The organism is Paenibacillus sp. FSL K6-3182 (assembly GCF_037976325.1).
In the GTDB taxonomy this organism is placed as follows: domain Bacteria; phylum Bacillota; class Bacilli; order Paenibacillales; family Paenibacillaceae; genus Pristimantibacillus.
Window position 1 is genome coordinate 6,498,430 of the sequence record NZ_CP150265.1, and the last position, 57,671, is coordinate 6,556,100.

At 44.7% G+C, this 57,671-nt stretch carries 50 protein-coding genes, 1 pseudogene and 1 other annotated feature (2 of these 52 only partly in view); of the genes and pseudogenes, 13 read left to right on the forward strand and 38 right to left on the reverse strand.

Translation table 11 applies throughout. From position 1 onward, the window contains the following. The 7 genes from MHH56_RS28530 to MHH56_RS28560 form a co-directional block, all read right to left on the reverse strand. Positions 1-245, reverse strand: the 5' portion of a protein-coding gene (locus MHH56_RS28530; RefSeq protein ID WP_339209759.1) for an AAA family ATPase. 349 nt of this gene lie to the left of the window's left edge; 245 of the gene's 594 nt are visible here — the first part of the coding sequence; the start codon lies at positions 243-245; its stop codon lies beyond the left edge, outside the window. A 192-nt stretch (positions 246-437) separates the two neighbouring features. Further along, positions 438-935 carry an AAA family ATPase gene (locus MHH56_RS28535; protein WP_339205000.1) on the reverse strand — a complete coding sequence of 166 codons (498 nt, stop codon included), beginning with the start codon at positions 933-935 and terminating at the stop codon, positions 438-440. 182 nt (positions 936-1,117) lie between these two features. Next, positions 1,118-1,426, reverse strand: coding sequence for a hypothetical protein (locus MHH56_RS28540; RefSeq protein ID WP_339205001.1), 309 nt, complete (start codon positions 1,424-1,426; stop codon positions 1,118-1,120). Positions 1,427-1,518: 92 nt separating this feature from the next. After that, positions 1,519-2,652 (reverse strand): C45 family peptidase, encoded by a 1,134-nt coding sequence (locus MHH56_RS28545; protein WP_339205002.1) that lies wholly within the window; start codon positions 2,650-2,652, stop codon positions 1,519-1,521. A gap of 566 nt (positions 2,653-3,218) precedes the next feature. Further along, positions 3,219-5,900, reverse strand: a complete 2,682-nt coding sequence (locus MHH56_RS28550) for an S-layer homology domain-containing protein (protein ID WP_339205003.1) — start codon at positions 5,898-5,900, stop codon at positions 3,219-3,221. Positions 5,901-6,281: 381 nt separating this feature from the next. Continuing rightward, the gene (murD, locus tag MHH56_RS28555) at positions 6,282-7,607 is read right to left on the reverse strand and encodes a UDP-N-acetylmuramoyl-L-alanine--D-glutamate ligase (RefSeq protein ID WP_339205004.1); all 1,326 of its coding nucleotides are present in this window, start codon (positions 7,605-7,607) and stop codon (positions 6,282-6,284) included. 255 nt (positions 7,608-7,862) lie between these two features. Beyond that, on the reverse strand, positions 7,863-9,062 hold the full coding sequence (locus MHH56_RS28560) for an MFS transporter (RefSeq protein WP_339205005.1): 1,200 nt from the start codon (positions 9,060-9,062) through the stop codon (positions 7,863-7,865). Between the two features lie 439 nt (positions 9,063-9,501). Between MHH56_RS28560 and MHH56_RS28565 the strand changes: the two genes are divergently transcribed. After that, positions 9,502-11,763 (forward strand): fibronectin type III domain-containing protein, encoded by a 2,262-nt coding sequence (locus tag MHH56_RS28565; protein ID WP_339205006.1) that lies wholly within the window; start codon positions 9,502-9,504, stop codon positions 11,761-11,763. Between the two features lie 64 nt (positions 11,764-11,827). Here the strand turns inward: MHH56_RS28565 and MHH56_RS28570 are convergent, their stop codons facing one another. The 9 genes from MHH56_RS28570 to MHH56_RS28610 form a co-directional block, all read right to left on the reverse strand. Continuing rightward, complete coding sequence (locus MHH56_RS28570) at positions 11,828-12,667, reverse strand: SDR family oxidoreductase (protein ID WP_339205007.1); 840 nt, start codon at positions 12,665-12,667, stop codon at positions 11,828-11,830. Between the two features lie 17 nt (positions 12,668-12,684). Continuing rightward, positions 12,685-13,191 carry a YfiT family bacillithiol transferase gene (locus tag MHH56_RS28575; protein ID WP_339205008.1) on the reverse strand — a complete coding sequence of 169 codons (507 nt, stop codon included), beginning with the start codon at positions 13,189-13,191 and terminating at the stop codon, positions 12,685-12,687. A 155-nt stretch (positions 13,192-13,346) separates the two neighbouring features. Continuing rightward, positions 13,347-14,057: a hypothetical protein gene (locus MHH56_RS28580; protein WP_339205009.1), complete on the reverse strand. Its 711-nt coding sequence runs from the start codon at positions 14,055-14,057 to the stop codon at positions 13,347-13,349. Between the two features lie 453 nt (positions 14,058-14,510). Beyond that, a complete protein-coding gene (locus MHH56_RS28585) occupies positions 14,511-14,969 on the reverse strand; it encodes an EVE domain-containing protein (protein ID WP_339205010.1) in 459 nt (152 codons plus the stop codon). Positions 14,970-15,001: 32 nt separating this feature from the next. Beyond that, positions 15,002-15,547 carry a DinB family protein gene (locus MHH56_RS28590; protein WP_339209760.1) on the reverse strand — a complete coding sequence of 182 codons (546 nt, stop codon included), beginning with the start codon at positions 15,545-15,547 and terminating at the stop codon, positions 15,002-15,004. A gap of 65 nt (positions 15,548-15,612) precedes the next feature. Then, entirely contained in the window at positions 15,613-16,560 is a 948-nt protein-coding gene (locus MHH56_RS28595) for a YafY family protein (RefSeq protein WP_339205011.1), read from the reverse strand. Positions 16,561-16,952: 392 nt separating this feature from the next. Further along, positions 16,953-17,450 (reverse strand): GNAT family N-acetyltransferase, encoded by a 498-nt coding sequence (locus MHH56_RS28600; RefSeq protein WP_339205012.1) that lies wholly within the window; start codon positions 17,448-17,450, stop codon positions 16,953-16,955. A 36-nt stretch (positions 17,451-17,486) separates the two neighbouring features. After that, positions 17,487-18,038, reverse strand: coding sequence for an SMI1/KNR4 family protein (locus MHH56_RS28605; RefSeq protein WP_339205013.1), 552 nt, complete (start codon positions 18,036-18,038; stop codon positions 17,487-17,489). Then, positions 18,035-19,048: a serine hydrolase domain-containing protein gene (locus MHH56_RS28610; protein WP_339209761.1), complete on the reverse strand. Its 1,014-nt coding sequence runs from the start codon at positions 19,046-19,048 to the stop codon at positions 18,035-18,037. Before MHH56_RS28610 ends, MHH56_RS28605 begins: the two co-directional genes overlap by 4 nt. 206 nt (positions 19,049-19,254) lie before the next feature. On the opposite strand from MHH56_RS28610, the gene MHH56_RS28615 reads away from it, so the two are divergent. The 3 genes from MHH56_RS28615 (at position 19,255) to MHH56_RS28625 (ending at position 21,956) form a co-directional block, all read left to right on the forward strand. Next, on the forward strand, positions 19,255-20,235 hold the full coding sequence (locus MHH56_RS28615; protein WP_339205014.1) for a phosphotransferase: 981 nt from the start codon (positions 19,255-19,257) through the stop codon (positions 20,233-20,235). A 168-nt stretch (positions 20,236-20,403) separates the two neighbouring features. Then, positions 20,404-20,685, forward strand: coding sequence for a metalloregulator ArsR/SmtB family transcription factor (locus MHH56_RS28620; protein ID WP_054025100.1), 282 nt, complete (start codon positions 20,404-20,406; stop codon positions 20,683-20,685). 71 nt (positions 20,686-20,756) lie between these two features. Further along, positions 20,757-21,956, forward strand: a complete 1,200-nt coding sequence (locus MHH56_RS28625) for an MFS transporter (RefSeq protein WP_339205015.1) — start codon at positions 20,757-20,759, stop codon at positions 21,954-21,956. 622 nt (positions 21,957-22,578) lie between these two features. On the opposite strand, the gene tyrS is transcribed toward MHH56_RS28625, so the two are convergent. From tyrS to MHH56_RS28690, 13 genes and pseudogenes are all read right to left on the reverse strand, one after another. Then, positions 22,579-23,868 carry a tyrosine--tRNA ligase gene (tyrS, locus tag MHH56_RS28630; RefSeq protein ID WP_339205016.1) on the reverse strand — a complete coding sequence of 430 codons (1,290 nt, stop codon included), beginning with the start codon at positions 23,866-23,868 and terminating at the stop codon, positions 22,579-22,581. Positions 23,869-23,941: 73 nt separating this feature from the next. Continuing rightward, the gene (locus MHH56_RS28635; RefSeq protein WP_339205017.1) at positions 23,942-24,955 is read right to left on the reverse strand and encodes a hypothetical protein; all 1,014 of its coding nucleotides are present in this window, start codon (positions 24,953-24,955) and stop codon (positions 23,942-23,944) included. A 146-nt stretch (positions 24,956-25,101) separates the two neighbouring features. Continuing rightward, positions 25,102-26,781 (reverse strand): glutamine--tRNA ligase/YqeY domain fusion protein, encoded by a 1,680-nt coding sequence (locus tag MHH56_RS28640; protein WP_339205018.1) that lies wholly within the window; start codon positions 26,779-26,781, stop codon positions 25,102-25,104. 91 nt (positions 26,782-26,872) lie between these two features. Continuing rightward, positions 26,873-27,126, reverse strand: a binding site (T-box leader). A gap of 73 nt (positions 27,127-27,199) precedes the next feature. Beyond that, the gene (locus MHH56_RS28645) at positions 27,200-27,526 is read right to left on the reverse strand and encodes a YnfA family protein (RefSeq protein ID WP_076267312.1); all 327 of its coding nucleotides are present in this window, start codon (positions 27,524-27,526) and stop codon (positions 27,200-27,202) included. 42 nt (positions 27,527-27,568) lie between these two features. After that, on the reverse strand, positions 27,569-28,051 hold the full coding sequence (locus MHH56_RS28650) for an SRPBCC family protein (RefSeq protein ID WP_339205019.1): 483 nt from the start codon (positions 28,049-28,051) through the stop codon (positions 27,569-27,571). A gap of 21 nt (positions 28,052-28,072) precedes the next feature. Further along, positions 28,073-28,327 carry a hypothetical protein gene (locus MHH56_RS28655; protein ID WP_339205020.1) on the reverse strand — a complete coding sequence of 85 codons (255 nt, stop codon included), beginning with the start codon at positions 28,325-28,327 and terminating at the stop codon, positions 28,073-28,075. Positions 28,328-28,684: 357 nt separating this feature from the next. After that, positions 28,685-28,849: pseudogene (locus MHH56_RS28660) on the reverse strand (Gfo/Idh/MocA family oxidoreductase); the annotation flags it as partial. A gap of 225 nt (positions 28,850-29,074) precedes the next feature. Continuing rightward, positions 29,075-31,312 (reverse strand): cadherin-like beta sandwich domain-containing protein, encoded by a 2,238-nt coding sequence (locus tag MHH56_RS28665; RefSeq protein WP_339205021.1) that lies wholly within the window; start codon positions 31,310-31,312, stop codon positions 29,075-29,077. Between the two features lie 154 nt (positions 31,313-31,466). Next, positions 31,467-31,808, reverse strand: a complete 342-nt coding sequence (locus MHH56_RS28670; RefSeq protein ID WP_339205022.1) for a hypothetical protein — start codon at positions 31,806-31,808, stop codon at positions 31,467-31,469. Further along, positions 31,771-32,121: a hypothetical protein gene (locus MHH56_RS28675; protein ID WP_339205023.1), complete on the reverse strand. Its 351-nt coding sequence runs from the start codon at positions 32,119-32,121 to the stop codon at positions 31,771-31,773. Before MHH56_RS28675 ends, MHH56_RS28670 begins: the two co-directional genes overlap by 38 nt. 301 nt (positions 32,122-32,422) lie before the next feature. Further along, on the reverse strand, positions 32,423-32,779 hold the full coding sequence (locus MHH56_RS28680; RefSeq protein WP_339205024.1) for an extracellular solute-binding protein: 357 nt from the start codon (positions 32,777-32,779) through the stop codon (positions 32,423-32,425). Between the two features lie 80 nt (positions 32,780-32,859). Further along, positions 32,860-34,191 carry an alpha/beta hydrolase-fold protein gene (locus MHH56_RS28685; RefSeq protein WP_339205025.1) on the reverse strand — a complete coding sequence of 444 codons (1,332 nt, stop codon included), beginning with the start codon at positions 34,189-34,191 and terminating at the stop codon, positions 32,860-32,862. Further along, the gene (locus MHH56_RS28690) at positions 34,192-35,541 is read right to left on the reverse strand and encodes an alpha/beta hydrolase-fold protein (protein ID WP_339205026.1); all 1,350 of its coding nucleotides are present in this window, start codon (positions 35,539-35,541) and stop codon (positions 34,192-34,194) included. 170 nt (positions 35,542-35,711) lie between these two features. On the opposite strand from MHH56_RS28690, the gene MHH56_RS28695 reads away from it, so the two are divergent. The 3 genes from MHH56_RS28695 to MHH56_RS28705 all read left to right on the forward strand — a co-directional run bounded on the left by MHH56_RS28695 (position 35,712) and on the right by MHH56_RS28705 (position 38,707). Next, positions 35,712-36,638 carry a LacI family DNA-binding transcriptional regulator gene (locus MHH56_RS28695; RefSeq protein ID WP_339205027.1) on the forward strand — a complete coding sequence of 309 codons (927 nt, stop codon included), beginning with the start codon at positions 35,712-35,714 and terminating at the stop codon, positions 36,636-36,638. 750 nt (positions 36,639-37,388) lie between these two features. Further along, positions 37,389-38,222 (forward strand): sugar phosphate isomerase/epimerase family protein, encoded by an 834-nt coding sequence (locus MHH56_RS28700; protein ID WP_339205028.1) that lies wholly within the window; start codon positions 37,389-37,391, stop codon positions 38,220-38,222. A gap of 14 nt (positions 38,223-38,236) precedes the next feature. Beyond that, positions 38,237-38,707 (forward strand): heme-degrading domain-containing protein, encoded by a 471-nt coding sequence (locus MHH56_RS28705; protein WP_339205029.1) that lies wholly within the window; start codon positions 38,237-38,239, stop codon positions 38,705-38,707. 85 nt (positions 38,708-38,792) lie between these two features. On the opposite strand, the gene thrC is transcribed toward MHH56_RS28705, so the two are convergent. From thrC to MHH56_RS28730, 5 genes are all read right to left on the reverse strand, one after another. Further along, positions 38,793-40,187, reverse strand: coding sequence for a threonine synthase (gene thrC, locus MHH56_RS28710; protein WP_339205031.1), 1,395 nt, complete (start codon positions 40,185-40,187; stop codon positions 38,793-38,795). A gap of 220 nt (positions 40,188-40,407) precedes the next feature. Further along, a complete protein-coding gene (locus MHH56_RS28715; RefSeq protein ID WP_339205033.1) occupies positions 40,408-45,099 on the reverse strand; it encodes an S-layer homology domain-containing protein in 4,692 nt (1,563 codons plus the stop codon). Between the two features lie 269 nt (positions 45,100-45,368). Beyond that, positions 45,369-45,905 (reverse strand): DUF2812 domain-containing protein, encoded by a 537-nt coding sequence (locus MHH56_RS28720; RefSeq protein WP_339205034.1) that lies wholly within the window; start codon positions 45,903-45,905, stop codon positions 45,369-45,371. Further along, positions 45,898-46,224, reverse strand: a complete 327-nt coding sequence (locus MHH56_RS28725; protein WP_339205035.1) for a PadR family transcriptional regulator — start codon at positions 46,222-46,224, stop codon at positions 45,898-45,900. The genes MHH56_RS28720 and MHH56_RS28725 overlap by 8 nt, the downstream gene beginning before the upstream one ends. A gap of 193 nt (positions 46,225-46,417) precedes the next feature. Further along, positions 46,418-47,074, reverse strand: a complete 657-nt coding sequence (locus MHH56_RS28730; RefSeq protein ID WP_339205036.1) for a pentapeptide repeat-containing protein — start codon at positions 47,072-47,074, stop codon at positions 46,418-46,420. Positions 47,075-47,344: 270 nt separating this feature from the next. On the opposite strand from MHH56_RS28730, the gene MHH56_RS28735 reads away from it, so the two are divergent. The 6 genes from MHH56_RS28735 to MHH56_RS28760 all read left to right on the forward strand — a co-directional run bounded on the left by MHH56_RS28735 (position 47,345) and on the right by MHH56_RS28760 (position 54,459). Next, positions 47,345-48,619, forward strand: coding sequence for a DUF3895 domain-containing protein (locus MHH56_RS28735; RefSeq protein ID WP_339205037.1), 1,275 nt, complete (start codon positions 47,345-47,347; stop codon positions 48,617-48,619). Between the two features lie 315 nt (positions 48,620-48,934). Continuing rightward, on the forward strand, positions 48,935-49,459 hold the full coding sequence (locus tag MHH56_RS28740; RefSeq protein WP_076267328.1) for a DUF4358 domain-containing protein: 525 nt from the start codon (positions 48,935-48,937) through the stop codon (positions 49,457-49,459). A gap of 5 nt (positions 49,460-49,464) precedes the next feature. After that, on the forward strand, positions 49,465-50,853 hold the full coding sequence (locus tag MHH56_RS28745; protein WP_339205038.1) for an MBOAT family protein: 1,389 nt from the start codon (positions 49,465-49,467) through the stop codon (positions 50,851-50,853). 21 nt (positions 50,854-50,874) lie between these two features. Beyond that, the gene (locus MHH56_RS28750; RefSeq protein WP_339205039.1) at positions 50,875-52,023 is read left to right on the forward strand and encodes a DHHW family protein; all 1,149 of its coding nucleotides are present in this window, start codon (positions 50,875-50,877) and stop codon (positions 52,021-52,023) included. A gap of 399 nt (positions 52,024-52,422) precedes the next feature. Next, positions 52,423-53,619: an RNA polymerase sigma factor gene (locus MHH56_RS28755; protein WP_339205040.1), complete on the forward strand. Its 1,197-nt coding sequence runs from the start codon at positions 52,423-52,425 to the stop codon at positions 53,617-53,619. 180 nt (positions 53,620-53,799) lie between these two features. Next, entirely contained in the window at positions 53,800-54,459 is a 660-nt protein-coding gene (locus MHH56_RS28760; protein ID WP_339205041.1) for a hypothetical protein, read from the forward strand. A 90-nt stretch (positions 54,460-54,549) separates the two neighbouring features. Here the strand turns inward: MHH56_RS28760 and MHH56_RS28765 are convergent, their stop codons facing one another. The 4 genes from MHH56_RS28765 to MHH56_RS28780 all read right to left on the reverse strand — a co-directional run. Next, positions 54,550-55,488, reverse strand: a complete 939-nt coding sequence (locus MHH56_RS28765; protein ID WP_339205042.1) for a magnesium transporter CorA family protein — start codon at positions 55,486-55,488, stop codon at positions 54,550-54,552. Between the two features lie 18 nt (positions 55,489-55,506). Then, positions 55,507-55,647 carry a hypothetical protein gene (locus MHH56_RS28770; protein WP_179089775.1) on the reverse strand — a complete coding sequence of 47 codons (141 nt, stop codon included), beginning with the start codon at positions 55,645-55,647 and terminating at the stop codon, positions 55,507-55,509. 199 nt (positions 55,648-55,846) lie between these two features. Continuing rightward, positions 55,847-56,725, reverse strand: coding sequence for an NAD(P)-dependent oxidoreductase (locus MHH56_RS28775; RefSeq protein WP_339205043.1), 879 nt, complete (start codon positions 56,723-56,725; stop codon positions 55,847-55,849). Between the two features lie 422 nt (positions 56,726-57,147). After that, a protein-coding gene (locus MHH56_RS28780) for an HAD-IA family hydrolase (RefSeq protein WP_339205044.1) crosses the window boundary here: on the reverse strand, positions 57,148-57,671 show its 3' portion. It continues 112 nt past the right edge of the window; only the last 524 of its 636 coding nucleotides appear in the window; its start codon lies off the right edge, out of view; its stop codon occupies positions 57,148-57,150.

Genomic DNA, 57,671 nt, shown 5'->3' on the forward strand with positions numbered 1-57,671 from the left:
TTAATTGTAGAATGGTACACTGAGAATATGGAATCATCAAGTAATTGTGAGACAACTTGATGATCTATTTCTCTTGGAGGTTCATCTGGAAATTTATTATTAATAAAATCATTGTAATTATTAAAAAAATCATCAATTGATAAATGATAAAAAGGAATCTCTTTCTGATTTATCAGTTCAGTCGATATGGAAGTCTTTCCAGAACTTGAAGTTCCATTTAGATAAACTAATATCCCTTGCTTCAATTTAATCATCCCTTCAAAAAATAATCTTTGCGTATTTTTCAGATAACGTTGTATTCACAGTTTATAAAATTATTCAACTCAAGGAATATTCTAGAAACGATTGAATTATCCTGCCCATTAGCTTAATAAAAACAAGGAGCAGCTACCGTAGTATCTGCTTCTTGTACTGTTCAACTAATGTTCCCTATTAGTTCAAGCGTATTGGAGAACCCACTCTTTTATCTGAGAGGCAACTTCGGTTACATCATTATCCGTTGTATCAATAGTAGGCATAGGTGGGTTATAGACCTCATCAGCAATTTCAAGCAATCGTTTTGCAAAGTTTTTGTGGTTTTGAATCTCTTCCTCTGACCAATTTCTTTCACGTAGACGTTTCTCGCGAGTTTCTTCATCACAATGTAGGTTTAGGTAATATACATGCTTAAAAAATGGATAGTCCGCACATTTTTCAATATCCCAAGGCATCATTGTTCCGCATATTATAGTCATGCGCCCACTTTGAGCGATATTTCGTGCAACCCTAAGCCAAATATTTCGCATTTTCTCCCAATCATGCCCAATAAATTCAACAAGATTATCAGGGTCAAAAATATCAAAATCAGGCATCAATCTCCGTAGTTCCTTTATGACATATGTTTTCCCTGACCCACTTGCACCTGTTACGATAAATAAAGGCAATTTATTTTCCATTAGTTTTACCACCTCCCATTTACTTATATTTACAATTATAACACCTCACAAATGATATAAAAGGTAGTAAACAATTATAACTAAACTGCCAGTTAGCGTAATGAAGCAGCCGATCATTGTGATCGGCTACTTCCGTTTTTTTATTGAAATATCCTTTTCCGTTACTTCAATTCCTGGAAACATTACCAAATGTAATAGCCTGAGTGTTTTTTGTTATTTATTAAAATCATGGTTATTGAAACAGCACCAAATATAATATATATCCCTAGAAATACTGGTAATGAGAGGATACCCTTGTTTTCAAAAATTCCCATTATAATAAAAGTCATTCCTAATAAGATGTGTGGGAATATCAATCCTTTTTGGAATGAGGCTAGCTCATCCTCACTCAAAATATCTATTACGGATTTTCTAAGAAGAATTTTAAGTTTAAAAAAATGACAACCCCCGATTACAAGCATCCAAATACCTAGAAAAATTTGTGCATACATTCCCTTACCTCCTTTCTTAACATATCACCATTTTTTACCAACTCTTTTGTTAAGCAAATCTGCCCGTTAGCTCAATCACAAAAAACTAAGTATCATTTCATCTCTCTCCAAAATTGTTCTGGATTCTCAATAATTTCATTATTATAATCACAAATAATTTCTTGAATCCCAATTGGTGCATCAAAATCTATCACATGCCATGGGTTCATATCCGAAGGACCAAAACTAACCTTCAATTTCTTTTCCGTTACATCAAATATCATACTTCTAAGGGTACCCATCCCACTTGAATAAAAATGGCAGCATGGACCATTTGGATACGGAGTGGACATTAAGTTCCTTATCTTTTCATCATTGATATAAGGAGCATTTCGTAATAACGAGTTCAACACGGAAGAATAGCGCATCTCAGAATGCCAAAAGTGATGTTCGTCGAATTCCTTCATTTCATGACTCACATAATGATTTGTGGAAACCAATAAGCCACCAGTTGGTTTTCGCACTGAAATCCTTTTTTTATTTGATGAAAAGCTTGCCACCTCGAATACAGAAACTTGATTATCAGCATCCGCTACCAAAAAATTCGCATTCGTACACAACGGTATTTCTTCAAGCAAACATTGAGCTTCATAAACATCTTTACAGCGGTCTAAAATTGCACGAATAGCGACCCAAAACTCACATCCATCCCCACCAAGCGGTTTCAAGTAAGCCGTACTAGTCATGGAAACAACGAGTCCAAATTCGTTCATTCCATCCATTCTACCTGCATTTTGTAATGAGAAACCAATGTGTTTTGGTTTTCCTGTTACCCGGGTAATACATAAACTTCTTTCATCTCTTACAAAATATTCATAACTCCTTCCAACATAAAAATGCCCATCGCTCGTGTTGGAAGGAAGTACTCCAAATTGACAGCAATTATGAGAGTTGTGATACGAATTTGAAAAGCAAATTATTTTTTCCGGTTCTATACCTACTTCATCAGAAAATCCCTGTACTTCATCCACAAAACCAGGGCATATTTTGTCTATCAACATCATTCTCCTATGGGCAGTTGCTAATGATATATAATCCTGCCCTTCCATTGGACTAATAAAATATGGGATATCATCTGGATAGTTTTCTTTCATTGTAATCGCACGTTGTTTACCTACCTCATAACTGCTACCTTCAGCTACATGAATATCAAAAATCATAGGTTCTTTTTTTTCATTTTTATCCATATCTTTTGCACCTCCATAGATTACTGGTTCATCTTGGGAGTAATCTAACATATTAAAAAAATTAGGTCTATGCGATTGATGGTTCTTCGCTATACTGCGTGGTTAAATGTACGTTTTAAAGCTAATAGAGCGATTTGACATGGAGCCTCTATGGGCATGAGTCCTCGCGAAAAGCCGCGAATGGCAAGTCTTCGCGAAGCAAATTAGCTTATCATGCCCGCCTCTCCGTGTAAATCACACAATCTTTTGTTCCACCCAGGAATAGTGAGGAAGCCGAATGATTATCCTCTGAAGCTTATTGAACTATCCTGCTCGTTGGTTTAATAATCGCTCCTCGTTTAACACTTGTGTTTAATCGCTCGGATTGCTTTTATCTTCTCCACTTTAACAAATCAGTCTTATGTCTTGTTAGACGCAGCTTTAAATGTATCTTACTCTCATCCATATTAGAATGGACACAATCAATCTTCCGTTAAGAGTACCGCTATTTCGTGCTGTGAATGACGCTGCAATATACAAAAAGAACCTTCAAGCTGCACGATACGCGGCTGAAGGTTCTTTCGTATTTAGATATGCAAGCGATCAAGCAGCCTGAAAATCATGGCCGCGGCTTCCGCTCGGCTTGCTGCACGATCGGAACGGAACGTTTGATCGGTATAGCCCGTGATAATACCTTCCGAAACCGCACGGTTAATGGAGTCCTTCGCCCATGCCGGAATAGCAGCTGCGTCTTTAAATATCATTTCCGCACTTGCTGGCTGCTGCTCGTTAGCCTTTAAAGCATTCGCAATCATGACTGACATCTCAGCGCGTGTAATCGTTTGATTTGGCTTGAAAAGCATTTTCCCGTTTTGCTCGTAGCCTTTCAAAATACCCGCTTGCACAGCAGCAGCTACATCAGCTCCAGCCCATGCTGGAATGTCACTGTTATCCGCAAAGCTTGCAGCTCCTGAAGCCGCTGGCAGTCCGAGAGCTTGCACGATCATTTTGGCAAAGGCAGCACGAGTAACCTTCTCTTCTGGATGGAATGTCCCATCCTCAAAACCTTGAATTACGTTCATGCCAAGCAAGCGATCCGCAAATGGTGCCACCCAGTGCGTTGTCGCATCGGAGAACAGCTTTGCTTCTGCTTGGAAAACCGCAAATTTAGTAAAGTGGTTCACCTTTGCTGAAATTGTGCCATCTGCTTTGACAATGCCGCCAACATAAATCCAACGCTTTTGCAGCTCGTTATAGTAATAAATGGCCGCTTTTTTGCCCGATTGGACTTGATCCTTCTTGTAGTTGAAGCTAATTTCTACCGGTTTGTTGAATTGGTTGCCTGCTGTGCTTTGGAATTCGACCACCGGACTAAGCGCCTCAAGCGTCCCAGCCGACGGTGCCTCATTCGCCCCTACAACCTTAGCGCTTATTTTTCCGTTAACAGCTGCAGCGCCTGCTGGCACATTAAAGCTGATAACATCTTTAATTGCGCCATCAGTCCCTTTCGACGCATCCAAGTCTACTTCTACAGAAGTAGCTGGAGCCGGAGGAGGCGTCACGATCGGTCCTGGACCTGGATCTGTGTTGCCATCGTCTTTTGGCTCACTCGTTACAAAGATAGGATTCGAATAAAACCAAAGATCCTTGTAGTTGCGATCGTTAATTTCATTAAACCGTTTCATATAACGGATATCTAGATCCGCAATCGTTGTATCGTCTTCTGTTCTGACGTCAATGAGCGGCTCGCCGTTTTCAGTTTCGCCAGCTACATTTTCGCCAAGATTAGTGCCTCTTAGTCTAAAATACTGATCTTTGTACGCTGGATCGAGATCATACGTAATGACATTGTAGCCTTCCGCGTCTGTTGTCCAGTCTTCGCTCGTGAATCTGGCAATGACCTTCGTTGAATCATTCGTATCTTTGTTGTATTCATCCGTACCAGGCTTAACCTCACCTGTAACATCACCGGCAATCAAATCTACGTGGTCAACCTTAACAGCATTTGTCACGTCACTTTGGTAAATATATTTGTCATTGATAGCAGGATTTTCACTTTTAATCACGGCGTAATTGTTTGTCTGCGGGCTTTTGAAACGAATGGTCAGCTTAAGCGCATCGCCATCCTTCACCTTCAAGTTTTGCCCCATTTCACCTTTGTTTTCACCGTTAGTAATCGTAAAATCTAGAGCATTAATCAGGTCACCTGTTGTCGAAAATGATTTGCCTGAACGCATGCCGTCCAGCACAGCTGCCATGTCGTTGCCTTCTACCCATGTATAATTTTTGGAATATTCACCCGGCGCGTAGCCACTAGAATAAAGACCTTGCGATACTTTAAAATGGGAATCAGAGTTGGTGAAATTCCAAAACCGGCGACCTTCTCCAAGCAGCGCGTCCCACACCCCGCCAACCTTAGCAATCATATAGTCGGAACCGCCGTACGTCTTGGTCTTGGGATTATTTTGATTCAAGCCGGCTCTATCTGGCTCCATCTGATTGCCTGGCATGCCCTCCATCCCAAAAAAGATGTTTGGCGCTATATTGTTAAAATCACGTATATCTGAAATTCGAAAAATCGCATTGCCATTGACAAGCTTTCTGGATGGATGGTTAATAATCATATAGCTGGAATCTGCATAATTTGTTTTCAACCACTTCACAGCATCGCGCGCTGTAGCCGCATTTAGTGCAGGTCGCGTAGGGTACAGCAATTTCCACTCCGCTACAACTGCCGGGTCAAACATGCTCTCCGGGCGATCCGTATACAAATATTCAAAAAGGCTCGTTGCCTTTAAGCTGCTTTCTTCGCTATCCGCTAATATGCCTGCTCCGACGTGATCGTAGGTTGGCATATCCCACTCAAACCCTGAAAAAATAATTTTATCCTTGTACTTTCCTGCTTCTTTTAGTTTATTTATGATGTTTACCTGATATTTATTAACAGCATCTTTAAATGATATCGGAGAAGGAAGCGAGTTTCCTTCATCATCCCGCTTCGAAGTTCTCAGATGATCAGATAAATTCATCCAGTCCATCCCATAGGTTTCAAAAGCTTGATCGAGCACCGTCTGAACTGATTGCTGCGCATCATCTGAAACGTAGGTATGGGCATGGTATTCCCCTGCCATCCATTTTCCAGTGCCTGAAGTCCCAGCCGACTGGTTGCCCGCTTCTGCGAATGTTGTTGTCAATGCTATATTTTGCCCTGCAAAGCTTGCTGTTAAAATAAAAGCTGCTGCCAGCTTGGCCCACTTATTAGATAACATGTTATAATCCTCCGTTATAATGTTATAATTGCCATCTGCCTATATCATGTTAGCTATGCCGCTAATGCTGACCTCCTATTACGATTGATTTGAACAGCTCCACCCAAATGACCACATGTCTAAAATAAGAGATTGCTCAGGCTCTGTCTATGCTTTTGGAGCAAACGATATAATTTCTTAACATTAGAGATTGGAGCAAAAAAATCTATTCACATAGGAGCTTCGTTGTAAACTGGCCCCAACTATAAAAAACAGCGGCAGTCGTGGACGAAAAAAAGTCCTAGACTGCCGCTGTATTATTGAGCTAACGTTACCCGTTCCCGTTTACCACACATGCGTTCAATCAGGATTTCCCGGAAAACGCCTGTGTCTTATTCAATCCTATCCCTCCGAACGACGCAGTGTCCCGACCAGCTCTACAAAGTGGCCCCCGCGTTCTTCAAAGTTGCTGTATTGGTCAAACGCAGTGCAGGCAGGGCTCAGCAGCACCGTGTCGCCCGGTGCGGCCAGCTTGTGCGCATGCGCCACGGCCTCGGCCAAGCCTTCGCAACGGAAAATAGGCGGGCAACTCGGCACGCTGCGCGCTGCAGCCTCGATTTGACTGGCCGCTTCGCCGATCAACAGCAACACCTTGACATGATCAGGCAGCAGCCTAGCCATCTCGTCAAACGGTACGTTCTTATGTCTCCCGCCGGCGATCAGCAGCACTCTGCCCACGTGCGCGTGCAGCGTGGCAACGGTACGGGCGGGGCTGGATCCGATTGAATTGTTGTAGTAATGCACGTCGTCCACAGTGGCTACCCATTGGTTTCGATGCTCCACGCCGGCAAATGTGCGTGCCGTCTCCAGAATTGCCTCGTCCGGCACGGTCCCCCTCACGGCGGTCATGGCAGCCATAACGTTTTCCACGTTATACCACCCGGGCAAACGAATGTCACTGATAGGTACCAGGCCGTCGATTACTCCATCGCAGACCGTGTGACCGCCGAAATACTTGGTCCGCCCCCGTCCGCGCAGTGCGGCGGTCGCCGGGTTGTCGCCGTTAAGAACGGCAAGGTCTTCTGCACTCTGAAAATCCAGCAGGCGGCGCTTGGCGGCAGTATATTCATCCATGTCGCGGTGCCAGTCGAGGTGATTGGGCGAGAGGTTGGTCATGACCGCCACGTGGGGAGAGCGCGTCATATCCATCAGCTGAAAGCTGGATAGCTCGACCGCGCACACGTCCAGCGGCGACATCTCGCCTGCACGCGTCAGCAGTGGCGTGCCAATGTTGCCTCCCAGATGAACTGTACGCCCCCCGTTTGCCAGCATGTCTGCAATTAACGACGTGGTGGTGGTCTTACCGTCCGAACCGGTCACGCCAAAAATGGGACAAGGGCACAACGCAAAAAACTCCTCCATCTCACTGGTCACACGGCTGCCGCCAGCGCGGGCCGAGTCCAGCGCCGGATGGTCTGGGCGCATGCCCGGAGTGCGGAACACGATATCGCCCCCAACGCGATCCAGGTACTTCTCCCCTATGCGGAGCCCAACGCCTAGATCGTCCCACTCGTCCCGGGGCAGGGCCGGATTGCGGTCGCGAACGGTGACGCGCGCGCCTGCAGAGCACAGCATGCGGATCAGCGGTGAGTTGCTGACGCCGGCGCCGATGATGGTCACGTCCTGGCCAGACAGCGATTGGATATAGGTGTCAAAAGCAGGATTCATAAGCACCTCCGCTTAAAAAATGTCATTAAATCAAATATACCACATATTGGAACTAACCTGCCTGCCCGTTAGCCGTTCATTCAGCTCAATAAACAGTCCACTAAGGAAGAATTTTTTTCTTTCGACAATGAATGCGCCTCAAAAGCTAGAGATAAAAAAATAGGACTAGAAACTAGCCCTATCCCCCTCAATATAAATTAAACGACCCAAATAGATCAAGAAACTACACTTATGCACGAACCATACTTTAGCAACTCAACTGGATATCTCTACTTTGGGCACCTCAACTGCTTTTGGACGAAATCCGAAACCAAGCAGCGCGAAGATGAGGAAGGCCGCACCTAAAAACAGAAAAATACTATGAACAGAAACATAACGAATCCCATAACCGCCAAGCGTCGGGCCCATGATGCTTCCAATACTAAAGTGAATTGAAGCGATAACATTCGCCGCAGGCAATATTGCCCGAGGCAGTATATCAGCTGCATAAGCGAGACCTAAAGAGTAAAACGATCCAACCACTCCGCCAGCAATAGCAAATAATACAAAAAGCAGCGCGATATTATCTCCAGCAACAGGTATGGTGAAAAACACGAGAGCTCCTACCACTGCACATCCAATCAACACCGGCTTCCTGCCGATCCGGTCACTCCAAATGCCAAGCGGAAGCTGAAGAATTAAAGCCCCTACTCCAAATGCCATGAGCAGAAGCGAAATCCAATGCTGGCTCAGGTTGATCCGCAATCCATACAACGGAAAGTTGCTATTCATAGAAGCTTCCATCAGTCCATATAAGAAGCCAGGTATAAGGACAAACCACGCGAGGCGGTAGGTTTTTACAAAGCGATTCTCAGACGCAGTTCCCCGTGCTGCTCGCTCCGGCATTTCATTCTTCATACGCAGCACAAGCATCAGTACAGTAACAAAAAATAAACTGGACACTAAGAATGGAACCGCCCTTCCAAGTGGAAGAAGATTGATGCCCAGCGGCCCTAAGCTGAAGCCGAGTCCATAAGCCATACCGTACAGCGAAATAAATTTCCCCCGTCGATCGGCTGGACTGGAGCTTACGATCCATAACTGCGTCGCATAATGAAGCGAGCTATCTCCGACACCAACCAGCAAACGCAAGACGAACCATATCGCCAACGAATGGGTAAATGGAAACAGTAGATTAGCAAGTGTAACGAATGAAATGCCGACTAAAATAACTTTTTTGTACCCAAAACGCATGACCGGCTTCTCAACGAAAAACATTGTGCAAAAAATTCCGATATACATTGCAGCTGAATTAATTCCGTTCATATCTGACGATACGCCTGAATCCTCCAGCATAATCGAAAGCAATGGCAGCAGCAGCCCTTGACTCATACCGGCTACTACAACAACTAAAAGCAATGTGGTTAAACGAACATGGAAAGAAGGCGAAGCTGAAGCTAAAGCACTTGATGACAAACCTGTTGCACTCCCTTTACTAAAACTATCATTCTGATTTTCTCCTTACACATTGTATACCTGAGAGTAGAGACTGACAACCGCTCATTCATTGGCAGCGCCTCTCGCAATCGCCTATGCTGATTCAGAATTGCTGGGTGCAACGATAAGTGATAGATTTTTCTCCCTAAACTACAGGAAAAATCCCCCTTTATTTTTACTCCTTTCCCCCTCAAAATAAAAGTTGTTTCCTCTTGAAATAGTCTCCTATTTGCCTATCAAGTTTTCTTACTCCATTGCAAGAAGAGTCGAACTCTATTGTACCTCTCGGTTTTTCGCCACACTCTAAGTTCATCCCATTTATACAGTTAGGAGGTGATGTTTTTAAGAGATTGAATGTAATCGCTTACAAAAAAGGTAGTGGTCAGAAGCTTTATATTGAGAAGGGAGATAGTTGACGATGAAAAATGATTCGCGATCAACGAAACGAATGATGAAAGCTCTTTTAGCTGCCCTAGCGGCACTGCTAGTATTGACTGGATTGCCCTTAGGAACGGATAGAGTAGAGGCCGCAACAGCTCGCAACAAAATAATCGTAGGCTACTGGCATAATTTTGACAACTTCTCTACCAATATTCGTTTAAGAGATATTTCTCCGGATTACGATGTGATCCAGGTCGCTTTTGCCGAACCAACAGGTGGCGCACATACTGGCAATATGGTGTTCACGCCTTACAACGCAACCGTTAGCGAGTTTCAGTCTGATGTTGCTTTCCTTAAAGCGAGAGGACAAAAGGTGCTCATATCCATCGGCGGCGCTAACGGTGCAGTGGAGCTTACTACACCTCAGGCCAAAACAACATTTGTGAACACGATGAAGGGTATTATTAATTTATATGGATTTGACGGCCTCGATATTGACCTTGAAGGCAGCTCTCTTGCCCTTAACACAGGAGACACCAACTTCAAAGCTCCTACCACCCCAAAAATAGTAAATTTAATTTCCGCTACGCGTGAATTATTAAATAGCTATAGTCCAGATTTCCTTCTGACCATGGCTCCGGAAACGGCCTATGTTCAGGGTGGAGCAGGAAACTATACAGGACATTGGGGAGCATACCTCCCTGTCATCTATGATCTGCGAAATGAACTGGATTACCTGCATGTACAGCATTATAATACGGGTCCCATGTTAGGCCTTGATGGTAAAGCCTATTCTCAAGGTACGCCTGACTTCCATGTCGCTATGGCTGAAATGCTCCTTGTTGGATTTCCTGTCGGAGGCAACCCGAATAATATGTTTCCAGCGCTTCGTCCAGATCAAATCGTCATTGGCTTGCCCGCTTCACCACAAGCAGCAGGCGGAGGTTATACAACACCGGCTAACGTCCAGAAAGCTCTTGATTATCTTATAAAAGGTATCCCTTTCGGCGGAACCTACGTTCTTCGAAATACTGCTGGTTATCCTGATTTAAAAGGATTGATGACCTGGTCTATCAACTGGGATAAATATACGAACAATCTTTTTTCTACTAGTCATCGTACCTATCTTGATCAATATGGTTCGGGTGGAGGTGACGTTACAGCTCCGTCAGTTCCTGCTAATCTTCAATTAACCGCCAAAACGTCCACGAGTGCGAGCTTGTCTTGGAATGCATCTACCGATGATCGAGGAGTAACGGGTTATATCGTCTCATATGGTTCAACTTCAACAACCGTTACAGGTACAAGCACAACAATCAGCGGTTTGACACCTAACACAGCGTATTCATTTACTGTAAAAGCAAGAGATGCAGCAGGCAATATTTCTGGCGCGAGCAACGTGATTAATGTAACTACTGATGCACCCGTTGTGGATGTAATAGCACCTTCCGTACCTGCTAATTTACGCACGACAAGTACAAGTGCATCCAGTGTCAACTTAGCATGGAACGCTTCCACGGATAACGTAAATGTAACCGGTTATACCGTGACTTACGGTACAACAAACGTGAATGCAACGGGTACAAGCGCAGCAATTAGCGGATTAACCCCTAACACTGCTTATACCTTTACAGTGAAGGCATATGATGCAGCAGGCAATGTGTCTGGCGCAAGTACGCCAATTACGGTTACTACAAGCCCCGCAAATGTTTGCACCGTACAGCAATGGAACACCGACACAGCCTATACAGGCGGACAGCGTGCTTCCTACAACGGCTCTGAATACGAAGCTAAATGGTGGACAAAAGGAGAGCGCCCAGATATAAGCAGCGTGTGGAAATTAATTGGTCCATGCGGCAATGCAGGACCAGCGGATACTACAGCGCCAACTGCCCCAAATAATCTTCAAGCAACAGGTGCTACAGCTTCTACCATTAATCTTTCATGGGGAGCATCAACGGATAATGTCGGCGTTACCGGTTACACCGTTTATTATGGCTCTTCCAGCCTCAATGTTGCTGGAATTACAGCTACCGTAAGCGGTCTTACAGCAAACACAGCCTACAGCTTTACAGTGAAAGCAAAGGATGCTGCAGGAAATTTGTCGGCAGCTAGCAACGTACTTCAAGCCTCAACTACAGCTGGCTCGGGCGGAACAACGACTTGGGCTGCTCAAACAAGCTATGTTGCTGGCAGTACAGTAACCTACGCGGGCCTCTCCTATGTTTGTCTCCAGCCTCATACCTCACTGGTTGGCTGGGAGCCGCCAAATGTGCAATCTTTGTGGCGGCTTCAATAATAAAGCAAGAAAATGGACTATGGGCGCAATAACCCATAGTCCATTCCTGTTTATATATCTTATATTACATTTCTAATTGAAGTTTACGTGTATTCAGCATGCCCTCCAGCCCCGTAGGATCGTTGCTCACTTTATAATGTACAAACGCTTCAGCTTTATCGGATGTACGAATGCGCAGCGGCTTCGTCTCCATATTTACTAACTGAAGCACAACATCAGCAACGGATTCAGAAGTTTGTGGAACGGAGTTTCGCTTGGAAAAGGTATTAATAATGGTGTCATACGTTTGTTTATATTCATCATCTGGAATACCGCCTGTTTTTTCAATATGTGCAAAAACAGTATTGTTGAAATGGGTCCCAATTGCTCCAGGCTCCAGCAAAGTCACATCAATATTAAATGCAGGCTTGTAGTAGGTCGCTAAGCTCTCCAACAACCCTTCAACTGCAAACTTGCTTGCGCAATAAATTTCATTTAATGGTTGTCCGACCAATCCCCCTACACTCGTCGTTGCGATCAAATGGCCTGAGTTCGACTCGCGAAGAAGTGGCAAACCCGCACGAATCGTATGCATAACCCCGTACACATTCGTATCAAAAACAGCTTGAATTTCCTCGAAAGTAGCTTGACCTAGAGCACGCAACAGCCCAAATCCTGCATTGCAAAATAAAACATCCATATAACCGTGTTTTTGCTTAATGACCTCAAATGCCTGCTCCAATGATTCCGGTTTAGTTACTTCCATTTCAATGAAATGTAGATTGGGCTGATCGCTATACTTTGCTTGATCACGTTCTGCATGCCGAGTTCCAGCGTATACGATCCATCCTTCTTCAGCAAATTTCAATGCTGTTGCAAGACCTATTCCGGATGAGGCGCCTGTAATCGCAATAATTTTATTCATGCCTGATTCTCCTTATTTTAAAATATGGAAGCGATCTGTGCAGTATGATGCCGATTATGCCAAATGAATCGTTGAAGTGCAGCATCAAGACTCATGGCGCCGTGAGTTGGACTTGTAAACGTTCGTTGAAAATCTGATGATTGTAAAGATCGGAGAATTGCAGTAAACCGATCATGAACGGATTCCAGGAGATTCAGCGATGTTTCGAGGGGTGTTTCATAATCGCTTAATTCCGCCCATAAATCTTCTCTATACGAGCTGGCTGTGGGATTATCCTCCGTTAGCGCTCTCTTGAAACGAATAAAAGCATTCATATCGTTGTCAGCCATATGGTGAACAACCTGCCTGACGGTCCAACTGCCCGGACGGTATTGTAAAAGCAGCTGCTCAGACGTTAAGTTTTGTACCGTGTGCCGCAGAATCGGACATATTTGCGACACATCCTCAATCCAGCTTTGCCGAAGCTCGGTCGTTGCATGCTGTATGAGTTCAAATTGCCCGATAGGATAACGTAACTCATTCATATGCTCGCCCCCCATTCTTTAATTAACCTTCAATAAACATAGGGATTTCCATATGGTTAGGATTAGAAATCCATTGTGACAATACTTCTCGTTGGTGCTCCCATAATAAAATTCAAATCATTGTCGGGATGCAAACTTAGCTGCCGTTCTAATTCTCACGTGATCACCTCACTATTTTTATCGCGTTTTCCTTTAATATTTATATTTGCTGATTGTCTTATTGCTCTTGCATTTTTTATGCTTGTCGCTTCTAATAATTTGTTTAAAATATCTACTGGAGTGTTGGCGTTTTGGGATAATGACAGCCAAACATAGGGCTCTTTTGTCTCAAAAAGGGATTGAAACTCTTCAAGTGTTAAATCATTGCGGCTCGCATATTTAGCAGTGTCCACCACAGTGAGCAATCTTTGCAATGCGTCTGCATCCATATTCCTTTTTATAGCTGCTTCGAGCAATCTTCGCTTTTCAGGTGATGATGGCTGTTTATAAATCAAGCTCTCCATCATCCATTTATGATTATCGTATTTGTTAAACAGCAGCTCCATTTCTTCATGGCCAAAGGATAGTTGAGTGTAGACGTCTATCGCTAGTGTCAATAAAGCTTCGTCTACTATCTCTGCTAATCTCCACAAGACATCGTAGTCTTGTTTGGAATGACTTAAGTCCATAATAGCAATATTCCTATCTATTAGGGAAAAAGCGATTTGCTTCGGGAGAGGTTCATCGTATAACGAGATTAGTTTTTTCCAAACCTCCTCCTCCCCATCCGTATTTTTAGCTTCATTGTAAATTTTATATAATAGGTCTTCCGTTAATTCTATTTCCATTTGATTAGAATGTAACAATTGTTCGATAAAAGGATTCATTTTACTCCATTCCTTTCATTAAGAAACGTCACTCCATATCGTACAGATTATTAAAATATTCAATAGCTTGATCCAATAGTTGTTGATTCATATCCGAAATCGTCTCATTTGTATAATAGGCAAGATGTGGAGTACATACAACATTAGGCAGATCATATAGCTTTCGAACGTTTGCTCTAATTTATTTCGTTTCTGTGCTGTTAGATGGATTGTTTTGTCTACTGCACATTGCCATTTCTGTTTCATTTCTATCCTCTTCTCATGGATTCTATAGGTTTAATCTCATAATAATAGAGAACCTAAACCGTTTCCAATATCTAGTTTATATAGGAAAAATAGATATAGCCTATAACAAAGCACCTCAGACTTCCTAAAGTAAGTTTTAGACTGGCCTCAGAAATTGAAACAGCGACAGCCTAGGATATGAAAATAAAGTCCTAGACTGTCGCTGTTTTATGAACTTTCTATCTGCTCATTTAGCATCGCTTTGGCAATTGTCAAAAAGTCCTCCCGACTGATCTCAAAATGACCGTAGCGGAAGGAATACCCCCAATTTCGGTTCCCGCGAGTGAAGCTAAGCTTTTCTAAAAGATCTCTAATCTGTACCTCGCGGCATGAAATATAGCGGATATTTCGGCGTAATGGCACAAATGATTCTGACATCTGATATTCGTAGACTTTATCATCATCCACTTCTCCAATAGCGGTGAACGCTTGGAGTGGTGCCCCGTTCCTTATTTCTGTTCGCGGGGAATAGTAGATCAACCAATCGCCTGCTCGCATCTTACGTAAAGGTGCTGACTTGCCGTGGCAGAGCTGAGCGAATCCCCCCGACTCTCCACACTTCACATGGGATGCGGACACGACACCAATCCAGAAGCGGCTTTGCTCGTTTATTTCATCCATTTGCATACCTCGAAATCCCTTCCTTTATTAAAACATGTTTATGTCGCTTCCCGTACCAGCTCTTGCTTTAAGCGGTCCAGCTGCAGGAGATGGTGACGGTAGTGCATTTCAACAAGCAGAAACCACTCCTCCGCACACAATCCACCGAATCTCGGATGGGACACTGTATGTTTTTTGGACACTTTTTCAAGGGTAGGTTCAATGTCCTTCATTCTCTGGATGACAGTGTGTAAGCCTTGAATCAGCTGCTCTTTGCTTTCCGGCTGCTCCGGAGTATATTGTGGGGAAGGCGGAACATGAATACGAGTGGGCGGGAAGCTTCCTTGAGAAAATATAGCCGCACCAACCTCGGTTTTTTCCGTTCCAGGAACCGTGGGATCTTGGCTTGGCATTAAGCATTGATCAAGATTACGAAGCTGCATATAAAGCGCCGAGCTAATGAGATGTTGAAACATCTGACCGATTGACCATTCGTTTTCACTTTGCTTTTGCCTCAGCTGCTCCAGACTGAATTGATCCAGTTCATGAATATAATGTGCCGCAGTTTCCTCAAATCGTTGTAATGCTAGCTTTGTTTTAATCATCATCTATCATCGCCTCTAATCATCTTTTTTTCTAAGTATACAAAAACGCTACTGACACCATTATGTCAGTAGCGTTTTAACGTTTTTTTCAGTTCGTCTCTAACCCGATGTCGGAAGGATTCCGGCTCCAGCACAACCACTCCGCCTCCCCAGCTGAGCACCCAATGCAGCAATTCCTCAGGCTGCCGAACACGTAAGGTCACCAGCAACCCTTCGGTATGATCCTCTATGGTTTCTATATAGAAGTTGTTCGATTCCCTTACCTTATCGGCAATGTCAGGTTGGACACATATGCGCACACGAACGTTGCGATCGTCTGGAGGCTGGTATACATCTAAATTGAAATCTGCTGGCAGCATAAATCTATCTTCCAGCTCGATAAGCTCCGACATCCGGGACAAACGAAAATGACGGATGTTTTGACGCAATTCGCACTGTGCAACGAGTACCCATGACCCTTGAAGAAGGACAAGTCCATAAGGAGCAACCGTACGAACACTTTGGCGGTTCCCATCAGCCTCGGCAATTCTTTTGGAATAGCGGAATCTTATTTTTCTTTCCTCCAGAATCGCTCGACGAATCGCTTCCAAGTATGCCTTCTCTTGTATTCGTGCTATATCTTCAACGGAAGCAAGCAAACGAAAGCTCTTGCGAATCCGGGATGCCCTACTACGGATCGGTTCCGGCAGGATGGCTTCAATCTTTCCTCTTGAAGTTCGAGACTTACTGCCATAGTGAACATCAAACCATTGCTCGATAAAATCTGTCCCGATGAGTAACGTCACTGCTTCTTCTACCGTGAAACTGACTGGCGGCAGGAAATACCCCTCCATTAGGGAGTATCCCTGCCCTGGCGCTCCTATCACGGCTACGCCAGCTTCACTCAAAGCCTGAATATCCCTGTAGATGGTTCTCACGCTTGTTTCAAATGTAGCGGCTAAATCCTCGGCTCGTAACACTTCGTTACGCTGCAGCTCAAGCACTATAGCTAACAAACGATCCGTTTTGTTCATGCACTGCACCCTTTTCCGAGAGATTGTTTATACCAGAGTTCCTCCACTGAAAGTATATCACTAAGGTATCCTGCCCGTTAACTTAATGAAGCAACGTCAGTCTACGACTTTATTTTCTTCTGACAACATATAATTTATAGAGAAATGAAGTGAGTTTATCAGTTTATTCCTTGCAGGCATCCTTGCTGGTGAAGAACTCATGATTCGCTATGGGGTGCACATGTCTCTGGCTGGTCTAGACGACCAGTCTCAAATTAAGGTTCGTCAAGCACTAATACTTAAACTGCGTGTGCTGGTGCCCACTATCTTTTTTCCAGCAGCCGTGTCGGGAGTTGCGGTGCTAGTACTGAGCGGCTCCGAGCCAGTTATGCAAATTGAAAAGATGACTATTCTCATAAGTGAATCCAGTAATTGCATTTCCCATCTTCATTTGCTTCTAGTACACCATTATTTAACTCAATGACTCTTCTAGAAGCGATATTACTTTCCACACAAGACAGCATAACATCCTTAATTCCCATGCTTTCTGCGTTTTTTAGGAGTTCATTTAACATGACCGTTCCGTAGCCTTTTCCGCGTTTGCTTGGTCTGATCGTATACCCTATATGCCCGCCTGATATTTTTAAATTATCATTCAAATAATGCCTCAGCTTTCCGTAGCCTACGGGATATGAATCAACGAATAACCAGAAAACAGTCTGGGGAACGTGCTGGGGTAAGAGATCAATACCTTGCGAGATCGCTATGTTTTTTCGAATAAATGAAGGAAATTGACTATAATCGATATCATACGAACTATTCACAAACCCATTTTCTCCTGGGCCTATTTCTACTAACATGTCAAAAATATCACGTCCATCATCTACGCTTGCTGCTTTTAGTTCAATCATCTTCTTTAGGCCTCCTATTTATATATTCCGCATCCACTAGTCTCTTAATCTATTATTATTTCCCTCGTTATAAATGGGCCAATTCCAATACTTCTCACCCTGACATATGATAAAACGATCAAACCATTGCTCAAAATTCATATGCAGCGGCCTCGCATCATGAAAATGGTCAATATGGCCTTTGACCATTAAGTAATGGTCTGAGCCTTCGTTAAAAGCTTTTAAATGAATAACAATGTCATCCTGATAAATGTAAGCTACTTTCAAATAACCTTCATTAGGCTCCTCGTACGTTACTCCAAATGTATCCTGCCACCCGTATAAGTAGGCCTCTCCTCCGTACTCTGGATGGTCAAAGAGCGAGCAGCCATTCGTTATTCTAAGGAAATTCAAATAATCCTGAGGAAGTTTACAACCCAGTTTTTCCTGAAAAAGCATTAAATCTTCTTCCCGTGCAGGGGATCTAAATGTACATTTGGCCTCGTATAGTTCACCTTCACGCAGCTGTAAGGTTAATAACCCGTTGCCCGCCTCTAATCTTTGTTTTAAGGAAGTGATGGTTTTCTTAATGATACCTCCTTGAATCATCGAGCACCTCCATAACTGCGAAGCAGATCATATGCCATATTTCCAAACTTTCTAATGTCGTATAAGTAATCATACCCGCTCGAATCCTGCAGCTGGTTATACATGCGAACCACTACGGCATCGCAGCTCGGAATGACCAGACAGGCGCAGCCTGTAATTCCAAGAACTTGATAAGCGTCGCTCGGCAGATGCTCGCCAATTTGATTCAAGGGAGTATCACTTTGCAGCCACCATATAAAACCATTTCGAGGCAGGTGAGAGGGAACAGTGAGCGGCGTATGCAGCGTAGTAGCTCTTGCAAAAACAGTTTGCGGCAGCAACTGTTTTCCATTTACATTGCCATTTTTAAGATGCATATGTCCCCACATCGCTAGATCGCGCGCACTAACGAACAAATTGCTTTGATCACCCGCATCACTATCGTTTGGCCCCACCCACGTATCTTCATCATCGTAATAATTATATAAAAGTTGCTCAGCTGCTTTTGTTCTCCAGCCCGTTTCCTTTAACCCGTATTGATTAAATACATGACTCGCCATAAAAGAACTTAAGTTTTGCCCCGATATATGCCTAACTATTTGAAAAAGCATGCCAATTCCCGTATTGCGGTATGCCCATCCATATCCAGCTGGGAACTCTCTTGCTATCTTCCCGTTCTCTTCGATTAATCCATGGGTATGCGTAAGCAAGTCCCTCAACGTTACCCCTCGCGCTGCATCTTTATAATCATTGAGATACTGCCCGATTTCATCATCCACGCTGCCTATTTTCCCTTGCTCTATTAATAAGCTGACAGCAAGCGCTAGATACGTTTTACGGATTGATGCTACGTTGAACTGCGTTTTTTCATCCACGAGTCTCGATGCATCTGATGCTTCATGTGTACCGGAATACCACTCGTTTACAACAACATCGTTCTGAATGATATAAGTTGCGGCAGCTGTGGCGCCGATACTTTGTTGAATAACATAGACATACTCATTCAGGCTTTGAAAATGATTCGTTTCCATTCTCTGCACATAATCCTCTCCTGCTTCAGAGTTGATTGACCAATTCTGATTAACAATAATCCGCCGCCCTTATATTGTCAAATAAACCCAACAAAGCGATTTCCAACAGTAATAAACAACTATAGCCATTGTTTCTATCCCCTTCGGTTCACGATTGCTATAGGATAAATAGATAATGGGAAAGACATTGAAAGGATGATTGTGACATGCTGCATATTCCTGCCGTACATACTGTATTTCATAAGGAAACGCTTTTTGAAGCCATGGCCTTATTATATGATATCGGTACACCGCTAAAGAGCCAATTCGTGTCCAATGGCTTGAATGATACCTATTCGGTGGATACGAATACCGGAAAATTTATATTGCGAATTTATAAGCATTTGTGGCGAGCAGAATCCGATATCCGTTTTGAGCTGGATTTGTTAACCTATCTTAAAAACTGCACTTTGCCGGTTTCCTATCCAATCCAAAGACGAGATGGCGAATGGTTAACTGAGCTCGACGCACCGGAAGGCACTCGATATGCTGTGCTATTCTCTTATGCGGATGGTGCCGGGAAACTTAATGTCGATACAAGCCAAGCTTACGGCAGCGCTATAGCGCAGCTTCATCATGCCATGGATTTCTATGAGCAAAAGCATGAACGGTTTGAGCTTGATGCTGCCCATTTGCTCGACGAGCCTCTTCGGGCGATGCTTCCGTTTTTACAGCATCGTCCGAACGATGCAGCATTTGTACAAGAAACAGCCGGCAGGCTGAAAGCTCGCCTTGCAGAAGCCGCGAATGGTGCATATGACTGGGGAGTATGCCACGGGGATCTGCATGGCTGGAACGTCTTTCATTCGGATGACGGCAGCATGACACACTTTGACTTTGACTGCTGCGGCGTAGGCTGGCGCTCGTATGATCTATCCGTTTATTTATGGGATCGCGTCCATGGCAGATCGGATAGTGAGAGCTTTGAGGATGAATGCTGGGATGCTTTTCTGGAAGCCTATACGAAGGAACGCTCACTAAGCGAGCAAGATCTCGCGATGATTCCCGTATTCGTAGCCGTCAGACAGCTTTGGCTGATCGGACTTCATACAGGCGGAAGCGCCGTTTGGGGATCCTGGCAGGATGATGGTTACTTTGACGGGAAGCTAAAATTTTTGGCAACTTGGATAAAGGCGCATAACCTATAATGCGATGAAAGAAAAGGAGCTGCTTTCGGCTCCTTTCTTCTTTTATACGATTACGGAAATGCTTGTTGTAAAACAAAATGAATGCTTGCCTGTTTACATTCGAATATCGATATGCTATCTTATTTCTACAAATATAGAAATAACGACTGCAAGAAAGGTGAAGCCACAATGACAGAAGATCATGCGGACGTACGTCAAGCTGTAAAAGTATATAAGGCGCTCGGCGAGCCTACCCGTCTAAAAATAGCTCTGCTGCTTACTGAGGAGAAAAATTTATGCTGCTCCGATATTGGCACAAAGCTGGAATCTGTAGCCGGCTCTACCCTCTCACATCACTTGAAGCAATTGACGGAAAGCGGGTTGCTAGATCTCCGCAAGGACGGTACGTATATCTACTACAGTGTGAACCGCGAAATGGCTCGCAAGTATGCGCCATATTTGTTGGAGTAATTTTTTTAGGTTATATTTCTATAGATTTAGAAATATAAAAACAGTGGAGTGGAGAGAGGAGTATTTTTTATATGTCTAACGCGTGGAAAATTTACATGCTGGCTATAATTAGCTTTTTGGTTGGAACGTCAGAATTTATTATTGCGGGTATTTTGGATAAGGTCGCCGACGACATAGGTGTATCCGTATCTGCAGCAGGCCAGCTGATTACCGTTTTCTCGCTAGCTTACGCTATTGGCACGCCGATTCTTATGGCAGTTACGGCGCGTGTTGAGCGGCGTCAGCTGCTCCTCTACTCATTAGGTGTATTCGCGATCGGGAATCTTATTGCCGTTGCTTTGCCAGGATTTGAGTTTTTGATCGTGTCCCGTGTTGTCCTCGCGCTCAGCACAGGCGTGTTCGTCGTTACCGCTTTGACCGTCGCTTCTAAGCTTGCACCCGTTGATAAACAGGGCAGTGCCATTGCGACGCTCGTTATGGGCTTTAGCACAGCATTAATCGTGGGTGTCCCTCTAGGCAGGGTAGTCGCATCTGTATACGACTGGCATCTCATCTTCGGAGCAATCGGACTGCTGGGCCTGCTTGCAATGCTCCTCATTTTATCCAGCATTCCAAAAACAGATGGTGAAGAGCCCGTTCCACTTCGCAACCAGCTTGCACTCTTGAAGCAGCCGAAAATTGTAACGGCACTGACGGTCACCTTCTTGTGGATCGGCGGTTATTCCATCGTTTACACTTATATTTCACCATTCCTGCTTAGCGTAACGAAGTTGAGTGAACAGGGCGTGAGCATCGGACTATTTGCATTCGGTATCGCCAGCCTGATCGGGTCTAAATTTGGCGGCTACAGCACCGATAAATGGGGAGCGCCTCGAACATTAGTCAGCGGCATGCTGTTCCATACGATAGCACTTGTCCTACTCTCATTGGCTGGACAGTCTCCGGTTATCGTATTTCCTCTGCTTATGATCTGGGCCTTTACCGCTTGGTCATCCGGTCCAACTCAGCAGTACCATCTGATGTCACTAGCTCCAGAAGCTTCGGGTATAATGCTAAGCTTGAACAGCTCTGTACTTCAGCTGGGCATGGCTGCAGGAGCCGGGCTTGGCGGGGTTGTCGTTGAGCAAGTATCGCTTACCTCTATCAGCTGGATTGGAGCTACAGGCGTCATTCTCGCCGCTGCTACAGCCGCAACCTCCTTCGGGTTCTCCCGCCGCGCAAGATCCCGCCGGAAGATAGCCGAGAGCAGCTTGGCAAAGACCAGTGCTTAAACTTTAGCAGCCCTTTTTATAAAAGCTAACCATAAAAACCCAGACTTCCATTAACGGAAGTCTGGGTTTTTGTCCTATTCAGAAACTAACCATAAAGCAATTTCCGAATCATTCAGCCCCCACTTTTCACGTAATATGCTGGCAAAAAAGATTCTTCAGATTCACTTTCAAAGTGGTTTTGAAGGTTCTTTTGCACATACTATGGGATTCTCTCACACAGGTTTCCCCTTTTGGGATATCCCCTTTTCTAATCCAGCAAATATGCACTTCTACATTGTTCTTAATTATTTTCTATAATGCATATTCACAGGATAGCGGTATCTTTCTCACACTTACGTGCAGCTATACTGTATTCCCTACAATATAAGCGCACTTAAAGTGCTAAAATGACAGATCATATAGCAAGTTATTTCATAAATACAACATAAGACTCCAACACAACTAAAATTGGGCGAGGTTCCTGCAATTGTGCAGGATAGCTGGACGTTGATCGCGGAGATTGGTGTTGGAGACTACTCAAAATAGCATCAAACAATGAAAATGTGTACACTCGATTTCCTAAAGTAGATATAACATTCAAAAAAAACCAGACTTCCAATAGTGGAAGTCTGATTTTTTTGTCCTATTCAAATCGAATCAAGAAGTAATTTTTTTTGCCGCGGCGCAGCACGACAAATTTGTCATAGAGCTTTTGCTCCGAACCGATGATGGATTCTACATCCGTGTTTTTCGTGCCATTAATTGAAATCGAGCCGCTCGTAATATCTTGTTTCGCTTGGCGGCGAGATGGTGCAGCTCCAGATTCGATTAGAAGATCCATAAGCGCAATCTCTTCTCTATTCGTAAGCACCGTTGTAGGCATGTCCTGCAAAGCTTCAATCAGCTCCGCTTCACTCAGTTGATTTACATCGCCGGAGAAAAATGCCTGCGTAATTTTCTCTGCGCTGTCGAGCGCTTCTTGTCCATGAACAAGGCGAGTAATTTCACGCGCCAACTCACGCTGCGCCACCCGCTTCTCTGGGTGCGACTGAAGCTCTGTCTCCAAAGCTTCGATTTCTGCACGAGAGAGGAATGTGAAATATTTCAAAAATTTAATCGTATCGTTATCTTCAGTATTGATCCAGAACTGATAGAACTGGTACGCCGATGTCTTCGAGCGATCCAGCCAAATCGCGCCAGATTCGGATTTCCCGAATTTCTTGCCGTCGCTTTTGGTAACAAGAGGCATCGTCATGCCGTAAGCGTCGCCACCGCCCATTTTGCCAATCAGATCAAGGCCTGCTGTAATATTGCCCCATTGATCGCTGCCGCCAATTTGCAATGAACAGCCGTGCTCTTGATGCAGCTTATGGAAGTCGTAGGCTTGCAAAATCATATAGCTGAACTCGGTAAACGAGATGCCTGATGAAAGACGGGAATCGACCGAATCCTTCGCCAGCATGTAGTTTACAGTAAAGTTTTTGCCTACATCGCGTAAAAAAGTAATGACATCCAGCGGCGCAATCCAGTCGTAGTTGCTTACTAGCTTAGCCGCATGATCCGCAGCATCGAAGTCAAGAAAGCGGGAAAGCTGACGCTTCAAGCTCTCTGTCCACTCGGATACCGTATCCGCTGTATTGAGCGAGCGTTCCGTCGAGCGGCCGCTTGGATCGCCAATTAAGCCTGTTCCGCCGCCAACTAGCGCAAGTGGAATATGGCCAGCCTGTTGGAAACGACGCAAGCACAAAATCGGAAGCAAGCTGCCGATGTGCAGGCTGTCCGCTGTAGGGTCGAATCCGCAATAAAGCACAACGCGTTCACTCGTAAGCTTCTTATGTAATTCCTCGCGGTTAGTAAATTGCTGTACTAGCCCTCGGTATTCTAGATCAGCCAATAGATCTTCATGATTAATGGTTAATGCTTCGTTTGTCATTTAACTCTCTCTCCTCTAATGTTTCCTACAGTTTACGTTGATTTCGAGTTTTTTAAAAGATGTGGACGGACGATTACATGGTTTTGGTCATTTCTCTACGTCTACGAATCGTTCTTCTAATTAAAATATCACAAATAAGCAGCCCTACGCCAACAACAAAGTCGACAAACCCTACAAAAATAGCGTTAAACGGATAACCGCCCATTTTCGAGATATAATATACCGTAAAAGCAAAAATCCCAAATGCACTGATCGTAAATAGCAAACTTTTTCTAAAAAACAGCGCAAGCGCTGCAGCAATTACCGTTACTGCGGCGACTGTTCCGAGTATCAAGAGATTATGGTCCTTCTCGATATTCGTTGGATACAACAATCTTTTGGGGTACGTGTAAGAAAAATACCAGTCCTTGCTGGGCAGTTCATTAAAAACAGCTTTGAATGTTTTGGAGTCCGTTTGTTCCATTGCTAAATTCGAATGAAGCTTAGCGCCGGGCGCACTTAGTCGTATTTCCAGCTCGACATGCGGCTCGCCCTCCCAGAAAGCTGCTGGGGTCAAATAATAAAGATGGGAAAAAATCGTCGTAATCACACCTTTATTATACATCCCTCCATTTTCAATATAGGTGATGACAATATTTTTCGTTTCGTTCGGCTCAAAAGATAAAGGGAACCTCGCTCCTTGTGCTGGCCCAATTTCCGCTGAGTAATTAGATAAACGCAGCTCCTTGCCGCTTACTGGATCAATGACCGTATTTTTCAATAGAGTATTCTGCCAATTAACCGTCTTTACATTCGGATCCATGATCACATGAATCTCTTTATTTCCCTCTGAAACCATAAAGGCCTCACTTGCAGGCGTTACAAATAAAACCTCCAAGTCCTTGGCGGAATCGGACGTATTGTGAAGCTCATACTGAACCGTTACTTCCGCATGGCTTTTGTACCGTTCGATATCACGGAAGGTAAACGCAACCTTCTCGCGAACCAAACTCACTTGCGATTGATCATCCAGCTCCAGCCTGCCATAACCCTCCGCAGGATAATGCAGCGGTCCCCCGTTGGCACTTGCTGCTTCTGGTAAAAGCATAAATAATAGGACAGCGGTCAAAATTAATGGTCGAAGCTTATGCAGGAACACTCCATCACCTCGTTCTCCGATTGTAGAGCCTCACAAAAAAAGAAGCCTCCATATGTATTATTTTACCACATGAGAGGCTTCATCTTGTTATCGCTCTATTTTTTCTTCCACGTATCCTTAAGCGGTACGATGCGATTGAAGACTAGCTTCGTATTCGTTGTATGTTTTTTGTCCACGCAAAAATAACCATGCCGAACGAATTGGAACTTATCCTCTGGCTGCGGAAGAACCTCAAAAGGCTCAATCCTACAATCTTTCACGATTTGCAGTGAGCTCGGATTAATGACGCTGTCCCAAGCTATAACGGTATCCTTCGGGATTTCATTACCCCGCAGCAGACTATCATAAAGGTGGACATCCACCTTAGCCGCGTGACTCTCCGAAACCCAGTGGACCGTCCCCTTCACCTTCCGGCCGGTAAAGCCCGTTCCGCTTTTCGTTTCGGGATCGTAAGTGCAGCGAAGCTCAATGATCTCACCTGTGGCTTCATCTTTAATGACTTCCTCACATCTAATGAAGTAGGCACCGATCAGCCGAACTTCAGCTCCGGGTGCTAATCTGTGAAATCCTTTGGACGGCTGCTCCATAAAATCATCTTTCTCTATAAATAGCGTTCTAGAGAAGGTGACCTTGCGTTTGCCAAGCGTGTCGTTCTCGCTATTGTTATCAATGGACAACAGCTCGGTTTGGCCCTCCGGATAATTAGTAATAACCACTTTCAGTGGATGGATGACGGCCATTACGCCTTTGACCTTCGCCTTCAAATCCTGTCTTGCCGCATGCTCCAGCATCGCGATATCAACGGAATTTTGCGCTCTAATCATGCCGATCTCATCGATAAAATTTCTAATGCTCTCGGGCGTAAAGCCTCTTCGCCTGAGTCCACGGATCGTTGGCAGCCTTGGATCATCCCAGCCGTCGACAAAGCCGCCCTCAACGAGCTGTCTCAAATACCGCTTGCTCGTCACGACACCCGTTAGATTCAGCCTTCCGAATTCCCTTTGCCTTGGCGGCTGAGCAAATTCCAGCTCCTTCAATACCCATTCGTACAAAGGACGATGGTCTTTGAACTCAACGGAGCATAACGAGTAGGTAATGCCCTCGATGGCATCTTGAATCGGATGCGCAAAATCGTACATCGGATAAATGCACCACTTATTTCCCGTCCGGTAATGCTCAGCATGGATAATGCGATAAATAACGGGATCTCTTAAATTAATATTAGGCGCACTCATATCGATTTTGGCACGCAATACTTTGGAAGCGGCCTTAAAATCACCGTTTTTCATTTTCGCAAACTGCTCTAAATTTTCATCAATGGAACGATTTCGGTAAGGGCTATCCTTGCCCGGCTCCGTAAGCGTCCCCCGATATTCCGTTACTTCCTCTGGCGATAATTCACAAACATAAGCCTTTCCTTTACTTATGAGCGCAACAGCAGCGTCATATATCGCATCCGAATAATCCGAACCATAATAAATATGGCTGCCTGGACGATAACCAAGCCAATTGATATCTTCGATAATGGCATTCACATATTCGATATCCTCCTTCAGAGGATTCGTGTCGTCAAATCGCAAATGAAACCTCCCATTATACTTTTGCGCAATCGTATAGTTTGTATGGATGGCATAGGCGCTTCCGATATGAAGGTATCCATTAGGCTCAGGCGGAAACCGCGTGCACATTTCTCGTGTAAACACGCCTGCTTGAAGATCCTCATTAATAATTTTATATAAAAAATGATCCGTGATCGGCTCTAATTCGCTGCTCATTGTAAAACCTCCAATTTAGGGTTGCTATCGATACCTTGATTTTTCATGTCCCAAAAAACAAAAAAAAAATTCCACCCCCAAGACTTCGCGTCTTGGGGACGAAATTTTTCGCGGTACCACCCCAGATTCGTTAATATGTCGCCATATCAACCTCTTCAAGTACGGCACCAAAGGATGCTTATACTCTAGCTCTATAACAGGAGCTCCTGTCACAGCATCCCCTTACTCAGGTTCCGATGTGATGCTCAGAGACTTGTTTCGATAAACCATTCCTTGCCCCTTTTCAGCTGCCGGGGCTCTCTGCGAAAGAATGTGTTTATGTACTCTTCTCGTCATCGCCTTTTTCAATATTTCATATATGTTAACAAATCGTTCCCTGAATTGTAAATGGTTATTCTACACAGCAAGCTAGAAAATACTAATGCCTTGGCGCCCACAGTATAACTGAAACACCGACCAAGCAAATTGCAGCACCTATCCAGTCGTATAAATCAGGTGTTTTTTTATCGACCAGCCAGCCCCACAATACGGCCATCACTATAAAAACGCCCCCGTACGCCGCATAGACTCTTCCGAACGAGGGGAAGGATTGAAATGTAGCAATAACACCATATAGTGCCAAAGCTACACCTCCGACCATTCCCCAATACATCGGCTTGCCTTCACGCAGCCATAACCAAATCAGGTAACCTCCACCTATTTCAGCTAACCCAGCTAATAAAAATACCAATATTCCTGTAATCATCTCTATCACATCCGATAACCCAAGCTGATTGAATACTTATTTCTAAGCCTGAGGCAAATTTTCAAAAGCTTGTACATACTTATCGTATTTCATTTTCCATACGTCCTTGCGAGAGGCAATTGTTTTTCCATCCAGCAATGCCTCGATAACATCCAAACATACATCCCAGCCGGCAATATCTCTAGGGGTATGCGCTGTAATTTGGGCAAGCTTCTCGATTAAAACCAAGCGGCAGCCCTCTGGCTCTGCATATAATTCAAAACGAACGATATCCTCAGCCCACGTAAACTCCAAAACCGATAACGCTTTGAGCTCGATGATGGCCATCTCTTCAAAATGTCCATTTTGCATATCAAATTTTATTAATCCGCCTTCACGCAAGTCCGCGATACTCAGTTCGGGGAACCACTGGGCGAGCTTCTCGTTGTCAGTCAGCATCGACCAGACACTCTCCACAGCATGCTTCAAATTGCGCTCGAAACGGACCGAATATCCATTCTCAGCTTGGGTAATGGATGCCATCATGTCTACTCACCTCGTCCTTATTTATTCCTGATTGTATTTTTTCTCAAAAACAGACCATCGAATCAAAGAAAGAGTAACACCCACGACAAATGAAATAAAAATAATAGGCGCCATTTCGATTTGATCTACACTTTTACGACCGAGTACAATGAGTACTCCCTGAATAATTAAAACGTAAATCAATATATAAAGCACCCATCTAATAGCATACGACAGCTTGCCCTTTGTTCTTATCTTGCTCCATTTCTCGCGATTGAATTTGTTGAAGTCATTCACAGGTTATCCCTCACCCAATTACATATTTCTAGTGATACATACTCCCGAAATAGGATTCAGCACCTTATTTAATATGGCGATTATAACATAAGTATAATCAAAAATAGGCTGCAGCAAGAAGAATAATCCTTCTTCACTACAGCCTTGCACGTCAACCGACTATTCATTTTTTGTTATATGAAGCTACGAAAACAACAAAGAATCGCTAATTGCAGGTACATCCATCCACTGTCTCGACTCGGCAGAACGCTCAACAGCTTCAATAACGAGCTGATTTCTATAGCCGTCCTCAAAGTTCGGAGCAGGATTAATCCCGCTGTGCAGCCCTTCCATGAACGTCGCCAACATATTATGACCATCAATCAGCTTCTTAGCTAGCTGTATCGCAGGCGCAAAACGGTAATTATGGCAAATCATATGCATAACGCCTGCTTTTTTTACCGCCTGCAGCATCTCCGCTGCTTGGCTTGCACTGACCGCGAGCGGCTTCTCGCAAATGACATGCTTGCCCGCTTCTGCCGCATAGTATGACCGAAATTTGATTAAGGTGTTGATTTCATACTTTTGTTTGTTGTCCGTTCTCTCCCGTTACAACTAAATTCCAATACCTAATAGAATAGAGCCTCCAAGCCTGCACCTGAGCAGGCCTGAAAGCTCTATTGGTTAACCAACCTTCAATGGCTGATGTCAGGGCAGCAGCAATTTGACTAATAGATCAAGCTGTCGGCTCAGCATAACAAATTGCCTTTATTTGCTCGCTGCTAGATCATCCAATATATATTGAATGATAGCAACGACTTCAGCTCGAGTTGCCGATTCAGCTGGAACAAATAGATTCTTTCCCCGACCCTTCAGGATGCCACGGTCTTTAGCTGTCTTCACAGCATATTTGGCCCAATTTGAAATAAGACGATCATCAGCAAACCCAGTCTCTGGCGCAAGCGCGCCTCCCTCAGGTTCGCCAAGAGCTCTCATAGCTATTACGGCTAACTCCTGACGATTAATTCCCCCCTTTGGTTGGAGGCTTCCATCCGGATAGCCAATAAATAAACCATGCTGGTAACCAAGTGCGATCGCATTCGCTGCATAAGGGGCGATTTGCTCCCCATCACTAAAGCTCGGTTCACTCCCTTGTGCTGGACCAGACCAACCTAATGCCTTAACCAGCATGACGATAAAATCCTGCCTTGATACTTTCTCGTTAGGCCTAAAGGTCCCATCAGGGTACCCCGAAATCCAGCCCTGCTGAACTGCTGACTGTATGATCGACTCTGCCCATGACCCCGAAATATCGTTAAATGAAATGGGCTTGACGGGACCAACAGGAGTCTCCGTAGTTGGAGTCGGAGATGGCGGAGTATACGGAACAAAAGCTCGGTTTACCCTAATTGTGTATAGCAGCTCTTCACCGCTCTGCGAGACGACTTTAATATGAATATCATTGTTCCCTTGACTCAACAGTAGATCTACGCTGTCGCTAGCACTTGCAACTGGGACGTAGGTCGAGTCATTTACTGATACGCTTACTAAAGCATGACTCTCTGCTGCAACTGGTTTTACCGTTATCGCATAAACCGAATAACCAACGGATGCTTCGTAGTTTACTGTTTCAGGATGAAACAAAGGTGTAAGTGTTCCTGCTGACAAACTCAAATCGCTCAGTGTAGCATTGTGGCTTGGCCGCAAGACTTGTACGGTGTAGATTTGCTCATTTCCCTCCTCGGCCGTTACGCGTATGGCAATCGTATTTAGGCCTGCCTCCAGCGGCAGGGGAGCGCTTGCCGAACCGTTGGTCAAGCTTTGATATGAACCTCCATTGACACTTACCGCTATAGACGCATTCGTTCCCGCTGCCGAAGGCGTCAGCGTAATCGCACTCTGATTACTCCCCACTTCGGCTGAATAGCTATAAATTCCAGCATCGAATAATGGGCTGAGCGTACCAGAAGAGAGAGATAAGCTGCTTAAATTCGCATCGTTGCTCTGCCTATAAACTGTCAGCACATATTGATTCACCGTCGCTCTGTCCTCTGCCGTTACGCGTATGGCAATCGTATTCAGGCCTGCCTCCAACGGCAGGGGAGCGCTTGCCGAACCGCTGAATATGCTAGTGTATGTTCCCCCATTAGCACTGTAGGCGATTAAAGCATTCGCTTCTGATGCTGTAGGCGTTACCATGATGGAATCTTGACTATTTGCTACAACAGCCTCATAGCTGAAGCGTCCGCTGGCGAAATCCGGCTGCAGCAAAGCACTTCCGGATAAGCTTAGCTGCTCTAAAGTTGCATTCGTGCTAGGCTCAGCTCGAATAACTTCGATTGTATATTTTCTAGTTTGGGAGCCATCCGCAGAAATCGTTTCAACCGGAATGGCAGTGCTGCCCACCCCAAGCGGGATAGCGGAGCTAGCTTCGCCATCTGCTCCCCCTATCCCATTTATGGACAAGCTACCATCGGCATCGTTTAAAGTAGGAGTGACCATTGTAGAGACTGTTGAATAAGGAACGTAAACGGTGTAATTAAGCGTATTCGCGTCGAATGCAATCGTCCCAGCTGAAGTTTCCAGCTTCTTTAGAGCAGCAACGTTGGCCAACGGCCGATGCACATGGAAATTAATCAGTCGAGTGACTGTGCCATCGGAAGAAGTAATTTTTATTTCTACGAGGTTATTTGCAGGATTTAGAGGAAGATGGCCTGTCGAAGTCCATTGCCCAAGATTTTTCCAACTATCTCCATTCATTTGATATTGTATTGTTGCATTTTCATCGACGGTCTTGATTGCGAAATAGTACGTTAAAATCGAACTTCTGGGAATGTAGACATCATAATCGTTAATCGTGTTCGAAAGAGATGGGGTATGCGGATATGTAAATTCAACCCTGTCCACATCCACATTATTGCTCCCAGCCGCCCTAACATAATGACTCAAAGATGCTGGAAGCAGTATGCTAACTACTAACAAGATTAGGCCTATTTTTCTTAACATTAAATGAATTCCCCTTTGCTATTCACTTATTTTTCCCTAACGAAAACCACATCTAGCAAACTATGTTTATTATATCATATAGACATGACTTATGTAGTTCGATGAATTAAGTGGGAATTGTGAGAATCTATGCTTGAATAAACCGACCACCTGGTTACGCATAGGCTACTAATGCCTCCGTAGCGAACACGAATTCCATATGCGCATGCTGATATGCCTCCGAAGTGGGATGGTATTTCCCGAAAGCAAGGTCTTGCTTGGCCATACGAAAAAACACTTCAATGCGCCACTTTTTCCCATAGACTTCGAACGCCTTTTCGGGCACATCGTGGCGGTTGCTAATGATGAGATAGGCTCCCTTGTACGTTGCAGGGCTGTATTCATTGTCCTTTATGCCAACACTCGATTCTTCATCTTCTTTCAAGCGAACAGTGACGACCGCGGCAATAGGGACACGCTTATCTTTCGAGATCGCTTGCCCTTTCTTGAAGGACAACCAGATTCATACACCAGCGATACGTTTTGGATGAAGAGTCGAACAACCAGCATAAGAAAGGCAATTTTTTGGCGTAGGGATGGGCAATAAGCGTATCATCCAAGTTTATGACGTCACCTGGTTTTAGTGCCGTAACGCTAACTTCTTGAAGCCTTGCCGCACGTTTATGACCAAACGTTCTCCATGCAAACGAAGTTGTGAAAAATCGACTAAGTGTATACTGCGCAAGCTTATAGGGTTTGAACATGGTCGCAAGTAGAGCGTCCTTACTGGTTAACAAAGCCATTTGGTTCACAGACGAGTGGTTTTCCATCTGTTGGTATGAACTGCATAAGTCATGTGATTTTTTCTACAGGATCTTTCTATACCGTTCATCAAATTAACCACCTGCTCTGAACATTTAATAAAAATGATCAAAGAGCCGCAACCATTAAAGAAAGCCGAGCGAAATCAGTTTATGGTTAACTGAATATCGTCGGCTTAGCAGTAAGCTTATTAAGGTGATAAGATAGCTGAAAATGAGTCCACACCTTTTAGATTTGCACACTACGTTAATACAATGATGTCGTTCCCTCTGTCTCTTCTATCCTTTAGTCGCGCCTGCCGTCAGACCGTCAACAAAGTGCCTCTGCAAATACATGAACAGCAGCGTAATCATCGTTAGGCAGAATCAGCCCGGCGCTTGCCGCCTTGCCCAGATGGTCCTGGAAAGTCGTAATGACGTCTGCCGAAAGGCCAGCTGGACCGTCCAGCTCGAATTTTCCGATTTGATCCATCGTTCCAAGCTCCTGCATCTTCACTTCGACGCCGTATAGTTCCGTAAATTCCTTGATGATGGCATCCACAAAAGGCCGGGCTTCTTTGCTCTCCCATACCAGCAAGCTCGCGCCGGTCTCCGGTACAAGCTCCGTATCGAGCTTCTCAAACGCCAGATCGAACTGGCTTTGTACACGCCCGCTCCAGACTAGCACGCGGCTGCGGCGAGCAGCGATAGCGTTAAGAAAGACAATGGTAGTTTTTTTACGACGCGAGTCAGTGTTTTACCCCGTATTCATATCGATTGACTTAGCATCCAACTTAGGACTTCATAATGCAACGTCTTGTTGCTGTCGGCGACGAACCTCCGCTTCGGGACGTCCGCCCCCTCCGGGCCTGCTTCCCTTAGACCAGAGTGCTCTGAGACGTGAAAAGCAAATCCCGTATTTCTCGGCAGGAAAAGCCGCCTTCGGTAGGAGCGAGGTCCGGACTTCTCCAGTTCCGCCCCCGCATATACTCTCGCCGTTGCCGAGGTATCGTCTGGTACGACAACTTCCAACTCCACTTCGACCTTTTCGGATAGTTCCGGCACGATCCTGATTATTGTCAATGCGTTCAGCCCATGTCCGCTGTATGCGATCTCACAATCCCCCGTCTTGACTGCCCGGATCAAGCCTGTCGGATCGACCGCCGCTGCGCCTTCGGGCGTTACGCGAAAGCTTGCGTCCAGGTCGACCGAAACTAAACCGCTTTCATATGAGACAAGCGGGTATACCCATGCCTCGGCTCCCTCGATCCCGGCGATAGGATCACCGGTCAACTCGGCTGAGACGGGCGATCCTTTGTCTCCGAAGAAGAAGACAAGCGGCGCGTATACCCTCTGCTCCCAAGCTGCCTCGTTATGCTCTGCCATCGGTTCGTAGCAGAACACGAGGTCGTCTCCAGACCGGTAGCCTAGCTTCAAGAAATGCTCCACCATGTGCCTGACGTGATCGACACGCACAGTCAAGCCTTCCATGCCGCCAGCATCTATCCATAATTGAAACGGTCCTTTTCCATCGAAAGTCTGAACGATGGGCAGATGCGTCATCGTCTCCTCATTGTATTGGGCAAAATAAGGCGAAACCATGGCCAGCTTGCCAAAAACGTCGGAACGGCGGAACCCGATATGGTAAGTCGCGAGCCCGCCTCTGGACGAACCCATCAGTGCGGTGTGGCGGCTCTCATGCTTCGTCCGGTAAGTACGGTCGATGTAGGGTTTAACTTCCTCCGTCAGGAAACGTTCATAGAACTCTCCCCGGCAAGGGTAGTCGAGCTCCTCCGCGAACGAGCCTTGATGCGCGAACTCGCTGTTTCGCTCCAGCCCCATATTCGAAACCGCCACGACGATCAATTTTTCGATGCGTCCTTCCGCAATCAGACGGTCGCATACGCGGTGCAGGTTCCATGACTGCCCGTTAAATGCTTCATGGAATACGTTCTGCCCGTCATGGACGTAAAGTACCGGATACGTCCTGTCCGCTTCCTGCCCGTAGCCGGGCGGCAAATAAACGAAAATGTCCCTTTCGTTGCGCATAATTTCCGATCGGAAATTCGCGATGGATTCCACTCGCGAAGGCTGCGTCATTCAAATCTCCTCCTCTCTTCCCATATCGGGCCTTATGTCTATCCAATTATGAACCGTGTAAACGACTCTTTTGTCCTCGTCCGTGACAAGCCTTCTGTAAGGCATCCGCCCGAAATCCCGATCGACCTCTTCCTTATCGTAGCCCCGGGTGATGAGAAAATCGAACGTTAATCCTCTAGGCAAACTGACCGTTCCGCCATACAATCCTTTGCCGAGCTTCGGAACGCCGAACGTCGCATAAATCTCGGCATCTTCCGGCGTTGTATCCGGCACGAGAATTTCAAGCTCGACGACGACGGTCTCAGATAGCCGTTCCACGACAGTATACATTCTGGCCGCTTCTTGGCCACCATAGCGGCAGACGATCGTCGCAGTGCCGGGTTTCCGTGGAAGCAGCCTTCCGTCTGGCGAAATCCCGAGGACATCCGGATTATCCGTCTGGTAATCGGCTCTGAGCAAACTGAAGCGTATGCCGTTGTGAAGAGCGGCAACCGCATTAACGACCACTAAAGGCCCGTCGACACCGACGATACCGTCCCCTTCAAGCGCGAGAACCGACACATCGGCGGCTTCGCCAAAGAAGTGCAGCAGCGGCATGTGCGCCCGGCGGCTCCAGTCCCATTCGGAATGCGCGGCTTCCATGTCCAGATAATAATAAAGCTCCTCACCTTGCTTCCAGCCAGCTTGCTGCATATTCTCCGCGACGCTCCGCACGTGGGATGGCATGAAGAACCCCTCCGCCCCACCTATGTCCATCCATATTTTCTGCCCATCGTTATAAGGATACAGCCGATACTGCGGCGTTTCCTCCAGCGTGCCGGGATCTACCTGGACGAAAAAAGGCGACAGGATGCCAAGCATTCCGAATACGTCCGGACGGCGAAGCCCGATGTTGTACGTTGCAATGCCGGCCGCCGAGGAGCCCATTAACGCCGTATGATCCGCATCCGGCAGTGTCCTGAATGCGCGATCTACAATTGGCTTCAGCTCTTCGATTAGAAAATGCTCGTAAAGCTCGCCGACGCAGCGAATAGGATACGCGCACAGGTCGTGGAAATATTCACTGGTTCCGTCCTCGTACTTATGTTCGACCGCTACGATAATAATTGGCCGAATCAGCCCTTCCGCCAATAGTCGGTCCGCTACGCGGTGCATACCCCAGGACTCTCCAGAAGGCTTGCTCGGCTCGAATACGTGCTGGCCCACGTGCATGTACAACACGGGATACCTTACGGACGGATCATCGTCATAGCCCACAGGCAAATAAATGTAGATGTCTCTTTCATTTCCCAGCCGGGATGCGTGCACCCCGGGTAATACGATTAGCTTCGATTGAGCCGAATTTTCCATATTGCATAGCCCCTTCTGAGAACTTCATTCTTCAAGTTTCAACTTAACCGGTTAAGTGGCTTCAGTATAGGGCGTTTCCCGTGGCTTGTCAACGGCAAGTTTGACATCCTTCCAAGTTCGGACTTATGATTATCTAAACTTTTGATCCTAACGAGGCGGTTACTGATACGATGAAAAAAACGACACTTCGCGACGTAGCCAAAGAAGCCGGCGTCTCCGTCGCCACCGTAAGCTATGTCCTTAATTACGTGAGCACCCAGACGATTCCAGAAGAGACGCGGCAGCGGGTCTTTACGGCAGCGAGCAAGCTTCATTACGTTCAAAATTTGACGGCGAAGTCGCTCTCACTGGGTAAAACCAACGTCCTCGGCGTGCTGTTCGTCAGCACCGGAGACGCCCGCATTCCAAAGCCGGTCAGCTACGGAGCTTTCCTTGACGGATTAGAGCGCCGATGCCGGGAGAAGAGCTATCATCTCCTTGTATCCCAAATTGATCCGGCCAAACCCAATTTCGAGATCATTGCCGAGCGCAAGCTGGATGGCGTCTTTCTGATTGACGCTATGGCCCAATCCTTCCATGCGATATCGAGGAATCTGCAATACGGCTCGCCGTTGGTTATCGTGGACAGCTTGATCGACGATTCCTTGTTCCGGCAAGTCAATCCTGATTTCCAACGATTGTTCAGTGATCTGAACTCGTCATTGCCGGCCGGACAGCCTTATGCACTCATTCACGAACACATGTCGAACGAGCGGTATCACGAAATCATTCGATCCGCCTCGGGATTGGACGAATCGCTCGTATTTGCGACCACCAGCGACGAAGAGTCGCTCAAGCAATTTATCCAGCAGCACGAGAACAAGCCTCTCGTCGTCTTCAACGAATTTTTGGCCTTGCAGGTACTGAAGTACCTAAGCCCGGAGAACCTTGTCGTCGTCTGCACCTCGGAATGCCCGGAACTCCTTCCCGAGCAGGTCACAAAGTTCGTTTTCACTCGTTCCAAGTCCGAGGTCGCTTTCGGCTTGATGAGCGCGCTACTGCACACTCCTTTCGGCACTTCCGAGGATCAGTACATCTCTCTGAGCAAGAAGGATTAAACGGCTGGGGCTCGTCATGAACCTATGAGACATAGAGGATGAACAGATCCATAGAACGAGTAGCTCGCTGTATCTTTAAGACGGATTTCGCTAACCATGCGCATTTCCTCGCGGAAGAACAGTTTGACATCGAACCCCATGATTACGTCCATTGGTTCAATTTCCATAAACCACGGGACACTAGATTATTTTATTAAATGACATGGTTATCTTTAATACGTTTGCAGATGATGAATTCTAATATGTTGTGACATGAAGTTAATCCACCAGTTGAACATATACATTTTTCAATTAGACTTATAATTGAAAAATAGAGTTGCACCTAGTCAATTTACAGGAATTCTAAAGGTACCTTAATTAAATAATCTAAAAGAAATGCTCGCCTTTGAATTAGGCGAGCATTTCTTTCTTTAAAAAAAGCTTAGTAATATTCAGAATTTCTTCAGAAAGTTCCTAGTCAGTAACTAAGCATTCTTCTCTATACTGATATTGTCGGGCGACCTCTACACTATTTATGTCTGCCTTTTTCAATTGTTGCTAGCCTCTTTCATGAACGCATGTTTATGCCATTATCACATACATTTCATAAATTGGCTGTCATTCCCTTTGCAGCAACAAAATTTTATTTTTTCAAAGTGCTCATTCTTATCAAAATATTGATCTTGTATAAACACGTGTTTATGTTATACTTTGCTCAACATAAGTTATTCCTGCCAGCGAGAAAACATCCGAACAAAGGACGGGGTTTCGATGAGGCTTGGAGGTCAGGTTTTTCTAGAAAATAAAAATCCTGAAAGTTGGTCAAATGCACTTATACAAGCGGGCTTCCGCGCAACAACCTGCCCCATAGACGGCAATGAAGATATTAGCGAGCTGGATGATTACTTAGCCGCAGCAGCAAAACATGATATTCTGATTTCCGAGGTCGGCGCATGGAGCAACCCCATTAGCCGAAATGAGGAAACAAGGCGCAAAGCGATTGCATACTGCATGCAGCGTCTGGAACTTGCAGAACGGATGGCTGCGCAGTGCTGCGTAAACATTGCCGGGTCACGCGGCGAACAATGGGACGGACCTGATCTAGACAATTTCAGCGATGAAACCTTTGAGCTCATTGTAGAGACGACACGTGAAATTATCGATGCGGTTAAACCAGAGAGAACCGTATTTGCCTTGGAAATGATGCCGTGGGTATTCCCAGATTCGGCTGACTCCTATCTTTCCTTGATCAAAGCGATCGATCGCAAAGGCTTTGGCGTACACTTCGATCCCGTCAATATCATTAGCAGCCCTCGGGCCTATTACCAAAATGGCGAGATCATCCGTGATTTTTTTACAAAGCTTGGGCCATATATTCGGAATTGCCATGCGAAGGATATTTTGCTGCGCGGCCAATTGACCGTTCATATGGATGAGGTCATCCCAGGTCAAGGTGTGCTTGATTACCGGACATTTCTTACCGAGCTGAACAAGCTGCACCCGGATACGACGCTCATTATCGAGCACCTATCCACCAATGAGCAGTATCAGCAAGCTCGGGAGTACATATGCAAGACGGCTTCAGAGCTTAATATATCGCTGTAAAGGAGATCGGCATAATGAATCACGAACAACTCCTAGAGGAATTGAAGCGCGAGGAAGAGGAGCTGCAATTCGACTCCTTCACGAACGAAACCGCGCTGCATGTCGGACTTGGGCTCATTGAGCAGGCCAAATCGGAGAACAAGTCGGTAATGATTGATATTCGAAAAGGCGAACAACAGCTGTTTCACTATGCTTTTCCGGGCACCTCGGCAGACAATGATGATTGGGTCATGCGAAAAGCACGCGTCGTCAATCGTTTTGGAGTCAGCTCCTATCGTATGGAAATCGAGTTGCGCGCTGCCGGTACAACGCTTGCCGAGCGTTTTTCGTTATCCCCTTCGCTCTATGCTCCTTATAACGGAGCGTATCCCATCTACGCTCGAGGGTTCGGGGTAATCGGAACCATTGCTGTATCCGGATTGCCGGATGATCAAGATCATAAGCTGATCACTTCTGTGCTCCGAAATATACTTAAACGAGCCTAAATGTAGGTTCCAATAGAAAAAAGGCAGCAGCGAAAGGATTTCTCCTCTAGCTGCTGCCTTTTCCATCGTATCCAAGCATGAATGATTATGCGTTATAAAATGCTTCTAATTCGCTAACGACCGCTGCAAGCGATCCGTCTACGCGAGTCTGACGCTGTTCTTTGCTGAACAGCGAAGCGATTTGCTCAGGGAATTGCTGCTCGATGCCGCAAAGCTCGATGGCTTCGTTGAACTTAGCCGGATGAGCCGTCGCAAGCGAGATCGTGATTCCTTGTTCATTGCTGTATTTGTCAGCCGCAGCGACGCCGCAAGCTGAATGCGGATCAAGCAGGTAGCCGTTTTCCGCTTCATATTTCTTAATCGTGCTCAGGCACTCTTGGCCTTGTACGCCATGCGCGCCAAACTCGGCTTGCACTCTGCTCAGCGCATCGCCGGCAATGACGATTTGTCCTTCGGCTTTGAACTGATCCATCAGACTGCGAATTTGAGCAGCATCCTCGCCAAGCACATAATACAAGTAACGCTCAAAGTTGCTGGCTACTTGAATGTCCATCGATGGGCTGTACGTGCTGCGGAAGTCGCCCGGCTTGTACACGCCCTCAAGAATAAAGCGCTCCAAAATATTGTTCTCATTCGTAGCTAGAATGAGCTTGCCTACAGGAAGTCCCATACGCTTCGCTAGGTAACCTGCAAAAATATCACCGAAGTTGCCTGTCGGTACGCTAAAGTTAACCTGCTTCGCATCCGTCTGCTTCGCCACTTGGAAGTAGGCATAGAAATAGTAAACCGTCTGCGCCAAGATTCGAACAAAGTTGATGGAGTTGATCGCCGCAAGCTGATTGTTAGCTTTAAAATCAAGGTCAGCGAACAAATCCTTAATCATGCGCTGGCAATCGTCGAAGTTGCCATCTACAGATAGATTCAGTACATTGTCGTCCTGAACCGTCGTCATTTGCAGCTCTTGTACTTTACTTACTTTGCCATGTGGATGTAGAATACAAATCTTGATGCCGTCTTTGCCTTTAACGCCCTCGATTGCTGAAGCTCCTGTATCGCCGGAAGTAGCACCGAGTATATGAATTTTTTTATTTTGCTTCGCTGCAACATACGTATAAAGCTGGCCCATGAACTGAAGCGCGATATCTTTAAATGCAAAGGTAGGACCGTGGAACAGCTCCAGCAAATAAAGATCATCCTTCAGCTTGCGGACAGGCGTTACTTCCGGGTCACGGAAAGTAGCATAGCTCGCGTACACCATATCCTTCAAATCCTGTGCTGGAATCTCATCATTCGTAAAATATGAGAATATAGCAAGTACAAGCTCTTGATAGTTAAGATTCTGCCATTCCTTTAATGTTTCAGCTGAAATAACTGGAATTTCGCTCGGAACAAGCAGTCCTCCATCGTTGCCTAAGCCCATCATAAACGCATCGATAAACCCTATTTTGCCAACATTTCCTCTTGTACTAATGTACTCCATCTGTAAATAGCCTCCTACATGCGCACAATTATCGTCAAATTTCGTTATCTAAATCATATCATCGTTTTCCATAATAATCGATTGTTTTCACAACAGTATATCATTTTTATCGTCTAACAAGCTAAAACGCATTCGGCGTTCTTTAGAAAAAAAATATACTGCCTTATATTTAAATAAACGAAAGACATCCCTTATTTTGGGATGTCTCGCGTTAAACCTGCTATTTGACGAAGTTTGCTACAATCGATGCAATCTCGGCGCGTGTAATCTTTTCCTTTGGCCTGATTGAACCATCCTCATAACCTTTAATGATACCCGCTTCCGTTAATGCTGCTATCGCTTCTTTGGCCCAGCTGGACACGCTGGGCTCATCCGCAAAGGATGGTTTTGCCGCTCCGGAGGCAACGATCATTTGATCTTTAACCGCTCTATACAAAATAACGAATGCTTCCTCTCTCGTCATTTCCTGATTCGGCTTGAAACTGCCATCATCAAAGCCAGTTATAATTCCAGCAGCATGTAAACCATTCACATATTTACTATACCAAGCTGTCGGTGTAATATCTCCGAAGCCAGGTTCGCTGCTTTCTGCATTTAAGCCCAACAATCTGTAAATAACAGCTGAAAATTCCGCTCTGCTCATTTCCTGATTAGGCTTAAAGCTGCCATCTGGAAAACCGCCCAAAATGTTTTTGTCCAACAGCTTGTTAATCGATGCCGCTGCCCAGTGCCCTGCTGTATCCTTGAAATGCGGCTCAGGGTCTGGGCTCGGTGTTGGAACCGGACTTGGTGTTGGGTTCGTTCCAGGGTTTGGCGTCGGACTAGGCGTTGGATCTGGACTCGGACTTGGTGTAGGGTCCGGGCTAGGGCTCGGTGTTGGATCTGGAGTTGGGCTAGGCTCTACGCCAGTGTCCTTCTTTTTCTCCACCGTTACGACAACCTTAGCTGTAAATCCGCCGTCTACCGTCACAACCGTAAGGGTAGCTGTTCCTTCTTTTAGAGCTGTAACAATGCCGTTTGTATCGACTGATGCAATGGCTGCTGCATCGCTGGACCATAACACGGCTTTATTATCCGCATTCAGCGGTGCAACTTCTGCATTCAGTTGCAGCTGCTCTTCTTCCTTCAGCGTAACCGCATCCTTGTTCACCGTAACTCCTGTTACATGAACAGCCGTATCCGGCTGCTTCAACACAGTGAACGTGAACGTTCTTGATACAGTCGATTTTCCATCTGATAGAACAGCGGTCAGTGTTACAATTTCATCTCCATTTTCAAAAACAGGCCGTGCAACAGTACCGCTATTACTAATGATTGACTCATTATCTGATTGCCATGTAATGGTTGCTCCATGCAATCCAGTCATTGGCAGCTCAAGATCCGTCAGCACTGCATCCTTGCTGCTATTCTCCCCAAGGAAGCTCAGGTCATCTAATTGATCGGCAGCATGTTGTAGCAGCAGCACCTCCATGCTTGCCAGCTTCTCATTTGCCGCCACATGAAGCTCGCTCACTTCAGAGGCAGGAAGTGCGCCATTATAGATTTGGAAGTCTGCGATCATACCGCCAAAATAAGCATCTCCCGCATAAAAGGATTTTCCAATAAGACCGCTGATGCCGTTTTTATTGTTAATTTGATCGAGAGTAAAGCCGCCAGCATTACCAGATGAGACTAGCTGGCCGTCTACATACAGCGACAGCTTGTTTTCTGTACCCGACATTACTGCCGTAACGAGCTTCCAATCATCTGATTGGAGCAGCGGCGCTTTCGTCGCCACTTCATTGCGCCAGCCATTCGTTGCAATACCGAATCGCGCCGTGCTGTCTGCATTATATTTTGGCGTCACATACAAATAATGTGTATCGCCTTGTCCAAGCGCAAACAGCCATTCTGCACTGTTCTTGCCTTTCCAATTGACAAGGGCAGATACCGTGACATCCGTCAGCCCATCCAAAATACCCTGCGGCATTTCAATATAAGAGCTTGTATTGCCGCCTGCAAAGCTGATGGCTCCGGCTGCATCTGTCTTAATCCACTCCGCGTTGGCAGGGTTAATCCATGTGCCATTGTATTTGCCAGTCTGGTCAATGACCGAAGTACCTTCCAGCTTGCTCATGTCATAATGGACAATCAGCTCTGCAGGAGTCTCAACAACATCGCCTTTGCTATCCGTTATCATAATCCAGCTAATTTGCGGATCGGAACTGGTGGCACCTGCATTCGCCGCTCGATGCACCGTCAGCTCCAGCTTTCCGTTATCAACGGCTACATTGCCATAGCTAAGCACATCTTTTGCTGAGGAGAAAACATACCCGCTTGTTTTCACCGTTCCGTTCAGCAAAATATCAGCAATCCGTTTGCCGTTTGAATACTGGGACCACGGGTCGTACAAGCCTACATAAACATCGTAGCTTCCATTATCGATGTCGAAACGGTACGAGAGATCATTGCCGGCATTGCTTTTCAAATACCGCAATCCATCAAAAATATTGCCGCTGTTCGTACCGGATGTCAGCGTATTGTCTCCGATATAACCCCAAGTTTGATTGTTCGCCGGATCGTATTTCTGATCGATAACGTTTCCGTTTAGCAAATGCTCTTCGCCAATCAATTGAGTAATATCTTTATAATCTGACGTTTCCGCACCGCCTGCATGAACAAAATAAGCGCTGCCCTCTGGAATGACATACATCTGATGTTCGATTATTTTATTGGAGAGCTCAGTCAGCTTGCCGCTGACGCGCACCGTCCCCGGAATTTTGAATGACGCTTCATTTATGCTCCAGCTCATCGGCGTATCCTTCACCGTTCCATCCGATAAGGTCACTTGTACAGTAGTCGGAAGTGCTGGCGCTTTGCCAATTGTTGTACTTGCAGGAAGCGGAGTATTTAATGTCACCTTCCCCATGCTGTCGAGCAAATCAAGCGACCACTCATCATGCCATTGAAGGGCAATTTCATCATTTTGACCAAATTCAATCGGCAGCCAAATATAGCGGGAATTCGCAAGATCGTTTTGATTCCAGCGGTCACCCATATAGATGAATTTCCCCGCAGCCGCGTCTACTGTAATCACTTGAGTGCTCTGCGAGCCATAGGTCGTTGAGCTTCCGGGCGCAACATCGCGCATCGTTTTCCACGGTCCCATCATGCTGTCGGCAACCGTATATTTGCCCACGTTCGGAGCCCAGCCCGTCGCACCGGATGAAATCATGTAATATTTCCCTTGGTACTTAAATAGTGCTGGTGCCTCGCGCTGAGCTAGCGGGAATACGCGCACATAGTCCTCGCCATGCACTCCCTTGTACTCCGTATCTCGCTCTTCGTTGCCGTCTTTATGCCAACCAACAACATCTGTATACGAATCATTGAGCTTGGAGATGTACATTGTTAAATTTTCTTCACTCGAATAAATCAAATAACCGGTGCCGTCGTCATCCTTAAATAACGTCATATCCCGAGCCATGCCTGGCTGGTTTGGCTGGCCGTTATCAGTTGCTCCCTTAGGCGCTTGGTCCATGCGGTGGCTCTCCTGATAGACAAAAGGTCCGAGCGGAGAGTCACTAAGCGCATAGCCCGCTTCTGCTTTTGCATAGTTGGCTGTCGATGTCGCACTTGGGCCATCCGTGTGCATCCACATTACATATTTTTTTGTATGATCGTTATAAATCACTTTAGGACGTTCAATGATGCGGTCCGTACCGATGTCGTTCAAAATATCGGCTTGATCTGTCCGACCAGCATATAGCTCTGAAATAAGCGGATCATTCTCAAAGTCATCCATGGAACCGATCGCTGTCAGGGCGAGTCCATGATCCTCCCAGTTGTACAAATCCTTAGACGCGTAAACCCTTACCCCTCTGGCAGGCAAATAACCATAGGTTTTATCCTCGCCGTACCAGTAATAGGTTTGTGTATTCTCATCAAACATCATGCCAGCGCCGTGCGCTTGAATGAGCGCCCCGTTCGTATCTCTCCAAACCGCACCCGGTTTAAAAGAATTGTATGTCTCTTTAACTGCCAGCTCTGATATCGCCTTTGATAATGCTGCGATAGCCGAAATAATCTGCTCCTGAATTGCGAGATCCGTAATATCCGCACCGCTGCCTACTAGCGATTGCAGAATGGAATCACTCTCTTGAATGACCTCGTTCAGTACTGCGAGACTGAATGGCGTATATTTCGTGTTTGCTGCTTCAGCTCTTGCTGCTGCAATCTTGTCATCTAAATCAGAAAGTGGAACCGTTCTGTTCTGTCTAATGATGAGATAATTAACGAGTGGATCGTTATAGTTTGAGAGCGCAGCTGTTGCCGGCCCTTGTATCCTTACGTTTAACATCCCATCGGTAACGCTGATTTTGCGATAAGTAACCGATTTTTCAGCCCCTTCACCGCCAATTGCAAAATCACCGCCAGAAACGTTATTCCCTTCCAGCAGCAAGTTCACGCTTCTTCCGCTCCACGGATTATTAAAGCCAAAGGTCACGTCATATTCGCCTGTTGGCAGCTCAAAGTCATAAGCCAGTGCCTTATCTCTAACCTGCGTACCGTTATAATATCTTAACGATCCGGATTTGGTCGTTGCATCCCAGACGTTTGTGCCGCTCGTTGTCGTCACCAAGCCCCATGATTTAGACGTTAGGGGATCAATTCCATATACCTGCTCCGTAACCGAGCTATACAAGCCCAGCTTGTCGTTCCCTTCAACCGTCTTCGGGGTTGAATCACCTGCATTAACGAAATATAAAATATAATCGTTATCCTTCAGCTCCTGCTCTGTAAAATCGTCGGTGACAGCTAAAGCTTCCTCTAGCCCTTCACTTGCTGCGTTTACAGGGGCAAGCGAGGTTAGAAAACTTGCTAATAGAGAGAAGCATAGCGCCAAAGACAGCCATTTCTTTCTTTTCAACAATTGAATTCCTCCTTTAGTTTGGGTATCCGCTCTTTATGTATGCGTTTGCAGATCATGCTGCTTAGAACGTCTCCATGAATGTTAGCTTAGGTGTACCGTCTCTTCAACTGAACAATTTAGACAGCAATGAACTTCCATTAGACCGCCTAATTCTTCCGAAAATGAAGAGTTTATGTTCACTCAGGTTTGATTTTTTCACCTGCTCAAAACGGTGTGCACACATGTGAAAAAAGAAAAGAGACTGCCCGTGGGCAGCCTCTACTTCTGTGCTATTTATGCAAATCTCGTCTCTTGATAAGCATTCGATTATTGGAAACGATACGAATAATACCATAAACAAACAACCCAACAACGATCATATACAAACCTAAAATGATTAATGACCATGGGTTGAACATTTGTAACGGAAAAATGTTAATCAGTATAATGGGAAACTGTGCGAATAATACGACTGAAAGCAGAGACAAAATTCTTTTGTTGCGATCAATTAGAGAGTCCAGATCGGAGTAGATTTCAGGCCGCACCTCACTGTAGGGCATTCGCCAAATAAACCAGCCTGCGCCGGAATATACGAGCTCCCAGCCTGCTTCTTTAAACAGCTGCACATAGTTTGGGTCTTTGTTCATCTGATAGTCGAGGCAATATCGTAGCTTTCTAGTCTCACCCTTCTGGAAATGGAAACGAACGACATTGCCGCTTACTTTCCTCAGATGCCATCCTTCAGCCTCCTCTTGCTCAAGCCATCTCTCTATTTTTTCCGAATCCCAGCTTACCCACCATTTCGTCACCCGTTTCTCGTTATTCATGAAGTTTCCCCTCCACTTTTAAACTATTATGATACAGCTCTCCGATCCGGTTCATTTCTAGTTTGAGCAAGGTTTTACCGTCATCCGTGATGCGATAAAATTTACGCCTATCCTCTTCAAGCACAACTTCAATCAAGCTGTCTTTTTCCATGCGCGACAGGCTTCCGTACAAAGTCCCGGCCCCTAAATGAATTCTATTGTTCGTTAGTTCATCTACATGCTGCATGATCCCGTAACCATGACGAGTCTCTATAAGCGACAGCAAAATATAAAAAGCCGTTTCCGACATTGGCAAATAATTGCGAAGTAATTTCTCCATTGTGACTCGGCTCCTTTTGTGTGGAACTACCGAAAGTGTATATCACCCTATAATATATCGCATCTCGATATATCATAACGCGATTATATCACGTCACGATATATAAGTAAATCATTTCCATGCAAAAAAAGACCACTGCTCGTACGCAGTGATCTTCTCTATTATCATTTAGGCGTTGGTATACTGCTCGCCATTATGTTCCATCATTCACAACAAGCCCAAAAATCGTCGCCATTGTAATCGCCTGTGCAGGCGAGATGATGCAGCGCCGCAAATCCTCTAGCGAAGCGCCTAAGCTGTTAAATTCACAGCTGCTAATATCGATGCCGCCAAGCTTCGTCTGGGATAGCTGTGCTTGATCAATATTTGTTTCATGCAGAAAGAAATTAGCTAATGTCATATTGGACATGTCCGCTTTGGCTAACGAGCTTTTTTCGAATTTAACGCCTTTGGCATTGGTGAAGCGCAGTACCGCATAATCCGCCACACATTGCTCGAACCTTACGTTGCGCAGCATTGAGCCTGTCAAATCCATGCCAAGCAGCTTGCAATTAAGGAATGCGACTCGATGAAATACCGCTTCACTTAGATCGATATTTGATAAATCGCAGTTGTCAAAACGAACATCGGTAAATTCTGCTTTTCGCAGGCTTGTCGCCCGAAACGATACGTTATTAAACACCACACGATCAAAACAAGGCTTATAAGCCGATTGATTATGAACACCGCTGTCTTGAATGATGCTGTCGCTAATCTCAATCTCATCCGCCCATTCGTAATCAGGAACGTCTAAAGATTGCAATTCGCTTGATATTTTAGGAGCTTCAATTTTCTCTTTTTTGCTGGACATAAGTATGAAGACCTGCCTTTATTATGAAATAAATTCTATACAACCTCAGCTTCTTTATATTATACACTTTCAAATCCTGATCGGACGAATTCGTTTTTTTGAGCAACAAATCTTAAGGATACGGATTGAACATTATGAAAAAACGGGTAATGAGTTGTATTGTTTGGCATCGCTAATGACTTCTTGTGCTCCCCCATCTATAATGTGAATAAATAAAGTATGCAATAAAGGGGGACTTCACTCCCTTTTTAGACGGAATAGAGGTGTGTTATGAAATACGAGATGTCGCTGGAGCAGCGCGATAACATAATGGGAACGCTCACGGAGGAGCAGCGTCATTTTTTGCACCATGAGCTCGTTAGAGGCAGAAGAACGTTGTTCGCACGACAGCTTGCCCGAAAAAAATGCCAGTTCATTCCCGAGGACGCTGAATTCGAGGATATTGAATCGTTTATTGAGGAATGGGACTATATCGGGTTCACCGATAGCGGCGAAGTATCTCCTCATACAAAATGTGAATGCGGCCGTTCCTTGCGCTATCAGCATCAGGTGCTTCATCTCCCTACCAATACGATCCGCTACTTCGGTATCGAGCATTTACAGTTGCATACCGGAATTGATGCGAAAGCCATATCGGATATTATGAAAGGCTTCGACATCCTCGATGGCGAGATGAATGAAATGTTATGCAAATATAGAGATGGCTGGCAGCTCGATCAGCATCTTTTTTTGCCGCTGCCATCTGAGCTTGAAGTACCTGCCGACATTCAAGCACATATCGATGCCAATCTTCCGCTGCTGGAGAGACAGCTGTCCCGTATCCGCAGAAGACTGCATGAACTGGACCTAGCGAGCAGGAAGAAGCGAATAGCAGCCGCTTTAACCTTCTATGATCAATCGTCTTCAGAAGACGAGGAACAGCAAATACCGGAGACCCCGAACCTGCATAGCGACTACCGTTCCGACAAGGACATCATGGAGAACAGCAATCAGCCTGTTGACCCTCCAAACCATTCGCAAGGCTCCTTCGATTTTGGAGATAACGAAGTAACGCAAGGCGTACTCAGCTTTGACAATTCCGATGATGGCCAAGGTGCGTTTGTATTTGATGAAATCGAAAACAGTCAAGGCGCCTTCGTCTTTGATGAGATTGAAGAGAGCCAAGGCGCGTTTGTGTTCGATGAGCCTCCGGTGAACCAAGATGCGTTTGCATTCGAGGAGGCTGGCAAAAAATTAGGTGCTGCCGCAATGCGAGAATCTGAGCTAAGCAGCTCGAATGCCAAAACTTCAAGTCCCTTTTATTTGTCACAGCCGGCTCAGCGTGTCGTTGATGATGCTCTCAAGTACGGACGTATCAGCACATTAGCGATCTCTAACTTCTTAATTGAACAGAAGCTTGTACAAGATACACGAATGTCTACCGGCAAGCCTGGCATCTACATTGCTGTGGCAGCGTATTTGGACAAGCTTTCAGCAGCAGGCCAATGCGAGCTCGTGCTCGGCAATTCCGAGGATCGCGTTTATTCGAATTCGAAGACTCCGTAATTGCTTTTTGTGCCGAGCGTTCACCCAGCATTCATTCCAAGTTGAATTTCTATTTTTCGAGCCCACTCTGTCCACCTCGTTTTTTGTGAGAGCTTGACCATCGATACATCAAAAAGCATTGCTGCTTCATGGTCAAGCCTCTCCTCTATGGCAAAAACTCCGCGTAATCACTCATTTTTCTCGTAAATTAAATAATCATAATCTTATGAATTATTAACGTTATTTTTTACCATAATAATTAAACCTGCAACATAAACTTAATATTTTCCGTTTTTAAACTTGATAACAAAAATGACACCGAGGAGATTGATTACGATGAAAAAAAGATATTTTGCATTTATGCTTGTCATTGCTTTAGGTTTGGTGCTGACGGCATGCTCAGGTTCGAACTCAAATTCAGGAGCTAATTCTAATACATCAGGCAACAAAGAAGAGCAATTCGTAACAACAAAAACGACAAAAGAGATGGTTGACGGCATGTTGGCCAAAATTGAACAACCCGCGCTAGCAGAAATGACAGGCGACATGGTGAAACAAATGTATTACTTCGATCCATCTATTCTGGAAGAATATACAATTATGTCACCATTAATGAATGTTAAAACAAATGAAATAGCTGTTTTCAAAGTGAAGGATGCTAAAGATATTGCTGCTGTTGAGGACGGAATCAAGAAACGTGCTGCGGATGTTCAAAAATCGTTTGAAACTTATTTGCCAGATCAGTACGAAAACGCCAAAAACTACAAGCTTGTAGCGAAAGGCAATCACGTCTTTTTCGTCATTTCTGAACAAGCGGATAAATTTGTAACTGAATTCGATTCCTTCTTCGCTAAAAAATAAGCAATATGGTATTCAGCAGTCTACTTTTCCTATTTCTATTTCTCCCTGCTGTATTGCTGCTGTATTTCGTGTCTCCGTGGCGAATTAAAAACTTTGTTTTGTTCGCCACAAGCCTCGTATTCTACGCATGGGGCGAGCCCGTGTACATCGCAATTATGCTGCTCTCGACGGTTACTGACTACAGCTTCGGACTTGCTCTTAGCAACCCGAAGCGGAGCAGCCTGCAGCGGAAATGGATTGTCGTCGCCTCTGTCGTCGTAAACTTAACCTTGCTTGGTTATTTTAAATACGCTGATTTTCTCATTAACAATGTGAATGCACTATTAGGTACACAAATACCATTAACTGAACTGGCGTTGCCAATCGGTATCTCCTTTTATACTTTTCAATCGATGTCCTACATTATTGATGTTTATAGAGGTACAGCAAAGGCACAACGCAACTGGATTGATTTCGGTACGTTTGTCGCTTTGTTCCCTCAATTGGTCGCAGGACCAATCGTGCAATATTCTACAATTGCGGAGCAATTGCGCCATCGCACAGTGAACATCGAGCTGTTCGCTGAAGGCGTTAGACGATTTATTATCGGTTTAGCGAAAAAGGTGCTGCTCGCAAACAATATCGGACTGTTATGGAACACGATATCAAGCACAGGAGCAGATACGATGCCTGCCTTGACCGCTTGGCTCGGCATTATCGCCTTTGCCTTCCAAATTTATTTTGATTTCAGCGGTTACTCCGATATGGCCATAGGGCTTGGCATGATGTTTGGCTTCCGGTTTAACGAAAACTTTAATCGTCCTTATACGGCGCAAAGCATTACTGATTTTTGGCGCCGCTGGCATATATCGCTCAGCACCTGGTTCCGCGACTATGTGTACATACCGCTTGGCGGCAACCGCAAAGGTCCATGGATACAACTTCGCAACATTATGATCGTATGGCTGCTGACCGGTATTTGGCATGGAGCCAGCTGGAACTTTTTACTTTGGGGCTTATACTTCGGCGTTGTTCTTGTGTTCGAAAAATGGTTTGGACTAAAGCTGCTGCAGCGAATGCCAGCTTGGGTTAGGCATGTGTATGCGCTGCTGCTTATTTTGATCGGCTGGGTATTCTTTGCCTTTGACGATTTAGGTAATATGGGTACTTACTTTGCTGCGATGTTTGGCGCCAATGACCAGCCATTATGGAATAATGAAACTTTATATTTATTGTACACAAATGCGATTTTACTCGTATTATTAGTGCTCGCATCCTTGCCTAAGCGCAAGCTCAAGGAAAACAGAAGTACGCGACCCGTTTTACAGCTTGGCTGGCATGCTTTATTGTTCTTTATGTCCGTTGCTTACTTGGTTGATGCGACGTTTAACCCATTTCTTTACTTCCGTTTTTAATGTAAAAGGAGGCTGGCGGTTTTGAGCAAGAAGACGGACCACGTTTTTGTGTGGGGCTTCGTCGGTGTCCTATTTGCTATGTCGTTATTATTTTTTTTACTGCCCGTACAAGCATTCTCGGACGTTGAGAATCGCACGCTCCAGAAGTCACCTGAGCTGACTTGGGATAATCTTTGGTCTAAGAAGTTTGCCGATGATACGGAAAACTACGTAACCGATCATTTTCCTTTCCGAACCAACTGGGTATGGACGAAGTCTGTATTTGAGCAGCTTCGCCTGCAGCAGGAAAATAACGGCATCTACAAAGGCTCTGACGGCTATTTGTTCGAGAAATTTAATGAACCGAACTATAAAGATATAGATGAATACACTGCTGCGGTGAACAAGTTTGTACAAAACCATCCTAACGCCAACATCACCTTTATGCTTGCTCCGACCTCCATAGGCCTGTATCCAGAACGGCTGCCATGGCTGGCTGATGCTTACCCGCAAACGAAGGTAAACAGCTTTATTGCCGATCAGGTTAAAGGGAGCTTGTCCTTTATCGACGGATTCGAATTTCTAGAGCCTGAAGCCGGCAGCAGCAGACCGCTTTATTACAAAACAGACCACCACTGGACGACTTATGGCGCCTATCTAGCCTATGTTACTTACGCGGAGAAGATGGGCTGGACGCCAATGGCCGAGAAGGATTTCGACATCGAGACCGTTACCAACTCTTTTTTAGGCAGCTATCATACTCGCGGTCAGTTCAGCGGTTTAACACCTGATTCCATTGAAGCCTACAAAGCTAAAAACGGTATTAAAACAGACATGTATGTCGCTGATACGGACAAAACCTTGACGACCATGTTTGATTCGAGCTATTTGGAAAAGAAGGATAAATACTCGTATTTTCTTGGCGGCGTGCACGCTTTAATGACGCTTCACAGCGAACTTCCACCGAAGAAAGCCGATAAGAAGAAGCTGCTCGTCATTAAAGATTCATATGCGCACAGCTTCCTCCCTTTCCTGACGCAGCATGTCGAGGATATCCATGTGATCGACATTCGCTACTATAACGGCAACATTAGTGACTACATGGAAGCCAACGGGATTGAGGATGTCCTGTTGCTGTTTAATACAACAACCTTCATTGCGGAACGCAATTTGTTGAAGCTGAAGTATTAATGGTGAGTGGAAGTTCAAACAAATGATTCGCAAAACAAAGGAGCAGCCGCGGTGGCTGCTCCTTTGTTTTTGGCGTTCCTATCTGAGGTAACTTAGCAGCTGCTAAGCCATTTAACAGAAAATACTCCCCCGCTAATTAAAACGATTATTTGCTCTCAAAGCCACTAGATGGAAAAACTCCTGTTATTTTCTGCATATCCTCACCAAATGGGCCTATTTGACGAATATAGCAGGAGAATTTCCTGCTAATGGGGCAAAAAGCCATTTATTTATCGAATTAACGGGAGGTTTTCCTTTAAGCACTAACAAAAAATTCAATCCATAAATAATACATTTTGCTGTGGCTTTTTCCATCTCCCTGGTGTCTAATAAACGTGAAGACAGGGGGAGGTTCACTTGATGTCAGGGGCCCACGACAAATTCGAGGACATTTTCACGCTATATTACGATAGAATTAGAAGATTTCTCTCGCTGAAGGTCGACATTCAGACTGCAGAGGATTTAACACAGCTAACATTTATGAAGGCTATGGAGCACATCAATAGTTTTCGTGGTGATTCTAGTCTATTCACTTGGATATGCCATATTGCGAACAACAATTTAAAAAATGAATTCCGTAGAAAAGATCGTAATTGCGAAACCTATGTAGACTTAAACCACTTAGAAAATCGTTTTATATCTTTTGAATTCACCAAAAATGTAGAGATACGAATCGATATCACCTTAGCTTTAGAACAATTAAGCGAGATTGATCGTGAAATCATTTCGCTCCATTATGATGTCGGCTGCACTTTGAAAGAGGTGTCCGAGATTACTCAGATGAAATTAAGCGCAGTCAAAAATCGCCTGTACAGAGCTTTAGAAAAGTTAAGAAAAGAATTGCACAATGACGAGGAGGTTCGAAGCTTTATGTCTGTAATCGACTATATTACTGTTATTAGTAAAAATGAGCTTAAGGGTGCATCCGAGCAGGATAGCAAGGTGTATCAAGATATCATCAATCATCTGAAAACCAGCGTTGATCGTATTTGTACGCAATTAAGACATCAACCTTCAAAAAAAATATCAATAGAAATTTATCCAGATCTTCAATCCTTCCACCATGCGGTTGGTGAGCCAGATGCGCCCAATTGGTTTATGGGTGTAATTGAGAATAATACGATAAAAATTGCTTCTCCGCTCCATCCAGGTCCAGAACATACGTATCAATCCATTCTTAAATCAACACTCCATCTCTATACGATTTGGTTGGTGACAGATATTAACCCTGCCGCTCCAAAATGGTTATACCAAGGACTAGGCGGATACGAAGCTGGTCTCATGACAAAGGAATACATCGATTCTTCAATAGCAGAGCTTGTGAAACACAGCCAAATTCCTACTTTTGAGGATTTAGAAGATAACACATGGGAATTTGATGAGAAAAAGGGGTTTCAATTTTCTTATACGCTCTCTGAATTTGTTTTACAACACTATGGCATTGACGCCCTTAATAAAATCATCAGAAATCCACTCGATTTTGAAGATGCATTCAACTGTTCTGCAGCAGAAATTCACAAGCTTTGGTCTCATACACTCAAAGCAAGGTTGAATTAACATTCCTAGTGAAATGAGCCTCACCAGAAAAAGGGAAATGAATAAAACGAAGCGAATCTAATGTTAGAATCCAAACGTTTGGAGGTAAACAAGTGAAAATGAACGCTAATTTCAATTTTTGCTGTCTGAAACCAAGAATGATCCGTCCTTATTCATTTTAAATTTAGGGAGGATCTGTACATGAGTAAACAAAAAAGATTAATTATTATTGACGGTATTCCTGGCTCTGGAAAAACGACAACAGCTAAATCCATTTTAGATAAACTAAATTCAAAACAAGTAGCAGCAAGGTGTTTTTTAGAAGAGGAAGCACTACATCCCCTGCTCTTACAAGGACCGGAGTTCAGTTCTTTCACAAATGAAGCAGAAGCAGATCAGTTCATACAGCTTCTCACCACTCGTTATCTTGACTTTGTTCAAGCTGAGCTAAACAGTGCCCATGATGTCATTATTATTGAAAGTGTGTTTCTTCAAGACACCATTAGTGTCGCTCATCTCATGGGCATGGATAAACAGAAGCTTCTCGCTTTCTCTTCTTCCCTACAGCAGATACTGGCACCACTGGCACCTAGCCTTATTTACTATTATCAAGTGGATGTTGAGAAACAATGGCGGTTTATTTGCAGCGTAAGAGGAAATGAATGGGGTCCTGTCTCCCTGCATACAGATGAGGATTTCAAACAAGCTGCAGAGGTGTGGTCACAGAGTCAGTCCTTTGTCCGTGCGATTGTTAATGCGTGGGACATCCCAAAACTAATCATTGAGAATAAAGACTATCTCTGGGATGAATATCACCAGCAGATTAGTGAATTCATTGATTCGCTGCTTCCAGTTCATTAAATAAGCTCATCTAATCCCAAAAGAGGCTGTTCTAAAAGTAGATAAATCTACGTTTAGAACAGCCTCTACTTCATTAAAAGCGGCTATAGTTTAGAAAAACCTCTTCTTCCAGAAGATAACGGCTGTGACACTCGATAAAATAACAGAAATGGTCATCGCGATAAAAAAGGCATGAGGGTAATCCTGAAACGGAATTTTAACGTTCATCCCATAGAAACTTGCGACCATCGTAGGCAGAGATAAAATAATCGTAATCGATGTCAAAAACTTCATAACAATATTCAGATTGTTGGAGATGACCGATGCGAAAGCATCCATCATACCGCTTAATATCGTCGTATGCGTTTCAGACATTTCAATAGCCTGTTGGTTTTCTACAATGACATCCTCTAGCAATTCTTGGTCATCCTCATACATTTTCATGTATTTGCTTTTCAGCATTTTCTGCATGACGATGTTGTTTGACTTTAATGAGGTTGTAAAATAGACCAAGCTTTTCTCCATATTCAATAACGAAAAAAGTTCTTTATTTTTCATCGACTGATGCAATTTTTTCTCTATTTCGTCTGTCATTTTAATAATTTGCTTAAGGTACTTCAAATATGAAGTCGCTATCAAATATAAAATTTGAAATGAAAATCTTGTTTTTTTGTACGTGTAAAATTGCTTTATTTTATTTTGTGCAAAAACGTGGAAAATCGGGTTGTCTTTTAGACACACTGTAATAAAACAATCGTCCGCTATAATCATCCCTAGTGGAATCGTATCATACATGGGAATACCCTTGTCATCCGTCGAAACCAATGGCAGATTTACAACGATAAGCACATTGCTATTATCATTTTCAATCCTTGATCGTTCTTCTTCATCTAATGGGTCCTTTATAAAATCCAAAGGAATTTGTGCTTTAGCAGCTGCTAGATTCATTTCTTGCTCCGTTGGTGCTACAAGATTGACCCAGCATCCTGAAGTAATCTCATCCGTTTCTTTCAGTATTCCGTGCTCGTCAGTAATATAAATATTCAACATGGTTACAACCTCCTCAGATTAATGAGGAAGCCAGAAATGCCCCTGCCATACAAAAGAGTTGACCTTCAGTTCAGTAATCAATCTTCTGAAGATTGGTTTGTTCATGACTTCCCCCTGCAACAAGCTTGGCTCGGGTTCGGCGCTACTTCGACTATCCATTACAGAACTCAACTCCTTCTTTTCGCTATGGTTAAGCACGCTCATTATAATACGCCAAATAAATGAAAATGTCATGAAATCAAAAAAATCATAAAAAAAGATGGCCCCGCGCTTGCAGGGACCACCTCTTGTACGCCTAAATATGGCATTTTCTTATTCAAGCGCTATCCTCAGACAGCGCTGCTTTTCACTATTCAACCTATTCATTTAACGCTGGAATTTCCGAAGGAACCCACAGATTAGCAACGTCAATCCCTTTTTCATCTCTGCTCTTTAAGTCTCTCAAAAACTCAAGAAAACCGTATGCCGGTTTCCATCCAAGCATCTTCTCTGCCTCCGACAGATCATGCTGCTCAACTTGTTTTGGCAGCGTCAACTCATACTTCTTCAACAGGCGGCTTGCACCCGGCACTTGTGTCTCACACCATTCTGCGCCAAGCTCGCTGAAGTTTTGAACAACCTCTTGCGGCATATGATGATTGGTATGTACAATTGTGCGAAATAGCCCAATCTTCTTTTCCAAAGCTGCTTTGACCGATGCCACTGTAGCTGCCGCCACATCCCGTCTATCTACCCCATTGCGAAGCAATCGTTCCCCAAACTCTAAATATGGCCGAGGAATAAATTCATGATAACGAAGCATTGCAATCGATGCGCCTGTCATTTCATAATAAGCCTTGCAGAGGTCTTCCCCGATGACTTTACTTACTCCATAAACCGAGCCCCATCCGAATGCCATCGAGGAGGCATAGACAATCGCTTTTATGCCAGCTTGCTTGCATGCTTCTAATAGATAAAACGTACCATCGACATTAACAGAAAAAATAGTTTCATCACTAACTGGCGGATTGTGTGCACAATGCCATGCTGCTAGGTGAACAACGGCATCCATGCCCTCTACCGCACGCTGTACATCGCCTGGCGTCCTAATGTCACATCTAACAAACTCAAGCTGCTTCAAATCATCAGACTGAGGGGGCATAACGTCTGCCATCCGAACGGTATAACCAGCTTGGGCCAATGCTTTGCATACGGCCTGACCTCCATTGCCCGAAGCTCCTGTCACAACAACTTTCATTTCGTTCACCTCGTCAGTTTTATCGTAATTTAAAATGGTATAGCATGGTTGGTTAATATCATGATAACGCTTCCACGAATGTCGGAATCATTTCTTTATTCATCTGCTTAAGCCTTATAAGGCTAATAATAGTACAACAATATATAAATATGAAGTACGCAATTTCTTTTTACTTAGTAACCTAAAAGTAACCTATGAACAGGCATGGCAGTAAGCATGCAAATCAGAGGAGACTCTCATCTCCCCTGGTTTAATGTCCGTTATTTATTGACTTACCATGTAAGCCATCCGCTGGTTCGTTGATAACCACGCAATAATTCGTAATGCTCGCCTCGAGTTTAAATTTTTATATCGGTATCGATTGGATAATTCTCATACTTAAAATTACGTATCTTTTTATTAATTTTCAATAATTTTTTCTTCTATTTTATTAAGATCTCCCTAATTTCATGCGGTTGATCGACTATATAATTCGGACTCTCTGCCAGCAATGATTCTTTTGTATCCAATCCCCAAGACACTGCAATGACATCGATTTCGCATTTCTTGCATGCAATAATATCCCGTGTTTCATCACCGATATAAATTACATCTTCACGATTTAATTGATTATCTTTCAAATATTTTTTTAGCGTTTGGTGTTTTCCGAATAGTCCATTTGACGATCGAACTTCATGGATACCCTTGAAATTTTGAGTATGTAAAAAATTAGAGACATTCGCTGCAGAGTTCGATGTAATAATTGCGATTTTATAACCTTTATTTTGAAGAGCATTTACCACTTCTCTCATCTGATCAATAAATAATATCGAGTTAAGATGCTGTTTATAGCGCTCCTTAAATTCCTTTCCTATTTTTCTAATCAAAAGGATCTTATACATCGGAACGTTTAAAGCTTTAAACCGTTCTTTTAATGATAGATGGTTTAATAATTTGTATTCTTCAT

Bases quoted from the DNA above. Each gene is read 5' to 3' on its own strand.
- MHH56_RS28535 (WP_339205000.1), bottom strand. From the start codon at position 935: ATGGAAAATAAATTGCCTTTATTTATCGTAACAGGTGCAAGTGGGTCA.
- MHH56_RS28540 (WP_339205001.1), bottom strand. From the start codon at position 1,426: ATGTATGCACAAATTTTTCTAGGTATTTGGATGCTTGTAATCGGGGGT.
- MHH56_RS28545 (WP_339205002.1), bottom strand. From the start codon at position 2,652: ATGGATAAAAATGAAAAAAAAGAACCTATGATTTTTGATATTCATGTA.
- MHH56_RS28550 (WP_339205003.1), bottom strand. From the start codon at position 5,900: ATGTTATCTAATAAGTGGGCCAAGCTGGCAGCAGCTTTTATTTTAACA.
- murD (WP_339205004.1), bottom strand. From the start codon at position 7,607: ATGAATCCTGCTTTTGACACCTATATCCAATCGCTGTCTGGCCAGGAC.
- MHH56_RS28565 (WP_339205006.1), top strand. From the start codon at position 9,502: ATGAAAAATGATTCGCGATCAACGAAACGAATGATGAAAGCTCTTTTA.
- MHH56_RS28570 (WP_339205007.1), bottom strand. From the start codon at position 12,667: ATGAATAAAATTATTGCGATTACAGGCGCCTCATCCGGAATAGGTCTT.
- MHH56_RS28575 (WP_339205008.1), bottom strand. From the start codon at position 13,191: ATGAATGAGTTACGTTATCCTATCGGGCAATTTGAACTCATACAGCAT.
- MHH56_RS28580 (WP_339205009.1), bottom strand. From the start codon at position 14,057: ATGAATCCTTTTATCGAACAATTGTTACATTCTAATCAAATGGAAATA.
- MHH56_RS28585 (WP_339205010.1), bottom strand. From the start codon at position 14,969: ATGCAAATGGATGAAATAAACGAGCAAAGCCGCTTCTGGATTGGTGTC.
- MHH56_RS28590 (WP_339209760.1), bottom strand. From the start codon at position 15,547: ATGATTAAAACAAAGCTAGCATTACAACGATTTGAGGAAACTGCGGCA.
- MHH56_RS28595 (WP_339205011.1), bottom strand. From the start codon at position 16,560: ATGAACAAAACGGATCGTTTGTTAGCTATAGTGCTTGAGCTGCAGCGT.
- MHH56_RS28600 (WP_339205012.1), bottom strand. From the start codon at position 17,450: ATGATTGAACTAAAAGCAGCAAGCGTAGATGATGGACGTGATATTTTT.
- MHH56_RS28605 (WP_339205013.1), bottom strand. From the start codon at position 18,038: ATGATTCAAGGAGGTATCATTAAGAAAACCATCACTTCCTTAAAACAA.
- MHH56_RS28610 (WP_339209761.1), bottom strand. From the start codon at position 19,048: ATGGAAACGAATCATTTTCAAAGCCTGAATGAGTATGTCTATGTTATT.
- MHH56_RS28615 (WP_339205014.1), top strand. From the start codon at position 19,255: ATGCTGCATATTCCTGCCGTACATACTGTATTTCATAAGGAAACGCTT.
- MHH56_RS28620 (WP_054025100.1), top strand. From the start codon at position 20,404: ATGACAGAAGATCATGCGGACGTACGTCAAGCTGTAAAAGTATATAAG.
- MHH56_RS28625 (WP_339205015.1), top strand. From the start codon at position 20,757: ATGTCTAACGCGTGGAAAATTTACATGCTGGCTATAATTAGCTTTTTG.
- tyrS (WP_339205016.1), bottom strand. From the start codon at position 23,868: ATGACAAACGAAGCATTAACCATTAATCATGAAGATCTATTGGCTGAT.
- MHH56_RS28635 (WP_339205017.1), bottom strand. From the start codon at position 24,955: ATGCTTTTACCAGAAGCAGCAAGTGCCAACGGGGGACCGCTGCATTAT.
- MHH56_RS28640 (WP_339205018.1), bottom strand. From the start codon at position 26,781: ATGAGCAGCGAATTAGAGCCGATCACGGATCATTTTTTATATAAAATT.
- MHH56_RS28645 (WP_076267312.1), bottom strand. From the start codon at position 27,526: ATGATTACAGGAATATTGGTATTTTTATTAGCTGGGTTAGCTGAAATA.
- MHH56_RS28650 (WP_339205019.1), bottom strand. From the start codon at position 28,051: ATGATGGCATCCATTACCCAAGCTGAGAATGGATATTCGGTCCGTTTC.
- MHH56_RS28665 (WP_339205021.1), bottom strand. From the start codon at position 31,312: ATGTTAAGAAAAATAGGCCTAATCTTGTTAGTAGTTAGCATACTGCTT.
- MHH56_RS28675 (WP_339205023.1), bottom strand. From the start codon at position 32,121: ATGGAAAACCACTCGTCTGTGAACCAAATGGCTTTGTTAACCAGTAAG.
- MHH56_RS28685 (WP_339205025.1), bottom strand. From the start codon at position 34,191: ATGACGCAGCCTTCGCGAGTGGAATCCATCGCGAATTTCCGATCGGAA.
- MHH56_RS28690 (WP_339205026.1), bottom strand. From the start codon at position 35,541: ATGGAAAATTCGGCTCAATCGAAGCTAATCGTATTACCCGGGGTGCAC.
- MHH56_RS28695 (WP_339205027.1), top strand. From the start codon at position 35,712: ATGAAAAAAACGACACTTCGCGACGTAGCCAAAGAAGCCGGCGTCTCC.
- MHH56_RS28700 (WP_339205028.1), top strand. From the start codon at position 37,389: ATGAGGCTTGGAGGTCAGGTTTTTCTAGAAAATAAAAATCCTGAAAGT.
- MHH56_RS28705 (WP_339205029.1), top strand. From the start codon at position 38,237: ATGAATCACGAACAACTCCTAGAGGAATTGAAGCGCGAGGAAGAGGAG.
- thrC (WP_339205031.1), bottom strand. From the start codon at position 40,187: ATGGAGTACATTAGTACAAGAGGAAATGTTGGCAAAATAGGGTTTATC.
- MHH56_RS28720 (WP_339205034.1), bottom strand. From the start codon at position 45,905: ATGAATAACGAGAAACGGGTGACGAAATGGTGGGTAAGCTGGGATTCG.
- MHH56_RS28725 (WP_339205035.1), bottom strand. From the start codon at position 46,224: ATGGAGAAATTACTTCGCAATTATTTGCCAATGTCGGAAACGGCTTTT.
- MHH56_RS28730 (WP_339205036.1), bottom strand. From the start codon at position 47,074: ATGTCCAGCAAAAAAGAGAAAATTGAAGCTCCTAAAATATCAAGCGAA.
- MHH56_RS28735 (WP_339205037.1), top strand. From the start codon at position 47,345: ATGAAATACGAGATGTCGCTGGAGCAGCGCGATAACATAATGGGAACG.
- MHH56_RS28740 (WP_076267328.1), top strand. From the start codon at position 48,935: ATGAAAAAAAGATATTTTGCATTTATGCTTGTCATTGCTTTAGGTTTG.
- MHH56_RS28745 (WP_339205038.1), top strand. From the start codon at position 49,465: ATGGTATTCAGCAGTCTACTTTTCCTATTTCTATTTCTCCCTGCTGTA.
- MHH56_RS28755 (WP_339205040.1), top strand. From the start codon at position 52,423: ATGTCAGGGGCCCACGACAAATTCGAGGACATTTTCACGCTATATTAC.
- MHH56_RS28760 (WP_339205041.1), top strand. From the start codon at position 53,800: ATGAGTAAACAAAAAAGATTAATTATTATTGACGGTATTCCTGGCTCT.
- MHH56_RS28765 (WP_339205042.1), bottom strand. From the start codon at position 55,488: ATGTTGAATATTTATATTACTGACGAGCACGGAATACTGAAAGAAACG.
- MHH56_RS28770 (WP_179089775.1), bottom strand. From the start codon at position 55,647: ATGGATAGTCGAAGTAGCGCCGAACCCGAGCCAAGCTTGTTGCAGGGG.
- MHH56_RS28775 (WP_339205043.1), bottom strand. From the start codon at position 56,725: ATGAAAGTTGTTGTGACAGGAGCTTCGGGCAATGGAGGTCAGGCCGTA.